The sequence below is a fragment of the Streptomyces sp. NPDC059917 genome (genome assembly GCF_042730635.1).
Taxonomy (GTDB): domain Bacteria; phylum Actinomycetota; class Actinomycetes; order Streptomycetales; family Streptomycetaceae; genus Streptomyces.
On sequence record NZ_JBHWLC010000003.1, the window covers coordinates 126,435 to 182,701 of the forward strand.

Annotated in this window: 52 protein-coding genes (1 of these 52 only partly in view); 27 read left to right on the forward strand and 25 right to left on the reverse strand. The window is 74.0% G+C overall.

Going from position 1 to position 56,267, the window contains the following annotated elements; all coding sequences use genetic code 11:
- Together ACFWAR_RS02835 and ACFWAR_RS02840 are read right to left on the reverse strand one after the other, a co-directional pair.
- Nucleotides 1-1,487 (reverse strand): serine hydrolase domain-containing protein (locus ACFWAR_RS02835; protein WP_385772486.1); only part of this gene is annotated, 1,487 nt, incomplete at its 3' end.
- Nucleotides 1,488-1,635: 148 nt separating this feature from the next.
- Entirely contained in the window at nt 1,636-3,027 is a 1,392-nt protein-coding gene (locus ACFWAR_RS02840) for a M64 family metallopeptidase (protein WP_385772487.1), read from the reverse strand.
- A gap of 189 nt (nt 3,028-3,216) precedes the next feature.
- Between ACFWAR_RS02840 and ACFWAR_RS02845 the strand changes: the two genes are divergently transcribed.
- Complete coding sequence (locus tag ACFWAR_RS02845; RefSeq protein ID WP_385772488.1) at nt 3,217-4,566, forward strand: tetratricopeptide repeat protein; 1,350 nt, start codon at nt 3,217-3,219, stop codon at nt 4,564-4,566.
- Between the two features lie 112 nt (nt 4,567-4,678).
- On the opposite strand, the gene ACFWAR_RS02850 is transcribed toward ACFWAR_RS02845, so the two are convergent.
- The 7 genes from ACFWAR_RS02850 to ACFWAR_RS02880 form a co-directional block, all read right to left on the reverse strand.
- Nucleotides 4,679-5,005, reverse strand: a complete 327-nt coding sequence (locus ACFWAR_RS02850; protein ID WP_385772489.1) for a TcmI family type II polyketide cyclase — start codon at nt 5,003-5,005, stop codon at nt 4,679-4,681.
- Nucleotides 5,006-5,042: 37 nt separating this feature from the next.
- Nucleotides 5,043-5,531 (reverse strand): SRPBCC family protein, encoded by a 489-nt coding sequence (locus ACFWAR_RS02855; RefSeq protein ID WP_385772490.1) that lies wholly within the window; start codon nt 5,529-5,531, stop codon nt 5,043-5,045.
- Between the two features lies 1 nt (nt 5,532).
- On the reverse strand, nt 5,533-5,787 hold the full coding sequence (locus ACFWAR_RS02860) for an acyl carrier protein (RefSeq protein WP_385772491.1): 255 nt from the start codon (nt 5,785-5,787) through the stop codon (nt 5,533-5,535).
- A gap of 129 nt (nt 5,788-5,916) precedes the next feature.
- Nucleotides 5,917-7,119: a beta-ketoacyl synthase N-terminal-like domain-containing protein gene (locus tag ACFWAR_RS02865; protein ID WP_385772580.1), complete on the reverse strand. Its 1,203-nt coding sequence runs from the start codon at nt 7,117-7,119 to the stop codon at nt 5,917-5,919.
- An 83-nt stretch (nt 7,120-7,202) separates the two neighbouring features.
- On the reverse strand, nt 7,203-8,474 hold the full coding sequence (locus ACFWAR_RS02870; RefSeq protein WP_385772492.1) for a beta-ketoacyl-[acyl-carrier-protein] synthase family protein: 1,272 nt from the start codon (nt 8,472-8,474) through the stop codon (nt 7,203-7,205).
- Entirely contained in the window at nt 8,471-8,938 is a 468-nt protein-coding gene (locus tag ACFWAR_RS02875; RefSeq protein WP_385772493.1) for a cupin domain-containing protein, read from the reverse strand. The genes ACFWAR_RS02870 and ACFWAR_RS02875 overlap by 4 nt, the downstream gene beginning before the upstream one ends.
- 139 nt (nt 8,939-9,077) lie before the next feature.
- Entirely contained in the window at nt 9,078-10,184 is a 1,107-nt protein-coding gene (locus tag ACFWAR_RS02880; protein ID WP_385772494.1) for a SchA/CurD-like domain-containing protein, read from the reverse strand.
- 221 nt (nt 10,185-10,405) lie between these two features.
- Here ACFWAR_RS02880 and ACFWAR_RS02885 point away from each other — a divergent pair, with 221 nt between their 5' ends.
- Complete coding sequence (locus ACFWAR_RS02885) at nt 10,406-12,058, forward strand: FAD-dependent oxidoreductase (RefSeq protein ID WP_385772495.1); 1,653 nt, start codon at nt 10,406-10,408, stop codon at nt 12,056-12,058.
- Between the two features lie 51 nt (nt 12,059-12,109).
- Here ACFWAR_RS02885 and ACFWAR_RS02890 read toward each other — a convergent pair whose 3' ends face one another.
- Complete coding sequence (locus ACFWAR_RS02890) at nt 12,110-12,340, reverse strand: acyl-CoA carboxylase epsilon subunit (RefSeq protein WP_385772496.1); 231 nt, start codon at nt 12,338-12,340, stop codon at nt 12,110-12,112.
- Between the two features lie 240 nt (nt 12,341-12,580).
- Complete coding sequence (locus ACFWAR_RS02895) at nt 12,581-13,369, reverse strand: carbonic anhydrase (RefSeq protein WP_385772497.1); 789 nt, start codon at nt 13,367-13,369, stop codon at nt 12,581-12,583.
- Nucleotides 13,370-13,611: 242 nt separating this feature from the next.
- Between ACFWAR_RS02895 and ACFWAR_RS02900 the strand changes: the two genes are divergently transcribed.
- From ACFWAR_RS02900 to ACFWAR_RS02910, 3 genes are all read left to right on the forward strand, one after another.
- On the forward strand, nt 13,612-15,555 hold the full coding sequence (locus ACFWAR_RS02900; RefSeq protein WP_385772498.1) for a galactose oxidase-like domain-containing protein: 1,944 nt from the start codon (nt 13,612-13,614) through the stop codon (nt 15,553-15,555).
- 85 nt (nt 15,556-15,640) lie between these two features.
- The gene (locus ACFWAR_RS02905) at nt 15,641-17,458 is read left to right on the forward strand and encodes a glycoside hydrolase family 15 protein (protein WP_385772499.1); all 1,818 of its coding nucleotides are present in this window, start codon (nt 15,641-15,643) and stop codon (nt 17,456-17,458) included.
- Between the two features lie 140 nt (nt 17,459-17,598).
- A complete protein-coding gene (locus ACFWAR_RS02910; protein ID WP_385772500.1) occupies nt 17,599-18,513 on the forward strand; it encodes a glycoside hydrolase family 19 protein in 915 nt (304 codons plus the stop codon).
- Between the two features lie 78 nt (nt 18,514-18,591).
- On the opposite strand, the gene cynS is transcribed toward ACFWAR_RS02910, so the two are convergent.
- Nucleotides 18,592-19,062, reverse strand: a complete 471-nt coding sequence (cynS, locus tag ACFWAR_RS02915) for a cyanase (RefSeq protein WP_385772501.1) — start codon at nt 19,060-19,062, stop codon at nt 18,592-18,594.
- A gap of 40 nt (nt 19,063-19,102) precedes the next feature.
- Complete coding sequence (locus tag ACFWAR_RS02920) at nt 19,103-19,696, reverse strand: carbonic anhydrase (protein WP_385772502.1); 594 nt, start codon at nt 19,694-19,696, stop codon at nt 19,103-19,105.
- 146 nt (nt 19,697-19,842) lie between these two features.
- Between ACFWAR_RS02920 and cynR the strand changes: the two genes are divergently transcribed.
- From cynR to ACFWAR_RS02970, 10 genes are all read left to right on the forward strand, one after another.
- Nucleotides 19,843-20,769: a transcriptional regulator CynR gene (gene cynR, locus ACFWAR_RS02925; protein ID WP_385772503.1), complete on the forward strand. Its 927-nt coding sequence runs from the start codon at nt 19,843-19,845 to the stop codon at nt 20,767-20,769.
- 99 nt (nt 20,770-20,868) lie between these two features.
- Nucleotides 20,869-21,714, forward strand: coding sequence for a class I SAM-dependent methyltransferase (locus ACFWAR_RS02930; RefSeq protein WP_385772504.1), 846 nt, complete (start codon nt 20,869-20,871; stop codon nt 21,712-21,714).
- A gap of 274 nt (nt 21,715-21,988) precedes the next feature.
- The gene (upp, locus tag ACFWAR_RS02935) at nt 21,989-22,657 is read left to right on the forward strand and encodes a uracil phosphoribosyltransferase (RefSeq protein WP_385772505.1); all 669 of its coding nucleotides are present in this window, start codon (nt 21,989-21,991) and stop codon (nt 22,655-22,657) included.
- Nucleotides 22,654-23,610: an EamA family transporter gene (locus ACFWAR_RS02940; RefSeq protein WP_385772506.1), complete on the forward strand. Its 957-nt coding sequence runs from the start codon at nt 22,654-22,656 to the stop codon at nt 23,608-23,610. Before upp ends, ACFWAR_RS02940 begins: the two co-directional genes overlap by 4 nt.
- Nucleotides 23,607-27,572, forward strand: coding sequence for an amino acid adenylation domain-containing protein (locus ACFWAR_RS02945; RefSeq protein WP_385772507.1), 3,966 nt, complete (start codon nt 23,607-23,609; stop codon nt 27,570-27,572). Before ACFWAR_RS02940 ends, ACFWAR_RS02945 begins: the two co-directional genes overlap by 4 nt.
- Nucleotides 27,573-27,672: 100 nt before the next feature.
- Nucleotides 27,673-27,906 (forward strand): hypothetical protein, encoded by a 234-nt coding sequence (locus ACFWAR_RS02950; RefSeq protein ID WP_385772508.1) that lies wholly within the window; start codon nt 27,673-27,675, stop codon nt 27,904-27,906.
- Nucleotides 27,903-28,856 carry a pseudouridine-5'-phosphate glycosidase gene (locus tag ACFWAR_RS02955; RefSeq protein ID WP_385772509.1) on the forward strand — a complete coding sequence of 318 codons (954 nt, stop codon included), beginning with the start codon at nt 27,903-27,905 and terminating at the stop codon, nt 28,854-28,856. Before ACFWAR_RS02950 ends, ACFWAR_RS02955 begins: the two co-directional genes overlap by 4 nt.
- Complete coding sequence (locus tag ACFWAR_RS02960) at nt 28,853-29,518, forward strand: HAD family hydrolase (RefSeq protein ID WP_385772510.1); 666 nt, start codon at nt 28,853-28,855, stop codon at nt 29,516-29,518. The genes ACFWAR_RS02955 and ACFWAR_RS02960 overlap by 4 nt, the downstream gene beginning before the upstream one ends.
- Nucleotides 29,519-29,614: 96 nt before the next feature.
- Nucleotides 29,615-30,595 carry a GlxA family transcriptional regulator gene (locus tag ACFWAR_RS02965; protein WP_385772511.1) on the forward strand — a complete coding sequence of 327 codons (981 nt, stop codon included), beginning with the start codon at nt 29,615-29,617 and terminating at the stop codon, nt 30,593-30,595.
- Between the two features lie 170 nt (nt 30,596-30,765).
- Nucleotides 30,766-31,389: an isochorismatase family protein gene (locus ACFWAR_RS02970; protein WP_385772512.1), complete on the forward strand. Its 624-nt coding sequence runs from the start codon at nt 30,766-30,768 to the stop codon at nt 31,387-31,389.
- Nucleotides 31,390-31,586: 197 nt separating this feature from the next.
- Here the strand turns inward: ACFWAR_RS02970 and ACFWAR_RS02975 are convergent, their stop codons facing one another.
- Nucleotides 31,587-32,297: an NADPH-dependent F420 reductase gene (locus ACFWAR_RS02975; protein ID WP_385772513.1), complete on the reverse strand. Its 711-nt coding sequence runs from the start codon at nt 32,295-32,297 to the stop codon at nt 31,587-31,589.
- A 151-nt stretch (nt 32,298-32,448) separates the two neighbouring features.
- Here ACFWAR_RS02975 and ACFWAR_RS02980 point away from each other — a divergent pair, with 151 nt between their 5' ends.
- Entirely contained in the window at nt 32,449-33,594 is a 1,146-nt protein-coding gene (locus tag ACFWAR_RS02980) for a glycosyl hydrolase family 18 protein (protein ID WP_385772514.1), read from the forward strand.
- An 89-nt stretch (nt 33,595-33,683) separates the two neighbouring features.
- Here ACFWAR_RS02980 and ACFWAR_RS02985 read toward each other — a convergent pair whose 3' ends face one another.
- Nucleotides 33,684-34,913, reverse strand: coding sequence for a hypothetical protein (locus tag ACFWAR_RS02985; RefSeq protein WP_385772515.1), 1,230 nt, complete (start codon nt 34,911-34,913; stop codon nt 33,684-33,686).
- A gap of 133 nt (nt 34,914-35,046) precedes the next feature.
- Between ACFWAR_RS02985 and ACFWAR_RS02990 the strand changes: the two genes are divergently transcribed.
- Complete coding sequence (locus ACFWAR_RS02990) at nt 35,047-35,445, forward strand: hypothetical protein (protein WP_385772516.1); 399 nt, start codon at nt 35,047-35,049, stop codon at nt 35,443-35,445.
- Nucleotides 35,446-35,549: 104 nt separating this feature from the next.
- Nucleotides 35,550-36,524: an NPCBM/NEW2 domain-containing protein gene (locus ACFWAR_RS02995; RefSeq protein ID WP_385772517.1), complete on the forward strand. Its 975-nt coding sequence runs from the start codon at nt 35,550-35,552 to the stop codon at nt 36,522-36,524.
- Nucleotides 36,525-36,570: 46 nt separating this feature from the next.
- Here ACFWAR_RS02995 and ACFWAR_RS03000 read toward each other — a convergent pair whose 3' ends face one another.
- Nucleotides 36,571-37,029 carry a MarR family winged helix-turn-helix transcriptional regulator gene (locus ACFWAR_RS03000; protein ID WP_385772518.1) on the reverse strand — a complete coding sequence of 153 codons (459 nt, stop codon included), beginning with the start codon at nt 37,027-37,029 and terminating at the stop codon, nt 36,571-36,573.
- Nucleotides 37,030-37,153: 124 nt separating this feature from the next.
- Here ACFWAR_RS03000 and ACFWAR_RS03005 point away from each other — a divergent pair, with 124 nt between their 5' ends.
- Nucleotides 37,154-37,717 carry a DoxX family protein gene (locus ACFWAR_RS03005; protein WP_385772519.1) on the forward strand — a complete coding sequence of 188 codons (564 nt, stop codon included), beginning with the start codon at nt 37,154-37,156 and terminating at the stop codon, nt 37,715-37,717.
- Nucleotides 37,718-37,727: 10 nt separating this feature from the next.
- Here the strand turns inward: ACFWAR_RS03005 and ACFWAR_RS03010 are convergent, their stop codons facing one another.
- From ACFWAR_RS03010 to ACFWAR_RS03020, 3 genes are all read right to left on the reverse strand, one after another.
- On the reverse strand, nt 37,728-38,789 hold the full coding sequence (locus ACFWAR_RS03010; RefSeq protein ID WP_385772520.1) for a GNAT family N-acetyltransferase: 1,062 nt from the start codon (nt 38,787-38,789) through the stop codon (nt 37,728-37,730).
- A 76-nt stretch (nt 38,790-38,865) separates the two neighbouring features.
- The gene (locus ACFWAR_RS03015) at nt 38,866-41,634 is read right to left on the reverse strand and encodes an AAA family ATPase (protein ID WP_385772521.1); all 2,769 of its coding nucleotides are present in this window, start codon (nt 41,632-41,634) and stop codon (nt 38,866-38,868) included.
- A 257-nt stretch (nt 41,635-41,891) separates the two neighbouring features.
- Nucleotides 41,892-43,670, reverse strand: coding sequence for a S8 family serine peptidase (locus tag ACFWAR_RS03020; protein ID WP_385772581.1), 1,779 nt, complete (start codon nt 43,668-43,670; stop codon nt 41,892-41,894).
- Between the two features lie 569 nt (nt 43,671-44,239).
- On the opposite strand from ACFWAR_RS03020, the gene ACFWAR_RS03025 reads away from it, so the two are divergent.
- From ACFWAR_RS03025 to ACFWAR_RS03050, 6 genes are all read left to right on the forward strand, one after another.
- Nucleotides 44,240-45,289 (forward strand): DUF1996 domain-containing protein, encoded by a 1,050-nt coding sequence (locus tag ACFWAR_RS03025; RefSeq protein WP_385772522.1) that lies wholly within the window; start codon nt 44,240-44,242, stop codon nt 45,287-45,289.
- A 106-nt stretch (nt 45,290-45,395) separates the two neighbouring features.
- Entirely contained in the window at nt 45,396-46,022 is a 627-nt protein-coding gene (locus ACFWAR_RS03030) for a sigma-70 family RNA polymerase sigma factor (RefSeq protein WP_385772523.1), read from the forward strand.
- Complete coding sequence (locus tag ACFWAR_RS03035) at nt 46,019-46,753, forward strand: anti-sigma factor family protein (RefSeq protein ID WP_385772524.1); 735 nt, start codon at nt 46,019-46,021, stop codon at nt 46,751-46,753. Before ACFWAR_RS03030 ends, ACFWAR_RS03035 begins: the two co-directional genes overlap by 4 nt.
- A 199-nt stretch (nt 46,754-46,952) precedes the next feature.
- Nucleotides 46,953-47,885 (forward strand): SCO0930 family lipoprotein, encoded by a 933-nt coding sequence (locus tag ACFWAR_RS03040; RefSeq protein WP_385772525.1) that lies wholly within the window; start codon nt 46,953-46,955, stop codon nt 47,883-47,885.
- A gap of 124 nt (nt 47,886-48,009) precedes the next feature.
- Entirely contained in the window at nt 48,010-48,210 is a 201-nt protein-coding gene (locus ACFWAR_RS03045; protein WP_385772526.1) for a DUF5302 domain-containing protein, read from the forward strand.
- Nucleotides 48,211-48,432: 222 nt separating this feature from the next.
- Nucleotides 48,433-48,927 carry a hypothetical protein gene (locus ACFWAR_RS03050; RefSeq protein WP_385772527.1) on the forward strand — a complete coding sequence of 165 codons (495 nt, stop codon included), beginning with the start codon at nt 48,433-48,435 and terminating at the stop codon, nt 48,925-48,927.
- A gap of 6 nt (nt 48,928-48,933) precedes the next feature.
- On the opposite strand, the gene ACFWAR_RS03055 is transcribed toward ACFWAR_RS03050, so the two are convergent.
- Nucleotides 48,934-49,641, reverse strand: coding sequence for a hypothetical protein (locus ACFWAR_RS03055; protein WP_385772528.1), 708 nt, complete (start codon nt 49,639-49,641; stop codon nt 48,934-48,936).
- Complete coding sequence (locus ACFWAR_RS03060) at nt 49,638-50,375, reverse strand: DUF1838 family protein (RefSeq protein ID WP_385772529.1); 738 nt, start codon at nt 50,373-50,375, stop codon at nt 49,638-49,640. Before ACFWAR_RS03060 ends, ACFWAR_RS03055 begins: the two co-directional genes overlap by 4 nt.
- Nucleotides 50,376-50,544: 169 nt before the next feature.
- Here ACFWAR_RS03060 and ACFWAR_RS03065 point away from each other — a divergent pair, with 169 nt between their 5' ends.
- The gene (locus tag ACFWAR_RS03065) at nt 50,545-51,081 is read left to right on the forward strand and encodes a hypothetical protein (protein WP_385772530.1); all 537 of its coding nucleotides are present in this window, start codon (nt 50,545-50,547) and stop codon (nt 51,079-51,081) included.
- A gap of 285 nt (nt 51,082-51,366) precedes the next feature.
- Here ACFWAR_RS03065 and ACFWAR_RS03070 read toward each other — a convergent pair whose 3' ends face one another.
- Nucleotides 51,367-51,588 (reverse strand): hypothetical protein, encoded by a 222-nt coding sequence (locus ACFWAR_RS03070; protein ID WP_385772531.1) that lies wholly within the window; start codon nt 51,586-51,588, stop codon nt 51,367-51,369.
- 250 nt (nt 51,589-51,838) lie between these two features.
- Between ACFWAR_RS03070 and ACFWAR_RS03075 the strand changes: the two genes are divergently transcribed.
- The gene (locus ACFWAR_RS03075; protein ID WP_385772532.1) at nt 51,839-52,909 is read left to right on the forward strand and encodes an RNA ligase (ATP); all 1,071 of its coding nucleotides are present in this window, start codon (nt 51,839-51,841) and stop codon (nt 52,907-52,909) included.
- Here the strand turns inward: ACFWAR_RS03075 and ACFWAR_RS03080 are convergent, their stop codons facing one another.
- The 3 genes from ACFWAR_RS03080 to ACFWAR_RS03090 form a co-directional block, all read right to left on the reverse strand.
- The gene (locus tag ACFWAR_RS03080) at nt 52,910-54,181 is read right to left on the reverse strand and encodes an SUKH-4 family immunity protein (RefSeq protein WP_385772533.1); all 1,272 of its coding nucleotides are present in this window, start codon (nt 54,179-54,181) and stop codon (nt 52,910-52,912) included.
- Between the two features lie 136 nt (nt 54,182-54,317).
- A complete protein-coding gene (locus tag ACFWAR_RS03085) occupies nt 54,318-55,109 on the reverse strand; it encodes a BTAD domain-containing putative transcriptional regulator (protein ID WP_385772534.1) in 792 nt (263 codons plus the stop codon).
- Between the two features lie 113 nt (nt 55,110-55,222).
- On the reverse strand, nt 55,223-56,267 hold the 3' portion of the coding sequence (locus ACFWAR_RS03090; RefSeq protein WP_385772535.1) for a hypothetical protein. It continues 425 nt past the right edge of the window; the window shows 1,045 of its 1,470 coding nt (coding positions 426-1,470); its start codon lies beyond the right edge, outside the window — the gene reads right to left on this strand; its stop codon occupies nt 55,223-55,225.

A 56,267-nucleotide genomic window follows, 5' to 3' on the forward strand; every position in this document is an offset into this window, starting at 1 on the left:
CTGCCCCACTCCGCCCGGCTCCCCCCGCACCCGGCGCTGGGGGCGCCGGGGGTCCCGCCCGACCCGGGGTCGGCCCCGGGGGCCGGGGGGCGCACCCGCCTCCCCCCCGCCCCCGGCCCGGCGGGCGTCCCCCCGCCGGGGGGGCCCACCCGCCGGGGCTTGTCTTCGTCCGGGCCGCGCGGGGCGTCCGGTCCGGTGGCGCGGGCGCCGGGTCGTGCCGGAGCGCCGCCGCACAGGGCCTCGTCGATGAAGGCGCTCCTGGCCGCGTCGATGGCGTTCGGCAGCGGGTTGCCGCTCGCGTCCAGCCGCTCGTACTTCGACAGGTTGGCGCCGAGGGCGAGTTGGCGGCCGCCGTCCGTCGAGGAGAGGGCCAGCGTGCCGCCGCCGAAGACGGCGCCGTCGTGGCCCCAGAACGGCCCGCACCGGGTGTCGACCCGCACGATGCCGAGGCCGTAGCGCATGGTCACCCGGCCGCCCGCGTCCTTGACGGGGACCGTGGTCAGCAGCTGCCGGAGCTGTTCGGGGCGCAGCAGGCGGCCCTGGAGCAGGGCGCGGTAGAAGGTGTTGACGTCGTCCATGGTGGCGACCAGGGCGCCCGCCGTGCCGCCCCACGACATGTCGTAGTCGCTGTAGTCGCGGGGCGGGTCGATGGCCCCGAAGAACGACTCGTAGAGCTTGGCATGCGGGCCGCGCACCGTGGTCTCGGCGCCGGGGAAGTAGGTGTCGCGCAGGTGGGCGCGGTGGATCACGTCACGGGCGATGACGGTCTCCGGGTCCTCGCCGGTGGTGGCGCGCAGGAGTTCGCCGAGCAGGACGTAGTTGGTGTTGGAGTACGACCAGCGCGCGCCGGGTTCGAAGACCTGCGGTGCGCCCACCGCGTACCCGATCAACTCGGTCGGCGGGAAATGGCGGTGGCGGTTGTCGTCCAGGCTCCGGGGGGAGCCCTCGAGGAGCGAGGGGAAGGCCATCGGCAGGTAGTCCGCGATGCCGCTGGTCTGGTTGAGCAGCATGCGGACGGTGATCGCGCGGCCGCGCTCCCCCGGGACGAGGTCCGGCAGGTAGTCGCCGACGGGCCGGTCCAGCTCGATCCTGCCGCGGCCCGCCTGTTGGAGCACGGCGACCGCGGTGAACGTCTTGGTGACGCTGCCGATCCGGTGGCGCATGTCCGGGCGGGTGGGCCGCCGCGTGTCGACGTCGGCGAAGCCGGTGGCGCCGCGCCACCGGTCGGCGCCGTCCCGCACGGCCGCGTAGGCGCCGTACAGGCCCGCCGCGTGCACGGCGTCGAGGTCCTGGTCGAGCCGCTGCCGGTCGAGGGCGGCGGGCCGGTGCCCGGACGCCTTCGGGGCGGGGGCCGGGGCCGGTCGGTCGGCGGCGGTCGCCGCCGGGACCGCCCCGGCCAGCAGGGACAGCAGTACGGCGGCGGCCGCCGCGGTACCGCTGATGCGGTGGCGGTGGCGGTGGCGTCGGTCGAGGCGTGGGGTAGGCACCTGCGGCTCCCGTTCTCTGCGGTCCGCGGACCCGGTCCGACCACGGACATCCGCGGTCATTCTGACCTTCCCAGGTCCTACCTCCGCCCTGTTCCCGCCCTTTCGGCCAGAGTTGACCGCAATGGCCGGAGCACGCCGAGGGCGCGCGCTACAGCCGGACCTGCCACTCGACCGACGACCGCAGCTTGCGGGCGATCTCCGGGTCCCGCACCGAGGGCGTGCGGTCCTCGACCGTGACCGTCAGCCGGTGCGCCCGCAGGTCGAAGAGCCACAGTTCGCCGACGTGCACCTCCTTGCGGCCTTCGAACCGCTTCTGCTCGCGGCCGTCCAGGTACCAGCGCACCACCGGCTGCCGCCCGTCCGGGCCGGTCAGCCGGGGGACGGAGACCTTCGCGGCGTCCCGCAGCCGCAGGGTGCGCCCGGTCGGGGCGAGCGGGGTGGCCAGACGCGCGTACTGGTGGAACCCCGCGATCATCGCCTCGACGCCGGGCAGGTTGAAGGGCTTGCCCAGGACCCGCATGATCGAGGCGTCGGTCGGCCGGTAGAGGCCGGTGACGTAGTACCCGCCGCCCTCGTACGCGCCGACCGCGCCGCCGTCGGGCGAGGGCTCGCCGAGCCAGCGGTACCACTTCGCCCGCTGTTCGCCCATGGGACCGGACGCGAGGGTGGAGGTGTTGGAGTCGGCGGGCTCGGGACCGGTGTAGTGCTCGTAGTCCGGGACCCCGGGGTAGAAGTACTCGTCGGCCAGTTTGCCCAGCGAGTGGCCGGTCTCGTGGACGGCGACCTGGCCGGACTTCGGGTGGCCCGCCGAGGCGGTCGATATACCGGCGTAACCGAGGGTCGCGCTGGGCTCGTTGTAGCCCGCGCCGCCGTACTTGGCGCTGTTGGCGAGGACGATCACCAGGTCGGCCGCGGGCGCCTTGGCCACGTAGGCGTCCACCTTGGGCTGGTCGATGCAGAGCAGCCGTTCGATCTCCTCGCACCAGAAGTACGCACCGAGCGCGGTGTCGCGGACCGTCGCCCGGTCGGGGTCGCCGGAGACGCCGGACTCCCGGGAGACGGCGTCGACGGTCCAGACGTTGAAGAGGTTGCGGTAGCTGGCGTAGGGCTCGACCGCGGAGAGTTCGGCCCACTTCTCCTTGGCGTCGATGTGGAAGCGGTCCGTTTCCGCGGCGGTGTAGCCGTCACCGACGACCACGACGTCGAGGCGGTCGGCCACCGCGCCGTTGTCGATCATCTTGGTGACGACCCCGTCGGCCGCCCGACCGGCCTCGGGCAGCCGCAGCCCGGGCTTGGCCCGGCCCCCGGCCGGTACCTCGACCGATCCGGACCCGGCTTCGCCGCCGTGCTCCGGCCCCGGCACCTCCACCGGTACGCGGGCCCCGCCGGGCGGTGCGGCGCTCGGGCGCGGCGCCGGGTCGGCGCCCGCGTCGCCCGGTCCGGCGGCCAGCAGCACGGCGGTGGCGCAGCACGCCACGGCGACCGCGCGCGCGATCCGCCGGGGCGACCGCCCCCGCCCCGCGAAGTGCCCCGATCTCACGAAATGCGCTCGTCCCACGACATGCCCCCTACGACAAGGAAGTTGAGCAACGGAAGTACGGAAGTTAAGTGGCTGATTAAGCAGAGTGAATCGGTTGCTTAAATTAGGGGGCGCGGGAGGCGTGCGCAATGGTCCGCGTGGCCCAATACTGTTCGTTCGGCGGCGCATTGGCGTGATCAGGGAGCATCGATGGACGAACCGAGCGAGATCGGGCGCAGGGTTCAGCGACTGCGGGCAGAACGCGGTCTGACCCAGCGGCAGTTGGCCGAGCCCGCCTACAGCGCCGCCTACGTCTCGACGCTGGAGTCCGGCAAGGTCCGCCCCTCCGAGACCGCCCTGCGCTTCCTCGCCGGGCGCCTGGACGTCAGTTACGAGGAGCTGAGCACCGGCCGGGCCGCCGCCGTGGCCACCGAGCTGCGGCTCGGCCTGACCGACGCGCAGCGGGCGCTCGCCACCGGCGCCGCCGACGAGGCCGCCGACCGCTACCGGCCGCTCCTGGCCGAGGCGGAGCGGCTCGGGCTGACCGCGGAGCGGGCCGAGGCACTGCTCGGTCTCGGCGACTGCGCCCTGGAGTCGGGCGAACTCACCGACGCCGTGGCCCGGTTCGAGGCGGCGGAGCGCCTGCTGGAAGGCGAACCGCTGCACCGCAGGGCCCGGCCGATCCGCGGCCGCGCGGTCGCACTGCTGCTGGCCGGCGAGTTGCGCTACGCCTGCTACCTGCTCGAATCCACCATCGACGAGCTCAACACGGGCGGGCTGCCCGATCCCGAGGCGCTGGTGCTGCTCTACGCGGCCGTCATCGGCCCCTACATCGACATGGGCGCGCACGCGCGGGCCGCCCACGCGGCCGAACTGGCGCTGGCGCTCGCGCCCCGGGTCGGGGATCCGGCGCTGGTCGCGGGCATGCACCGGCAGGTGGCCCGGACCTTCCTCGCCGAGGGGCGGCCCGCCGACGCCGACGCCTCGCTGGCCAAGGCGCAGGCGATCTACCGGCAGCTGCGCCTGGGCGCCGACCTGGCGCACTGCCACTGGATGCGGGGGTACGTACAGGCGCAGAACGGCGAACTACAGGCCGCCGAGAGCGAGTTGCGCACAGCGCGGGACATGCTGGCGGCGCGCCGGGCCGCGCTCTACACCGCGCAGGTCGAGGTGGAGCTGGCCGACGTACTGCGCCGACTCGGCCGGTACGAGGAGGCGGCCGCGCTGCTGGCGGAGCTGCTGGAACTGGGCGACCGGCACGGCGCGGTGCACGCGGGCGGGGCCCACCGGCTGCTGGGGCTGATCGCGCAGGAGCGCGGGGACACCGACGCGGCCGAGGAGCACTACGTACGGGCGCTGGCCCTCCTGGAGCGCAGCGGGGCGTCGGGGGACCTCGCCGACCTGTGCCGACTGCTGGGCGATCTGCTGCGGCAGGCGGGACGCACCGAGGCGGCGCTGGACGCGTACCGCACGGGCCTGGGGCACCGCGCGGCGCCGGGGACGACGACCCTCGGCCCGGCGCCCGCGGCGCCGACCGGGGCGCTGCGGCCGTCCCGGTGACCCGGGCGCGCGTACGGGCGGTGCAGCCGGACGGGCCGGGGCGGAGCGCCGCGCGGTGTGCGCCGCGGCGTCCGTCCCGGCCCGTGGGGCCGTGCGGTGGGGGGCTGCTCCCTCAGGCGGGACGTTCCCAGCGGTAGAAGCGCTGGGCCATCGCGTCCTTCGGGCCGCGCCAGGTCTCCGGGTCGTGCGGGCTGATGTACCGCGTCAGGCTGTCGCTGAGGCTGCGGAACTCCGGATGGCCCGTGACCTCGGCGATGGCCGGTCCCGGCGGGGTGTCGGATTCGATCAGGTGCAGGTACACCTCGCCGAACTGGAACAGGCTGCGGCGCTTGACGCCGACCAGGTGGGGCAGCTCGCCCGCGTCCGAGGCCGCGAACAGGTCGGCGATGTCGGGTGCGGAGCCGGGTGCCATACGGGCCACGATGAGCGCTTGGTGCATGGGAGGGAGAGTGCCTTCCTGCTCGTGGTGACGGGTTTCAGCGGCCGCCGGCGACGGGGACGGGGCGCTCGGCCTTCTCCCGGCCGTGCTGCTCGATCTTGTCGCGGATCAGCTCCATCTGGATGCGGGAGTTGTGGTTGATCCGGTCGGTCATGCCCGCGTCGTCGATGGGGGCCTCGGGCTTCATCGCGAAGTCCTGCACCCACCTCATCCGGGTGCCGCCGGGGACCGGGGCGTACTCCCAGTGGATGTCCATGTGCGCGAACGGGCCGGTCTCCACGCGGCGGGCCCGGACGCTGAGGCCCGCGCGGTCCACGGTGCGCTCGGAGACCCAGCTCCACACGACGCCGTTCTCGTCGGGGTGCATCGCCAGCCGGAACTTGGTGGTGTCTCCGGCCTGGTCGAGGATCTCGATGGACGCGTACTCGCTGAAGAGCTGCGGCCAGTTGGGGAGGTCGTTGGTCATCTCCCACACGAGGTCGACGGGGGCCTTGACGGTGATCTCGTTGTCGGTGTGGCCGGCCATCTCAGGCTCCCGTCATCAGGCTGTTGTTGACCAGGTCGAGGAATTCCGCGGGGCTCTTGCAGCGGTCCGCGTCGGTGGGGAGCGCGCGGCCCCGCCGGTTCTCCAACTCGCCCACGACTCCGAGGAGTCCCAGCGAGTCGAGGCCGTAGTCGTCGAACACGGCGTCCGGCCGGCTCGCCAGCTCGGCGGGGTCGACGGTGATTCCGGCGGTCTTCATCAGGCCCGCGAGTTCTTCCATGGTGAGTCGGTCGGACATGGTGGATGCCTTTCTCTCTGCGACTGCGACTGCGACTGCGACTACGGCGTTGGCCGTGGCCGTGGCCGTGGCCACCACTGCGGCCACGGCCACCTGCCGGTGGGTGCTGCCGATGCGGGCGACGGCCCGTTACGGGCGCTGCCCGCGCACGACGAGCGCCGAGTTGGAGCCCATCAGGCCCCGGCTCAGCACGAGGGCGGTGCGCAGCTCCGCGGAGCGGGCGCCACCGGTGACCACGTCCAGGTCGTGGCACACGTCGAAGACGTTCGGCGTGGGCGGGAGGATGCCGTGTTCCAGCGCCAGGACGGCGGCGGCCACGTCCAAGGTGCCGGCCGCGCAATAGGCGCGCCCGGTACCGCTCTTGGGCGCGGTGACCGGTACGGTCCGGCCGTGCGCGCCGAGGGCCCCGTGCAGGGCCCGGGCCTCGGCCGCGTCGGCCTCCGGCGTGCCGAGGGCGTCCGCGAAGACGACGTCGATCTCCTCCGGGGCGCAGTCGGCCTCCCGCAGCGCGACCCGGATCGCGTGGGCGAGCCCCTCGGCGGACTCCGCCCAGCGGCCGGGTCCGGTGAAGGTCGCCCCGTGTCCGGCGAGGGTGGCGCGTACGGGCGCACCGCGCTCCGCGGCGGCGTCCGCGTCCTCGACGACGAACATGGCGCCGCCCTCGGCCGGGACGAAGCCGCAGGCCTTCTCGGTGAAGGGGCGGTAGGCCCGTTCGGGGTCGTCGCTGACGCTCAGCCCCGGGTATCCGAGCTGGCACACCACCGAGTACGGCGCGAGCGGTGCTTCCGTCGCCCCGACCAGCATGGCGCGGCTGCCCTGCCGGATGGCTCTGGCCGCGTGCGCGAAGGCGTCGAGCCCGCCGGCCTCGTCGCTGGCCAGTACCCCGCAGGGGCCCTTGAACCCGCGCCGGATGGAGACCTGGCCGGTGCTCGCCGCGTAGAACCAGGCGATGGACTGGTACGGGCCGACGTAGCGGGGTCCGCGTCCCCACAGGCGTTGCAGCTCGCGCTGTCCGAACTCGCCGCCGCCGGATCCCGCGGCGGTGACCACGCCCACCGCGTACGGGTCGTCCTCGTAGTCCGCGCGGCCGAGCCGGGCGTGTTCCAGGGCCAGGTCGGCCGCGGCGAGGGCGTGGTGGCTGAACCGGTCGGTCTGGACGAGGAACCGCTCCTCGACGAGCGTGGCCGGGTCGAAGCCGCGGACCTCGCCCGCGACGCGCAGCGAGAGGTGCTCGCAGCCCTGTCGGGTGATCCGGCCGATGACCGGGTCGCCCGCCTGGGTGGCCTTCCAGAAGGCGTCGGCGCCGATCCCGTTGGGGGCGACGACCCCGATGCCGGTGACGACGACCGCCGGGGGGCCGGACGGCCGACGGGCGGCGCCGGCAGGGGCGTTGCCCCGCTCATTGCCACGGGCGTTCACACGCGCACCTCCTTCGGCTGGGACATGACCACGGCCGACTGGAACCCGCCGAATCCGCTGCCGACGGAGAGCACGCTGCGCAGCGGGTGTTCACGGGCGGTGCGCGGGACGTAGTCCAGGTCGCATTCGGGGTCGGGGGTCTCGTAGTTGGCGGTCGGGGGCACCACCTGGTGGCGGAGCGCCAGGACGCAGGCGGCGAGTTCGATGGCGCCGATGGCGCCGAGCGAGTGCCCGACCATGGATTTGATGGAGCTCATCGGGGTCTTGTAGGCGTGGTGGCCGAGGACCCTTTTGACCGCCGCCGTCTCGTGCCGGTCGTTCTGCTTGGTGCCGGATCCGTGCGCGTTGACGTAGTCGATCCCGCTCGCGGCGATCTGCGCCTGGGCCAGGGCGGTTTCGATGGCACGGGCCATTTCCAGGCCCTCCGTGGTGAGCCCCGTCATGTGGTGGGCGTTGCCGAAGGTGGCGTACCCGCCGATCTCGCAGTAGACGGTGGCGCCGCGGGCCCGGGCGTGTTCCAGCTCCTCCAGCACCAGGACGGCGCCGCCCTCGCCGAGCACGAAGCCGTCGCGGTGCGCGTCGAAGGGCCGGGAGGCGTGGGCCGGGTCGTCGTTGTTGGGCGAGGTCGCCTTGATGGCGTCGAAGCAGGCGACCGTGATGGGGGACACGGGTGAGTCGGAGGCGCCGGCGATGCACACGTCCATCCGGCCCTCCTGGATGGAGTGGACGGCGTACCCGATCGCGTCGAGTCCGGACGTGCAGCCGGTGGACACGGTCTGGACCGGGCCCCGCGCGCCCGTCTGCTCCGCCACGGCCGAGGCCAGGGTGGCGGGGGTGAACGCGCGGTGCAGGAAGGGCGAGGCGAGGCGCTGGTCCACGTCCCACCACTCGCCCTGCTGGCTGACCGCGACGTAGTCGTGCTCCAGGCGGGTGGTGCCGCCGACGGCGGTGCCCAGGGAGACCCCGGTGCGCCAGCTGCCGTCGTCGCTCAGGTCGAGGCCCGCGTCGGCCACCGCCTCCCGGGCGGCGACCAGGGCGAACTGGATGTACCGGTCCGCCCGGGCCGCGCTGTCCGCGTCCAGGCCGTGCGCGGCGGGGTCGAAGTCCACCTCGGCGGCGATCCGCGAGCGGAATCCGGCCGGGTCGAAGAGGGTGATGCCCCGGGTCGCCGTGCGGCCGTGGGACAGCAGGTCCCAGAAGGCGGCCGTGCCGATGCCGCCGGGCGCGACGACGCCGACTCCGGTGACGGCCACCCGGCGGCGGGTCACGACACCACTCCCGTGCGGTCCGGCGGACGATCCCATTCGACGGCCGTCGTATGGGCCGAGGCGTGGGCGGACGCGTGCGGGGATTCCTCGGTGTCGACGTGTCCCAGTTCCGGCCGGGGGGCGAGCGGGCCGAGGTGGAAGACCATCCGGGCCTCGGTGTCGCCGACGTTGCGGAAGCGGTGGCGCACGTTCAGGGGCACGAGCAGCCCCTGGTCGGTGCGCAGCGGGTGGGCCTCGCCGTCGAGGTCGACCTCCAGGTGCCCGGCGACCACGTACACGAACTCCTCGGAGTACGGGTGGTAGTGCTCGGCGATGGATTCACCGGGGGCCATCACGGCCAGGCCCATGAAACCGCTGGTGCAGCCCACCGAGGTCGGTGTGAGCACGGCTCGCAGATCGCCGCCGCGCCGGGTGTTGGGCTGCGTCTGGCTGAGGTCGACGATGCGTGGGCGTTCTCTGGTCATGGCGGACTTCCTCCGGGCGGAGACGGAGCCTGCACGAGGCTGTCGTCGCTGGGGGTGGGTGGGGTGGAGCCGTGGGGCGGGGAGAGGTGGAGCCGGGGTGGTGCGGGGTCGGCCCGGCGCGGGCGGCGCCGCGGCCGGATCAGGACCGCGCGGGAGCGTGCCGGTCCGTGATCAGCTTCATGGGGTGGGGCGTGGCCGGGAAGTGTCCGGCCGGGCCCGCGAGCATCCGGGCGAGGACCGCCGCCTTGCGCGGCCCTTCGATGCCGACGGCCGCCGCGGGGCGGGCTTCGGGCGGTCCGCTCACGTCCAGGAGGCGTACCACGACGTCGTCGCGCTGGAAGATGCTGCTGCTGCGGACCGCTCCGCCGGGGCGCCGGGCCGCGGCCTCGTCCTGTTGGGAGAGGAACCGGGCCAGGGCGGGCCCGTAGCCCGGCTTGGCGGGGTAGAGGACGGCGTGCCGGTGGACCTCGGCCGGGCCCGCCTCCCCGTCGCGGGCGGCGATGTGGTGGACCGCGGGGAGCCCGGCGCGCATGAAGAACATCCGGGCCGATTCGGGGTCGGCCAGGTCCCGGTCCTGTTCCAGGTAGGGGTTCAGCGCCTCCTCCACGGCACGGACCTCGGGCTGCTCGGACACGTGGCGCAGCGCCGCCATGAGGTCGCCCTGGACCTCGACCGTACGCACCACCCGGTTGCCGTGCATGAAGAGGGAGGTGCGGCACAGCCGCGTGTGGTCGTCGACGCGGGCCGCCGGGGAGGCGTAGGAGGAGAGGATCTCCGCCACGGCCGCCTCGCTGCCCGGCTTGACCGTGAAGGTGAGACCGTGGCGGACGATGCCGGCGCCGAGCCGGGGCGCGGGCTGCAGCTGGGCCCGGACCTCGGGCGCCGCGGGGGCGTCGTAGCGCTTGCCGGTCTCGCGCAGGACCGTGAACTTCAGCGGTCGCATGGCGCGGGCGCAGGCGCCCAGCGGGCGGACCTGTTCGGCGTGCTCCTCGCTGTTGACCCAGGCGAGGTACTGCGGCGCGCTCTCCCACTCGCTGGTGATGAGCCATTGGGAGGGGTTCTCGAAGGACTGGCACAGCTGGTCGCCGAGGTGACCCGGGACGGACGCGATGTCGTGGCGCAGTTGCTCGTACGCCTCGAAGAACCGCTGCTGGGTGCCTTCGTGGAGGTCCATCAGCAGGACGACCCGAAGCATCGAGCCGTCGAAGGCGGACTGTGACACCCGTTCGGCCAGGGTGTGGGTCATCTGCTCACTCCTTCGTGAGGGCGTGCACGCCGACGCGTTTGCGATGCGGGGGGTCCGCTGTCCCTCATGGTCATCCGGACCGGGACGAATCGCTACATCTCACAATCAAGCGGGTGACAAGCGGCGAATCGCCCGGGCTCCGTGACCGATCGGGGGCATAAAGGAGTTCACTCCCCCGCACGATCCGCAGGATCCGCACAGAAATCAGGAGCCCCTTGCCGATGGAAGAGAACCCCGATGTCCGCGTACCGGTCCTCGTCGTGGGCGGCTCCCTCGTGGGCCTGTCCACCTCGCTGTTCCTGAGCCGCCACGGGATCAGGCACCTGCTCGTCGAGAAGCACGCCGGTACGTCCGAGCACCCGCGCGGACGCGGGATCAACGCCCGGACCATGGAGCTGTTCCGCACGGCCGGCGCGGAACCCGCCATCCGGCGGGCCGCGTCCGCCCTGGCGGCCAACAACGGCATCCTGCAGACGGAATCGCTCACCGGCGACCAGCACAACTGGCTGGTCAAGGAGGTCGACCCGGGCGGGACGCTGGCCCGCTTCAGCCCCACCGGCTGGTGCCTGTGCAGCCAGAACAACATCGAGCCCGAACTCGCCGCGCAGAGCCGGGCGCAGGGCGCCGACGTGCGGTTCTCCACCGAGCTGATGAGCTTCGACCAGGACGAGAACGGTGTGGACGCCCTGGTGAAGAACCGGGAGACCGGCGAGCACATCCGGGTGCGCGCCGACTTCCTGATCGCGGCGGACGGCCCGCGCAGCCCCGTCCGGGAGGCCCTGCGCATCCCCCAGACGGGTGGCGGCGAGCTGTTCCACAACGTCAGCATCACCTTCCGGTCGCAGCGGCTGACCGAGGTGCTGGGCGACCTGCGCTTCATCGTCTGCTACCTGATCCGCCCGGGCGCGGACGGCGCGCTGCTGCCGGTGGACAACGACACGCAGTGGGTCTTCCACGCCCCGTGGCACCCGGACCAGGGCGAGACCCTGGAGGACTTCACCGACGAGCGGTGCGTGCGCCAGATCCGCGAGGCGATCGGCGTCCCGGACCTGGACGTCGCGATCGGCGGCAAGGCACCCTGGCACGCGGCCGAACGGGTGGCGGTGCGGTACTCCTCCGGACGGGTGTTCCTGGCCGGGGACGCCGCCCACGAGATGTGCCCGACGGGCGCCTTCGGCTCCAACACCGGCATCCAGGACGCCCACAACCTGGCGTGGAAGATCGCGGCGGTGCTCGACGGTTCGGCCGGCATCGAGCTGCTGGACAGCTACGAGGCCGAACGGCTTCCGGTGGCCAGGGCCACCAGCGAGCGGGCGTCGGCGCGTTCGGCCGAGCACAGCCACCCGGGCTACGCGCCGCCGCCGACGATGGGCGGCGGCGGCCCCAAGAGCGGGGTCCTGCCCACGGCCATGGGGTACTGCTACCCGGTCGGCGCGGTCGTGGGCGGCGACCCGGACCGCGCGGTCATCCCGGACGGGTTGCGCCTGAAGGGCGACGTCGGCACGCGGGCCCCGCACCTGTGGGTGACCCGGGCCGGGCAGCGCCTGTCCACGCTGGACCTGTACGAGCGGTCCTTCGTCCTGCTGACCTCGCCGGGCACCCCGTGGGCGGAGGCCGCCGCGGCGGTGGCCCGGCGCGGCGGCGCGCGCCTGGACTCCTACACGGTCGGGTCCGCCGGGTCGGGGGCCGACCTGGTGCAGGCGGACGACGTCGACTGGACCGAGGTGCACGAGCTGCCCGCCGGGGGCGCCGTACTGGTGCGCCCCGACGGGTTCGTGGCCTGGCGCACGGACGGCGGCGCGGGGGCACCGGAGTCCGGCGCTCCCGAGGCGGTCCTGCTCGACGTGCTGGCGAAGGTGCTCCGCACCGGCTGAGGCGGGACGGGTCCGGGACCGGCCCGCGGGGCCGGTCGCCGGGCCCGCGGGTCAGCCGCAGGCCCAGCACCCCGCCCAGCATCCGTGGGCACGCGGCGCCTGATGGCGGTGGCGGGGTGCCCGGGCGGGCCGGGCGGGGCCCGCGGCTTCGCGGACGGCGTGCGAGGCGCGGCCCACGAGGCAGGCCACCACGACCGCGATCGCGGCCAGCTCCTCGGGTTCGGCGGTGCCGCGGTGGACCCGCAGCAGGCTCGATATCGGCGCGTCTGACTGCATCGACATGGCCTCTCATCAGGAGAGTTCACCGTGTCGGGCCGAGTGGCCCCTGACGCTCACGACGCTACGAGCACCCCACCGCCTTGTCGTGCCGGGCGGCCCCGTCCACACCCATCCGGGCGACACACCCGACGCCGGGGGTCGATCCGCCACGGCGCCGGGCGGCGCGGCACGGGACGGTGCGCCGCGGGACAGGACGGCGCGGGGCAGGGCGGCTCAGGACAGGGCGGCTCGGGACAGGGCGGCTCAGGAGAGGGTGCGCACCCGCTGGTCGCGCAGCTCGTAGCGGGCCGCGACCACGGCCAGCCGCCCGGTGGCCACGCGCCGGGCCAGGTCGGGTTCTTCCGCCAACCGCTGCCGGGTGCGCCGGGCCTGGGCGTCGATGGTCGCGTCGACGCGGGCGGCGCCCTGCCGGGTGCGGTCGATGGCGGGTCGGATCTGGTCGGCCAGGTACTGGACGTGCGCGGGCAGCGGCTCGCCGCTCTCGTCGGCGTGGACGGCGGCGCCGACGGCCCCGCACGACTGGTGTCCCAGCACCAGCACGAGGGGGACGTCCAGTTCGAGCACCCCGTAGGCGATGCTCCCGAGCACCGCCTCGTCCAGCACCTCGCCCGCCGAGCGCACGGTCAGCAGGTCGCCGAGGCCCTGGTCGAAGACCAGTTCCGGCGGGACCCGGGAGTCCACGCAGCCGAGGACCACGGCGAACGGGTGCTGGCCCGCCACGAGCTGGAGCCGCGCCGAGGGCGTCTCGTGCGGGTGCTCCTGGCGCTGCGCGGCCCAGCGCCGGTTGCCGGCCGCCAGGCGGCGCAGCGCCTCCTGCGGGGTGGTGGGGCGGGACCCGACTTCGGAGCGGTCCCCGGCCTCGGGGGCGGCGGAGGCGGGGAAGGCGGAGCCCAGGGCGAGGACGGATCCGGCGGCGGCCGTCGCGGCCACGGCGGTGCGCAGCAGGGCGCGGCGGCCCGGTGGGGCGGGAGCGGGGGCGGGTACGGCCGGAGCGGGTATGAGCAGGGCGGACGTCCGTCTGTTCGATTGCATGGCGGGACGCTAAGCCGTGGTCCGCCGCACCGGAGCGACTACCGGGCGGTATTGGCGCGATCGGCCCGGGACTCGGCGCGATCGAGACCGCCGTCCCAAGGGCTGGACGGCCCAACTCCCGTGCCGCGCGCGCGGCACGCCCGGCGGGGCATCCCTTTTCTCCTACTATGGGCGGCGATTCGGCCCGAGGGTGCGGGAGATCACCCGGTGGCGTCCCCTCCCCTCTCGCGTCCAGGAGCCCCATGCCCCGCGCACACCGGTCCGCCGCCCGCTCCACCACCGCCTCCTCCGCCTCGCCCGCCTCCTCCGCCTCGCCCGCCTCCCCCGCCCGGTCCGCCGCCAGCAGGTCGGCCCGCGCGGGCCTCGTCGCCCTGTCCGCCCTCGCCGCCCTGGCCGCCACCGCCCCCGCCCCCGCCACGGCCGCTCCCCGGGGCGGCGCGACCCCGCCGGCCGTCGCCCCTCGGCACGACGACACGGCGGCGGACCCCGGCGAGGTCGCCCTGCTCGGCGAGGACCACGCCCGGGAACACGCCCGCCGGCGCCTCGCCGTCGGCAACACCGGCGCCGCCGAGTACCCGCAGGCCAAACGCACCGCGAGCCTGGAGGCGCTGCGCACCTCCCAGCGGGCCGCCAACGCCTCGTTCGACCCGGCCGCGTCCGGCCGCTTCACCGAGTACTTCCCCTCCCCCGACTTCGGGGTCCACGTCGCGCAGTTGCCGACGGGCAAGGTCCTCCTCTTCTCCTTCGAGCGCGTCGGCACTGACCCCACCAAGGAGACCGGTCCCACCGACCGGATCGGCCGGACGAACGCCGGGCGCGCCTACCTCTGGGACCCGGCCAAGGGCACCGGAGCCCGCTCCTTCAAGAAGGTCGAGCCGCCGACCGTCCTGATGCCCGACGGCACCTACGCGCCCCGGCCCGCCCCGTTCTTCTGCGCCGGGCACGCCTTCCTGCCCAACGGCATGGTCGCCGTGTTCGGCGGCAACGTGGGCGGCAAGGGCGGCACCGGCGCCAAGCTGTCCTTCGTCTTCGACCCGTGGACCGAGACCTGGTTCCGCAACCGCGACATGTCCGTGGGGCGCTGGTACCCCTCGGTGGTGACGGGCGCGGACGGCCGCCAGCTCGTCATGTCCGGCCAGTCGGAGCGCGGTACGGGCACGCCCACCCCCGTCGTGGAGCGCTTCCCGGCGCGCTCGCGTCCCGTGCCGTGGCGCACGTACGACATTCCCACGGGTCTCCCGGTGGAGCGGTTCCGCGCGGACGCGCCCTTCCGCAACGACTACCCGCACCTCTTCTCGCTGCGGGACGGCATGATCTACGGGCTCGGGCGCGACGCGGACCAGCAGTGGCTCTTCGACCCGGTCAAGGAGACGCGCGCCGACCTGGCCCGGCGGCCCGCCGACTTCCGCGGCTACGGCTCGGCCGTACCGCTGCCCGCCGGCTTCCGCGGCCCCGACTCGGTCCTCGTGCTCGGCGGCGACCCGCACGACCCGAACACCTACCGGCTCTCCGGCGGCGCGTGGACCACGGAGGAGCCGCGGGCCTTCGGCCGGACCCAGGACGACACCCTGATCCTGCCCGACGCCACCCTCCTCACGGTCAACGGAGCCCTGGACACCCGGAACTACGGCCACGGCCCCTTCAACCCGGAGGCGGACCTCAAGTACCGGCAGATCGAGACGCGCGGGGCGGACGGCCGGTGGCGGCTCGGACCGGCCCAGCGGCTCCCCCGCGGCTACCACTCCAACGCCCTCGTGCTGCCGGACGGCCGGGTCATGGTCACCGGCGACGAACTCCAGCAGATCGCCAACGACCCGGACGTCCGCGACGGCATGGACGGCAGCATCGAGCTCTACGAGCCCGCCTACCTGCACCGGGGCACACGTCCCGCGCTCGACCGGGTGCCGGCCGGGAACCTCGGCTACGACACGGAGTTCCAGGTGGGCACCAGCACGCCCGGCGAGGTCCGGCGCGCGGTGCTCCTCGCCCCCACGACCGTCACCCACTCCGTGAACACCAGCCAGCGCCACCTGGAGCTGCGCCTCGGCGGGGTCCGGGGCGACACGGTCCGCCTGCGCACGCCCCCCGGCGCCGCCGACGCCCCTCCCGGCCACTACATGCTCTTCCTGCTGGACGCCCGGGGCGTCCCGAGCACCGCCCGCTGGATCACCCTGGGCACCCGCTGACGACGCGGGGCCGGTCCCGGGGGCAGCGCGATCTCACCCCCGGTCGGCCCGCTTAGCCCGTTGATCACGGGGGAACACGAATCGCGTGAACCAACGCATCGAGGACTACGCGCTGATCGGCGACCTGATGACCACGGCCCTGGTCGGCAGGGACGGATCCATCGACTGGCTGTGCCTGCCCCGCTTCGACTCGGGCGCCTGCTTCGCGGCGCTCCTGGGGGACGAGGAGAACGGCCACTGGCGGATCGCCCCGGCCGTCGCACCGGCCGGGGCCGGATGCACCCGCCGGGGCTACGTGGGCGACTCGCTCGTGCTCGAATCGATCTGGGAGACCGACGAGGGCACCGTCAAGGTCACCGACTTCATGCCGCAGCGCGATGTCGCCCCCGATGTCGTGCGCATCGTCGAGGGGCTCTCCGGCGCGGTGCCCATGGCGGCCACGATCCGGTTGCGCTTCGACTACGGCGCCGTCGTGCCCTGGGTGCGCCGCAGCGACGGCCACCGGGTCGCCGTGGCCGGACCCGACTCGACGTGGCTGCGCAGCGACCCGCCCGTGGAGACCTGGGGCGAGGACCTGAGCACCCGCTCGGAGTTCACCGTCGAGGCGGGCGAACGGGTGGCCTTCGTGCTGACCTGGCACCCCTCGCACGAGCCGCGCCCGGACCTCATCGATCCGTACGAGGCGCTGGAGCAGAGCCTGGAGGACTGGCGGGCCTGGTCCGAGCAGTGCCTGTACGAGGGCCCCTACCGCGATGCCGTCATGCGCTCGCTGATCACGCTCAAGGCCCTGACCTACGCGCCCACCGGCGGGATCGTCGCCGCGCCCACCACCTCCCTCCCGGAGGAGATCGGCGGCGTGCGCAACTGGGACTACCGCTACTGCTGGCTGCGCGACTCGACCCTCACCCTCGGCTCGCTGCTCCAGACCGGCTTCCTCGACGAGGCGCGGGCCTGGCGCGAGTGGCTGCTGCGGGCGGTCGCGGGCGATCCGGCCGACCTCCAGATCATGTACGGGATCGCGGGCGAGCGCCGGATCCCGGAGACGGACCTGCCGTGGCTGGCCGGGTACGAGTCGTCCGCACCGGTGCGGGTCGGCAACGCGGCGGTCGACCAGCTCCAGCTCGACGTGTACGGGGAGGTCATCGACTCCCTCTACCTGGCCCGCACGGCGGGGCTGCCCGCCGAGCCGCACGCCTGGCAGATCAACGTGGCGCTGCTGCGCTTCGTGGCGGACAACTGGCACCGGCCCGACGAGGGCCTGTGGGAGGTGCGCGGTCCGCGCCGGCACTTCGTGCACTCCAAGGTGATGGCGTGGGTGGCCGCCGACCGGGCGGTGCGCACCCTGGAGGCGAACCCCGAGGTCGAGGGGAACATCGAGCGCTGGCGCACGATGCGCGACGAGGTCCACCGCGACGTCTGCGAGAAGGGCTTCGATCCGGTGCGGGGCACCTTCACCCAGTCGTACGGCTCCACCGAGCTCGACGCGGCGACCCTGCTGATCCCGCGGGTCGGGTTCCTGCCGCCGGACGATCCGCGGGTCATCGGCACGGTGGACGCGGTCCGTCGCGAGCTGGGCCACGGCGGGCTCGTGCGCCGCTACTCGACGGAGGGGGCGACCGTGGACGGGCTGCCGGGGGCCGAGGGGACCTTCCTGGCCTGCTCGTTCTGGCTGGCCGACGCCCTGCTGATGACGGGGCGGGAGAAGGAGGCGCGCGAACTCTTCGAGCGGCTGCTGGACCTGCGCAACGACGTGGGGCTGCTGGCCGAGGAGTACGACCCGGTGGGCGGGCGCCAACTCGGCAACTTCCCGCAGGCGTTCAGTCACATCGGGTTGGTGGGCACCGCCCTCGCCCTCGGCGGCAGCTGGCCGGTGACGGCCGGCGGGCAGTCGTCGGACGGGTAGCCGCCGCGGGGATCCTCGGGGGGTGCCGGGGGGCGCACATATGCCGAAGCTGGTCTAGACCTTGACAGGTCCAGACCAGCTTCGCTTGAGTGGCGGTAGTTGCCCCCCACGGCAACTCCCCCCACCCAAGGAGCACTTCCGTGATCCGTGCGCTACGCCGCCGCGCCCTCGCCCTGGCTTCCGCCGCGGCCGTGACCGCCGCCCTCGCCATCGCCCTGCCCGCCACCCCCGCCGCCGCGGCCGCCGCGTGCGCGGGTCCGTGGGCCTCCTCCTCCGTGTACACGAACGGGATGACCATCTCGTACGGCGGCCACAACTGGCAGGCCAAGTGGTGGACGCAGGGCGAGACGCCCGGAACCACCGGCCAGTGGGGCGTCTGGTCCGACCAGGGCGCCTGCGGCGGCGGTGGCGGTCAGGACCCGGACCCGGACCCGTCCGGATTCGTGGTCTCCCAGGCCCAGTTCAACCAGATGTTCCCGAACCGGAACCCCTTCTACACCTACAACGGCCTGGTCGCGGCGCTGTCGGCCTACCCGGGCTTCACGCACACCGGCGACGCCACCACGCAGCGCCGCGAGGCCGCCGCCTTCCTGGCCAACGTCTCCCACGAGACCGGCGGGCTTGTCTACATCGTCGAGCAGAACACGGCCAACTACCCGCACTACTGCGACGCGTCCCAGCCCTACGGCTGTCCGGCCGGACAGGCCGCCTACTACGGCCGCGGCCCCATCCAGCTCAGCTGGAACTTCAACTACAAGGCGGCCGGCGACGCCCTGGGCATCAACCTGCTCGCGAACCCGTACCTGGTCGAGCAGGACCCGGCGGTGGCCATGAAGACGGCCCTCTGGTACTGGAACACCCAGAACGGCCCGGGCACGATGACCGCCCACACGGCCATGGTCAACGGCGCGGGCTTCGGCGAGACAATCCGCTCCATCAACGGCTCGCTGGAGTGCAACGGGGGCAACCCGGCGCAGGTCCAGAGCCGCGTGGACAAGTACCGCGCCTTCACGCAGATCCTGGGCGTCACCCCGGGCGACCGGCTGACCTGCTGACCGCCCGACCGGCCGACGTGCTCGGGCCGTGGCCGCCGTCGGGCGGGTACGGCCCGAGCGCCCACCCGCACCGACCGCTCAGAAGGGCTTCGTGGGAAGGTACTTGCCGTCGAGGGTGATGACGGCGCGCTCGCCGCCCTCCGGGTCGGCGACCTTCTTGACGTCGAGCCGGAAGTTGATCGCGCTGATGATGCCGTCACCGAACTGCTCGTGCACCAGGGCCTTGAGGGTGGTGCCGTACACCTGGAGCATCTCGTGGAACCGGTAGATGGTCGGGTCGGTCGGGATGCCGCCCGGGATCGAGCCGCGGGTGGGCACGGTCTGGAGCAGGCGCACGGCGTCGGCGTCGAGGTCGAGCAGCCCCGCGACGGCGGTGGCCGCGTCGGCCGGCAGCGGGTGCTGGCCGAGCAGGGCGGCGGTGACGAAGGCGACCGAGAGGCCGGTGACGTCGGCGATCTCCTGCCAGGAAAGGTCCTTGCGGATCTTGGCGTCGACCGCCGTGATCGCGAGGGCCTGCCGGGCGGAGGGGTCGAACTGGGCGTGCGGCATGGGGGCTTCTTCCTTCGGTAGGGGTGGAGGGGGAGAGAGATCAGGCCGCGCGGGCGAAGTCCTCGACGGTTCCCGTGGGGATGTCGTAGACCCAGCCGTGCAGCGCGAGGGTGCCCGCGGCCAGGCCGCGGGCCACCGACGGGTGGGTGGCCAGGTTGGCCAGCTGGGCGCCGACGTTGTCCCGGATCAGGGCGCCGACCCGGTCCGCGGCGGCGTCCGTACCGGCATGCCGGGCGCTACGGGCCAGCGACCCGTCGGCATGGCGCAGCCAGCGTGCGACGGCGGGCAGGTCGGTCAGGTCGTGGCCCTCGGCGAGCGCCGTCATGGCGCCGCAGGCGGAGTGTCCGCAGACCACGACGGAGCTCACGCCCAGGGCGGCGACGGCGTACTCGATGCTGGCCCCTACGCCCTCGTCCCCGGGGGCGTAGGCGGGCACCAGGTTCCCGGCGGTCCGGATGACGAACAGCTCCCCCGGCTCCTGCTGGGTGATCAGCTCGGGCACGACGCGGGCATCGGAGCATCCGATGAAGAGCGTGTGCGGCCGGTGGGTGGTCGCCAGGCGGGCGAAGAGCCCGGCCTTCGCGGGGAAGACGTCCCGCTGGAAGTGCGCGACGCCCGCTGCGAGCTCGTGCATGGCCGCTCCTTTCGGTGTGCGTCGGCCTCCGTCGGTGGTGACGGGCTGACGAGTTCCACCATGCATGAGCTGGGTCTATAGCGTCCAAGTCGTATTCGGCATGATCGATATTGGTGACATCTATACCTTCGGCCTATCCTGGGTCCATGGCTCCGGAACTGCGTCACCTCCGCTATCTGCTCGCCGTCGCCGAGCAGGGCAGCTTCACCCGCGCCGCCGAGGAGCTGCGGGTCTCCCAACCGACGCTGTCGCAGCAGATCAGGCAGCTGGAGCGGGCCGTGGGCGTGCAGCTCCTGGACCGCAGCGGGCGTACCGTGCGGGCCACCGACGCCGGGGCGGCCTACCTGCACTACGCCCGGCGCGCCCTGCGGGACCTGGCCGCAGCCGAGCGGGCCGTGCTCGACGTGGCGGACCTGTCCCGGGGCACCCTGCGGCTCGCCATGACCCCGACCTTCACCGCCTACCTGCTGGGTCCGCTGGCGGCGCGACTGCACCGGAGCCACCCCGGAATCGGCCTGGACGTCAAGGAAATGACGCAGGCTCAGCTGGAGTCCGGGCTGCTCGCCGACGAGCTGGACCTCGCGATCGCCTTCGCCGGGCCGCACCTCGCGGGCATCGCGGCCACCGAGCTCTTCACCGAGAGCCTCGGCCTCGTCGTGGGCGACGCCCACCCGCTCGCCGGACGCACCGCGCCGCTGCCGGTCGCCGATCTCGCGCGTCGCGATCTCGCCCTGCTGAGCGGCGAGTTCGCGACGCGCTCGCACATCGACGGCTACTTCGCCGCGCAGCGCGTCGCGCCCCGGATCGCGGTGGAGGCGAACTCGCTGGGCGCCCTCACCGAGATCGTCCGGCGCACCCCCCTGGCCACCGTGCTGCCCGACGCCCTGGCCCGCGACCGGCCCGGCCTGCACCCCGTGGACCTCGCCCCGGCCCTGCCCGCGCGCACCGTCGTACTGCTGCGCCGGGAGAGCGCGTACGAGAGCGCGGCGGCCCGCGCCTTCACCGCGCTCGCCCTGGCGTGGAGCGCGGGCGGGTCCGCCGGAAATTCCGGTGCGGCCGAGCGGGAGACGTGATGGGGTCATGAGGGCCCCGCGCCGACGCTCCGAGCGCCGGCGCGCGATGCGTCGTACGGCGTACGGGCCCCCTCCCCCACCCCCGGATCCGAGGTCCACGTGCCCGACACCCCGCCCGACCGCATCACCGAACTCGCCGCCGAGATGGCCGCCGCCGACCGGGACCGCGCGGTCCAGGAGGCGCAGACCCGCCACCGGGTGGAGCTGGTGCGGCACTGGGACATCGCCCCCGGCGCACGGGTGCTGGAGGTCGGGTGCGGTCAGGGCGACATGACCGCCGTGCTCGCGGACGCCGTGGGGCCGCGCGGGCACGTGCTCGCCGTGGACGTCGCCGACCCCTCCTACGGCGCGCCGGTGACCGTCGGCGACTCCGCCGCCCGGCTGACGGCCGGGCCGCTCGGCCCGCGCATCGACTTCCGCTTCGGTTTCGACGTGCTGGACGAGGAGGCGACGGCGGGCATCGCGGACGGTTCCTTCGACCACGTGGTGCTGGCGCACTGCTCCTGGTACTTCGACTCGACCGAGCAGCTGGCCGACACCCTGGCCCGGGTGCGCCCGTGGGCCCGTGCGCTCTGCTTCGCCGAATGGGACCTCACCCCGCGCGCGGCCGACCGGATCCCCCACCTGCTCGCCGTATTGGCCCAGGGCCAAGCGGCCGCGTACGGCCACGGCGAGGGGGCCAATGTGCGGACCCCGATGTCCCGCGACGCGCTGCGCGCCCTGCTCGGCCCCGCCGGCTGGCGGACCGTGGCGGAGCGGGGCGTGGAGACCACCGGCCTCCAGGACGCCGACTGGGAGATCGCCATCTGCCGGGAGATGTACGCCGACCTCGCCCCGGACTCGGCGGTCGCCCGCGCCCTGCGGCCGACCCTGGACACCCTCGACGCGCTCGCCCGCGCCGGGGCCAACCCGCCCCTGGACGCGTACGCCCTGACCGCGCGCTGAGGGTCGCCCGGGCGGCCCGGACCCTTCTCCGCCCGACCGGATCCGGCCAAGGAAGGGAGCGTCGGGGGCGCGGGCGGCCCGGGGCGGGGAGCGGGCGCGGGTGCTGGTCGGAACCGGTGGGGGGTGTGGTCGGGGGCGGTGCGGACCGTCGGTGGCGGGGGCACGCACGGCGGAATTCGGTCAGGCGTGCGGAAGCGGGACCCTTGCGGACACCAAGTCACAGAGTGTTTGCTCTGTTTCCGTCCGCGTCCCCCACCGACGAAGAGCAGGACCCATGTCGACGACCCCGAAAGTCCACGAACTCCCCCAGACCAACCAGCTGCGCGCCCTGCACACGGTCATCCGGGACCGTGGCGCCACCCGCGCCGACTTCGTCCTGTACTCCCGCCGCGTGATCCGATTACTGCTCGAATCGGCCCTGGACCTGCTGCCCTTCGACAAGCACGAGGTGATCACGCCGGTCGGCGAGACCTATCACGGGCTCAAGTTCACCGGGAAGCTGTGCGCCGTCCCGGTGATCCGGGCGGGGGACGCGATGGCCGAGGCGCTGCGGGAGTTCATCCCCGGCATCCGGGTCGGCAAGATCCTCATCCAGCGGGACAAGACCACCAAGCAACCGCACCTGCAGTACTGGCACCTGCCCGACGACATAGCCGAGCGGCACGTCCTGCTGCTGGAGCCGATGCTGGCCACCGGCGGCAGCGCGAACGCCGCGATCGGGGTGCTGACGGACGCCGGGGTGCGCGAGGAGAACATCGTCCTCGTCGACTTCCTCGCCGCGCCCGAGGGGATCGCGGCCGTCCACCGCGAGCACCCGGCCGTCACCATCATCACCTCGTCCATCGAGGAATGCCTCAATCCGAACGCCTTCATGATTCCGGGCATCGGGGACTTCGGGGACCGCTTCTTCGGCACCACCGACTCGGCCGTGGCCGCGCGGTGAGCGGCCACCGGGTGGCGGCGGACTCCGCCGTCACCGCCCTCGCCCCCGCCGTCTGGGGGTCCACGTACCTGGTGACGACCGAGTTCCTGCCCGCGGACCGCCCGTTGCTCGCGGCCACGGTCCGGGCGCTGCCCGCCGGGCTGATCCTGCTGCTGATCGGGCGCACGCTGCCGCGCGGGATCTGGTGGGCCCGCGCGCTGGTCCTCGGCGTGCTGAACATCGGCGCGTTCTTCACCCTGCTCTTCCTGGCCGCCTACCACCTGCCCGGCGGGGTCGCCGCGCTGGTGGGTTCGGTGCAGCCGATGTTCGTGCTGATCCTCTCGGCCCTCCTGCTCGGGGACCGGATCAAGGCCGTGCACCTCGTGGCGTGCGCCCTGGGCGCCACCGGAGTCGGACTGCTCGTGCTCCAGCCGAACGCCGGACTCAACGCCACCGGTGTGACGGCCGGCCTGTTGGCGGCGGTCAGCATGGCCTGCGGCATCGTGCTCACCAAGCGCTGGGGCCGCCCCGAGGGGGTCGGCCTGCTCACCTTCACCGGCTGGCAGCTGACCGTCGGCGGGCTGGTCCTCGCCCCGGTCGCCCTGCTCGGCGAGGGTCTGCCGGACACGATCACCGGGAGGAACCTCACCGGCTTCGCCTACCTCGGCTTCGTCGGCGCCCTGCTGGCCTACGCCGTCTGGTTCCGCGGGGTGGAGCGGCTGCCCGCGCTCGCCGTCTCCTTCCTCGGCTTCATCTCCCCCCTCGCCGCGACCGCGCTGGGCTACCTCGTACTGGGCCAGACCCTGCGGCCGCTCCAACTGGCCGGTGCGGTCGCGGTCGTCGCGGCGGTGGTGGTCGCCCAGCCGCGCGGCGGGCACCGCAAGGCGGCTCCGGCGGCGCCCGTCGAAGCTCCCCCCGTGTCCACCGGACCTCCGGCGCCCGCCGCGTCCCGACCGTCCGGAGTGGCCAGATGACCGCACAGCAGATCAGCGGGAGAGCGGATCCGATCAGCACGTGGGCCGCCCCTTCGACCGTCCTCACCGACCTGCTCGCCGAGCAGGTCCGGGTCCGGCCCGGTGCGGTGGCCGTCCGCTGCGCCGATCACCAGCTGACCTACGCCGAACTGGGCGCGGCCGCGGCCCTGTTGGGGCGCCGCCTGCGCCGGGCGGGAGCGCGCGCGGACGCCCCGGTGGGCCTGTACGCGGAGCCCTCCCTCGACCTGATGACCGCGGCGTGGGGCATCCTCGACTCCGGCGCGGCGTACCTGCCGCTGTCGCCGGACTACCCCGAGGACCGGCTGCGCTACATGATCGAGGACTCCGCCATGGAGATCGTCGTGACCCAGCGCCATCTCGTCGCGAAGGTACGGGAGTTGGCCCCGATCGGAATCACCGTCCTGGCCCTGGGCGGCGAACCGCCGCGGACCTCCGGCGCACCCGGGCACACGGTCCGGCGCCCCGGGAAACGACCGGCCGCACGCCCGAGCGACCTCGCGTACGTGATCTACACCTCCGGCTCGACGGGTCGCCCCAAGGGCGTGCTGATCGAACAGCACAGCATCGTCTCCCAGTTGGGCTGGCTCCTGGACCAGGGCCACCTCGGCCCCGGCACCACCGTGCTCCAGAAGACGCCCATGAGCTTCGACGCCGCGCAGTGGGAGATCCTCGCTCCGGCGGCGGGCGGCGAGGTCGTCATGGGGGCGCCCGGCTGCTACCGGGACCCGGAGGACCTGGTCGACACGATCACGGCGCACGGGGTGACCACCCTGCAGTGCGTGCCCACCTTGCTCCAGGCGCTCCTCGACACCGAACGCCTCACCGCCTGCACCTCCTTGCGGCGGGTGTTCTCGGGCGGCGAGGCACTGACGGTGAAGCTGGCCCGCGCCTTCGCCGCGCAGCTGCCGAACACCCGGCTGGTCAATCTGTACGGGCCCACCGAGTGCACCATCAACGCCACCGCGCACACGGTCGACCCCGCGGCCCTCGCCGGACAGGACGCCTCCGCGATCGTCCCCATCGGCGTCCCCGTGGAGCGCACCCGGTGCTACGTCCTCGACGGGGACCTGCGCCCGGTGGTCGGCGCCGACACCAAGGGCGAGCTGTACATCGGCGGGGTGCAGCTGGCCCGGGGCTACCTGAACCTGCCCGAGCAGACCCGGGAGCGCTTCCTCACCGCCCCCGACCTGGGGGAGATGCGGCTCTACCGCACCGGCGACCTCGCCTCATGGAACGAGGACGGCACGATCCGCTTCCACGGGCGCGTCGACACCCAGGTCAAACTGCGCGGTTACCGCGTCGAGTTGGAGGAGATCACCTCGGCGATCGAGGAGCACGACTGGGTCCGGCGGGCCGCCGCGGTGGTCACCGACGATCCGCGCACCGGCTTCCAGCAGCTCATCGCGCTCGTCGAACTCAATCCGCGCGAGGCCTCCTTGATGGACCAGGGCGCGCACGGCGCGCACCACCAGTCCAAGACGAGCAAGCTCCAGGTCAAGGCCCAGCTCTCCAACCCGGGCCTGCGCCCCCTCGCGGCCCTCGCCGGGCGCCCGGTGGCCCTGCTGCCCGGCAGGGAGGCCACCGGCGACCAGCGGCGGGCGGCCTTCGCCCGCAAGACCTACCGCTTCTACGAGGGCGGGAAGGTCACCCGCGACGACCTGCGCGAGCTGCTCGGCTCCCCCGCCGGGACCGACCGGGGCGACGGTCGGGAGCACGGTCCCGCGCGCACGGCTACGGACCTGACGGCGGATCAACTCGGCGCGCTGCTGCGCTGGTTCGGCCCCTTCGGCAGCGGCGAGCGGTTGCTTCCGAAGTACGCCTACGCCTCCCCCGGCGCGCTCTACGCCGTGCAGATGTACCTGGAGAGCGGCGGGGGCGTCGCGGGACTCGCTCCGGGGATCCACTACTTCCACCCCGTCGACCACACCCTCGTCCGGATCGGCGACGCTCCGACGGGCGCCGCGGCGGTCGGCCGAGGCGCCCTCAGGGTGCACTTCCTGGGGCGCCGGGCCGCGATCGAGCCGGTGTACAGCACCAACATCGAGGAGGTGCTGGAGTTCGAGACCGGGCACATGCTGGGCGTGTTCGACGAGGTGCTTCCCGCGTACGGGCTGGCGCTGGCGCCCGCCGCGCACGGCGGGGCGGCGGTGCGGTCCGCCCTGGACGTGGCCGACGAGGACCACTTCGTCGGGAGCTTCGAGCTGGTCCCCGGCGACCGCCCGGCGCAACCGGACCCGGTGGACCTCTTCGTCCAGGCGCACCCGGGCCGGGTGCTCGACCTGCCGGGCGGCCTCTACCGGGTCGACGGGGCGGAGTTCGCCCCCGTCGCCACCGAGACCGTCGAGAAGCGGCACGTCATCGCCATCAACCAGGGCGTGTACGAGGCCGCGAGCTTCGGCGTCAGCGCCGTCAGCCGGATCGGGGACGAGCGGCTCGCCTACGTGGCTCTGGGCCGCACCCTGCACCGGCTCCAGCGCAACGGCCTGCGGCTGGGGCTGATGTCGTCCGGCTACTCCTCCCGTTCGGGCCATCCGCTGCCCTCCGCCCAACGGATCGACGCGCTCCTGGCCGACGCGGGCATCCCCTCGGGTCCGTCGTACTTCTTCCTCGGCGGCAAGGTCAGCGAGGAGCAGGTGTCCTCGACCGGGATGCGCGAGGACTCCGTACACATGCGGGGCCCGACGGAGATGATCCGGGACGACCTGGCCCGGCTGCTGCCCGACTACATGATCCCCAACCGGGTCCTGGTGCTGGACGCGCTGCCGCTCACCGCCAACGGGAAGATCGACTACGCGGCCCTGTCCGCCCGGGAGGAACTCACCGCCCCCGCGCGGGGTTCCGGCGCTCCGGTGGCGCCCCGGACCCGGACCGAGCGGCTGCTCGCCGGGGCCTGGGGCAAGGCGCTCAAGTACCGGGACGCGGACGCCGTGTCGATGACGGACAGCTTCTTCGCGTCCGGTGGCAACTCGCTGATCGCGATGACCCTCACCCGTTGGGTCAACCGGGAGTTCGGGATCTCGCTGCCCATGCAGACCCTCTTCGGCCACCCCCGACTGGCGGACCTCGCCGACCGGATCGCCGACGCCGATCCCGAACCGGCCTCCCGACTGGTGCTGTTGCACGACAGCGGCCCGTCGGAGGGCCGGTACGCACAGGGGCCGGGCGCGCCGGTGTTCTGCTGGCCCGGGCTCGGAGGCTATCCGATGAACCTGCGGCTGCTGGCCCGCGAGGCCCGTACCCGGGGCCCGTTCTACGGGGTCCAGGCGGCGGGCATCAACGCGGGCGAGGCGCCGTACCGGACCATCGGGGAGATGGCCGCCGCGGACGTGGCGGAGATCCGCCGGCTCCAGCCCGACGGCCCCTACACGCTGTGGGGCTACTCCTTCGGGGCCCGGGTGGCCTTCGAGAGCGCCTGGCAGCTCGAACGCTCCGGGCAGCGGGTCGCCGACCTGCTGCTGATCTGCCCGGGCAATCCGAAGCTGCGGGACGCGCGCGGGCGGCCGTACCCGCGCGAGTCCTCCTACGCCAACCCCGGCTACGTGACCATCCTCTACTCGGTGTTCGCGGGCGCCATCGGCCACCGGCCGGACCTCGACGCGTGCCTGGCGGCGGCCCGCGACGAGGCGAGCTTCGTGGAGTTCGTGGTCGGCCGGTTCCCGGAGCTGGATCCGGGGACGGTCGGGCGGATCACCCGGATCGTCGAGGAGACCTACGAGTTCGACTACTCCTTCCACGAGATGGCCGAGCGGTGCCTGAGCGCGCCGGTGACCATCGTCCGGGCCGCCGGCGACGACTACTCCTTCATCGAGGGCCGGTCGGGGTACTCCGCCGCCCCGCCGGTCGTCATCGACCTGCCCGCCGACCACTACCAGGTGCTGCGCCCCGAGGGCATCGAAGCCCTCGCCGCCGCCGTCCTGACCCGGACCCCGCCCGGCGCCTGAGAACCGTCCGACGCGACGGGGTCCGCCCGCCGCCGTGCCCGTCCAGCCCTGTCCAGCCCCGCCCCGCCCCGTGCGGGGGCCGACCGAAAGGAGGGGCCCCGTGCCCCACGTCCACGTCCGTCACTTCCCCAAGGACCTCACCCCCGAGCGGCTCGCCGCCTTCGACGCGGCGGTCACGGCAGCCGTGACCACGACCTTCGCCGTCGACGAGGAGGTCGTGTCGATCTCCCTCGAACCGGTGGCGGCCGAGGACTGGGACGAGCGGGTCGTCAGCGACATCGCCGCCCGCCCCGAGCTGCTGCTGAAGGCGCCTGGCTACTGGGACGGCGCGTGAGCACCGGCGCGGGGGTCCCCCTCGTGTACACGGAGGAGGTCCGCGAGGCCCTCCACGAGGGCCGGGCCGTCGTGGCCCTGGAGAGCAACGTCATCACGCACGGCCTGGCCTACCCGGACAACGCGGCCACGGCCCGCAAGGTCGAGGACGCGGTCCGGGCGGGCGGGTCGGTGCCCGCGACGATCTGCGTCGAGGACGGCGCGCTGCGCATCGGCATGACCGACGACGACATCGAGCGGTTCGCCTCCCGCAAGGGCATCGCGAAGGTCTCCAGCAGGGACCTCCCGGTGGTCCTGGCCCGGCGCGAGCCGGGGGCCACCACCGTGGCCTCGTCGCTGGTGGCGGCCGAGCTGGCGGGGATCGGCTGGTTCTCCTCGGCCGGGATCGGCGGGGTGCACCGCGGCGCCCAGCAGACCTTCGACGTCTCCTCGGACCTGATCCAGTTCACCCGCTCCCGGGTCGCGGTCGTCTCCGCGGGCGCGAAGATGATCCTGGACCTGGGCCTGACCCTGGAGTACCTGGAGACGCACTGCGTGCCGGTGGTGGCGTACGGCTCGGACGACTTCCCCGCCTTCTACTGCCGTACGAGCGGCCACCGCGCCCCGCACCGGATCGACGACCCGGACGTCCTGGCGCGCGCCGTCGAGACGCACCGGGCGCTGGGCGGCCCCACGGCCTTCCTGATCACCACCCCGGTCAGCGAGGCGGACGCCGTCGACTCGGCGGAGGTGGAGGCGGCCATCGCGCGGGCGGTGACCGCGGCCGAGCGGGACGGGGTCTCGGGGCAGGGGCTCACCGGCTACCTGATGCGCGCCGTGGACGCCGCGACCGACGGTCGGGCGGCGCGGGCCAACATGGCCGTGCTCGTGACCTGCGCCGAGGCGGCGGGCCGACTGGCCGCCGCGCACGGTGCGCTGCGCGGCGGCACGCCGATAGGTTCGCCGTCATGATCAGACTCGCTGTTTTCGACCTGGACGGAACGCTCGTCGACTCACCGCGCGCCATCGTGGCGACCTTCGGGGCGGCCTTCGACGCGCTCGGCGTCACCCGGCCCGCGGACCTCGCCGTACGGGCCACCATCGGGCTCCCCCTGGAGCGGGCCTTCGCCCTCCTGCTGGAGCGGGAGCCGGAGCACGCCCAGGTGGCCGAGGCGGTCGTGCTCTACCGGAGGTTCTTCGACACGATAGTGCTCCCGCAGGCCCCCGACCTGGTCTTCCCCGGGGTCGCGGAGGGGTTGGCGCGGCTGCGCGAGGGCGGGGTGGAGCTCGCCGTCGCGACGAGCAAGTTCCACGGCCCGGCACACGCCCTGCTCACGGCGGCCGGGCTGCGCGACCACTTCGCCGTCGTGATCGGCGCGGACGAGGTCACCCGGCCCAAGCCGGACCCCGAGTCCGGGCAGGTCATCCTCGACCGGCTGGGCCTCGCGGCGGAGCACGCCGTCATGGTCGGCGACACCACGCACGACCTGTTGATGGCGCGGGCCGCCGGGATGCGTTCGGTAGCCGTGACCTACGGGGTGCACTCCGCGGCCGAACTGGCCACCGCCGAGCCGACCTGGGTGGTCGACAGCTTCCCGGAGGTCGTCGCACACCTCGCGCCCGTCACGGCGTGAGCGGGTCCGGACGTGCGCGCCCCGGCGGGCGCGCATGTCCGGATGTGACAGAGAACCGTCATTGCGGCCACCGGAGCGGGCGGTGAGGATGGACGCATGCCCACTCCCCACCGTGTCGTCATCGCGGTCTTCCCGGACGTCGACCTGCTCGACGTCACCGGCCCCGCCGAGGTCTTCGCGCTGGCCAACCGCGAGTCGTCCACCCGTGCCTACGAGGTGCGGCTGGCGGGTCCCGAACCCGGCCAGGTGACCACCTCGGCCGGGGTCCGCCTCGCCGTCGACCTGACCTTCGCGGAGGTCGGGGCGGCGGTGGACACGCTGCTGGTACCCGGGGCGGTCGAGCTGGGCCCGCAGGGGCCGGTACCCCGCATCGACGACGCGGTGGTCGAGTGGATCAGGGCCACGGCACCGCACGCCCACCGGGTCGCCTCGGTGTGCGTGGGGGCGCACCTGCTGGCCGCCGCGGGGCTGCTGGACGGGCGGCGGGCGACCACCCACTGGTCCACGGCCGCGCGGCTGGCGGCCGACCACCCCCTCGTCCAGGTCGACCCGGACCCGATCTTCGTCCGCTCCGGGCGGGTGTGGACCGGCGCCGGGATCAGCGCCTGCATGGACCTGGCGCTCGCCCTGGTCACCGAGGACCTGGGCGAGGAGATGGCCCTGGCCGTGGCCCGCCACCTGGTCATGTACCTCAAACGACAGGGCGGCCAGAGCCAGTTCAGCGTCCCGCTCAGCCGCCCCGCGGCCGCGCGCCGCGACATCGACGAGCTGTGCGCGTACATCGCCGACCACCTCGACGGCGATCTCTCCGCGGCGGCGCTCGCCCAGCGCATGTGCGTGAGCGAGCGGCACTTCGCCCGGACCTTCCGCCGGGAGACGGGGGTCGGCGCCGCCGGATACGTCGAGGCGGCCCGGGTGGAGGCGGCCCGGCGATTGTTGGAGACGACCGACGATCCGCTCGAACGGATCGCCGCGGCCGCCGGGTTGGGATCGGTGGAGACCCTGCACCGCGCCTTCCGCAAGCAGATCGCCACCACCCCGGCCGCCTACCGGCGCCGCTTCCGCTCGGCCCACTGAGCCGGGCCTCCCGCTCGACCGCGCGGACCGCTCACCGCGCCGCTCCCTCCACCCCGTCGACCCCTCCACCCCTCCACCCCGCCGACCCGGCGCCGCCGCGTCCGCGGCTTCGCCGTGCCCTTTTCCCGTGCGCCGCACGGGTTCCCGTGAACGACCGAGAGGACCTTCCCATGTCCGTCACCACCGTCACCCCGTCCGCCACCCTGCGCACCCTGTCCGGGCTCGACCCCGCGCTCCCCCGCCTCGGCGCCACGACGACCCTGATCATGATCGACTTCCAGCAGACCTACCGCACCGGGGTGATGGAGCTGGAGGGCGCCGAGGCGGCTCTGGCGGCGGGCGCCCGCCTGCTCACCGCCGCCCGCGCCGCGGGCTCGCCCGTGGTGCACGTCGTCAACGACGGCGGTGCGGGCGGCCCGTACGACATCCGCGCCGAGATCGGCTCGATCAGCCCCGAGGTGGCGCCCCGGGACGGCGAACCCGTCGTGGTCAAGACCGTCCCGAACGCCTTCCACGCCACGACGCTGGAGGAGACCCTGCGCGGCCTGGACTCCGGCCAGGACCTGGTGCTCGCCGGTTTCATGACGCACATGTGCGTCACCTTCACCGCCCAGGGCGCCTTCCACCTCGGATACCGGCCCGCCGTGGTCGCCGAGGCCACGGCGACCCGCACGCTGGCCGCGCCCGACGGGACCGTGGTGCCCGCCGCGGCGCTCCAGAGCGCCGCGCTGACCACCATCGGGGACCTCTTCGGCGTGGTGGCCGCCACCGTCGCGGACCTCGCGGCCCGGTAGTGCCGTGGCCGGGAAGGTTTGCCGGGTCGCGGTGTCCGGTGCGGTGCATCGCAAGGCGGAGGGCCGCGGCTTGTACTGGACGTACTTGCGTGGGCCGACAACGCGGCGAGGTGCCGTGCCGGGCGCCGTGACACGGTGAACCTTTCCGGTCACGGCACTAGGTCGCGGCGGCCCGACCCGGCCCCGGTCGGCCCTGGTCAGCCCTGGTACCGGAAGGCGTCCTTGCGGACCGGGGAGGCCTCGGCCAGCGCCTGGGTGACGGCCTCGACGCCCGCGCGCAGCCCGTACACGGGGGTTTCGGGCTGCTGGCGCCAGGAGTCGTCGAGGCCACCGGCGTCGACGGAGTCGAAGCCGAGCTCGTCGATGAGGGCCCGGACGGTCGCCTTCGCTGCGTCGTCGTCCCCGGCGACCGGCAGGGCGAGCCGGTCCGGGGCTCCGGCCGGCAGGGGCCGGGTCAGCAGGTCCTCGGCGTAGGTGCCGTTGAAGGCCTTGACCACCGGGTGGCCGAGGTGCCCCTCGGTCCAGCGGCTCTCGGTCTGCCCGTCGTCCTCGATGGCCGCGATCCGGCCGTCGCGCTGCTGCGGGTAGTAGTTGCCGGTGTCGATCACGACGAACCCGTCGGCCGCCCCGTCGAAGAGCCCGGAGGGCAGGTCCGGCACGTTCTTCAGCGGGATGGTCACGACGACGACCTCCGCGCCGCGCGCCGCTTCGGCGACGGTGACGGGGGTGGCCCCGGTCTCCTGGGCGAGCGCGCCCAGGGTCTGCGGGCCGCGCGAGTTCGCCACGGCCACCTCGTGGCCGAGGGTGGTGAGACGGCGCGTCAGGTTGCCGCCGATGTTGCCCGCGCCGATGATGCCGATCTTCATGTTCTTCTCCCCTGGGTGCGGATGGTCAGGTCTCGCGATCATCCGAACCGCCCGCCCGCGGCCCGCATTCCCGGCCCGGGCACACCGCCTCGATCCGCGTCCGGGGCCGCGGGGTGGGCCGATCGGTGCGGGGTCGTCCGCTTTCGGCGCGTCCCGTGCTCCCGGAGCGCGCGGTTCGCGCCAGGTTCGGACCATGACGACCGCACGCTCCTCGATCCGTCCCCCGTTCCGGTCCCCGGCCCTTCCCGCGTCCTTGCGGTGCGCCGCCGCGCTGGCCGCCGTGCTCCTGCTGACCGCGAGCGCGCCCGCCGCGCGCACGGGTTCGGGGGCCGGGGCCGCACCCTCTTCCGTGTCCGCACCCGCGTCCGCCGACGGGGCGCGCGCGGGCGTCCGTACGAGCTCCGCGTGGCTGCCCTACTGGGACACCGAGGCCGGTTACGCCTCGGCCCTGGCCCACGCCGACCACCTGCACACCGTCAGTCCGTTCTGGTACACCGCGACGGCCGCCGACTCCGTCGAGGGCGAGGCGGGCGCCGGGAACCGGCGGATCATCGACGGTCTGCACGCCAAGGGGATCAAGGTGGTCCCGACCGTGGTCGAGACCCCGGGACCGACGGAGATGGCCGAGCTGCTCGGTGATCCGCAGGAGCGCGCGACGCACGTGGACGCCCTGATGGAGGTCGTGCGGAGCCGGTCCTACGACGGCCTCGACCTGGACTACGAGCGGATGGCCGAGACCGCGGACCCCGCGCTGGTCGAGCGGGTCCGCACCGGGTACGACCGGCTGGTCGAGGAGTTGTGCACCCGGCTGCACGCCGAGGGCAGGACCTGCGCCGTGACCGTCATGCCCCGGGTCGACGGGGAGGGTCTCGCCTTCGACTACGCGCACTTGGGCAAGGTCGCCGACACCCTGCGGATCATGGGGTACAACCTGCACGACGCCCTGGCGGAGCCGGGCCCGCTGTCCTCCCTGGAGTGGTACGACCGGTTCCTGACCTACGCCGTCGGCGTCGTGCCGCCCGCGAAGCTGGAGGTGGCGCTGCCCGCGTACGGCTGGGACTGGAAGGTGGGCTCGACCGACCGCGCGGGCCACGTGACCAGCCGGGAGGCAGAGGCCCTGCGCGAGCGGACGGGCGCGGAGTACGTCTTCGACGCAGTCTCCGGCACTCCGCACTTCGACTACACCGACGACGACGGCGAGGAGCACGCCGTCTGGTACCAGGACGCGAAGGGCACCGCCGCCCACCTGGCCGTGCTGGCGCGCCACGGCGTCCGCGGCAGCGGGCTGTGGGCCCTCGGCTTCGAGGACCCGGGCGTGTGGAGCGCCCTGGGGCGCTGACCGCCGCCGGGGCGGCCGTCAGCGCGGGGTCGGGGACGGAATCGGGGACGGAATCGGGGACAGGGTCGGGGTCGGGGTCCAGGTCGGGGTCAGGAGGGGTTCAGCTTGATGGCGAAGGCGTTGAAGATCGCCCACACGTCCACCCAGGCCAGGCCGGTGCTGCATTCCTGGGAGGCGTTGCAGCCGTAGCCGTAGCTGACGATGCCGTTGAGCTGGCGGGAGTTCTGGTCGTTGATGAAGATGACGGGTCCACCGCTGTCGCCACCGCGCCCGACGATGCCCCCGTAGTGGGGGACGCCGTAACTGCCGTTCACGGTCGTGCCGTTGACGTTCCAGCTGGCGTTGCCCGCGTAGACCGTGCGGATGTTGCAGAACACCTTGGTGTTGTAGCCGAGCTGGCAGGTGAAGTCACCGACGGCGACGTTGCGCACGCCGTTGAGGTAGCGGGTGTAGCCCGTGGCGTCGAGGCCGTCCCAGGTGTAGCGGTTCGTGGGCGCCTCGATGAACGCCGAGTCGACCGCGGGGAGTTTGTACTTCACCTGCCCGATGTAGTTGCCGCCCATCGTGTAGACGTTGTCGTTGACGTTGTGGCAGTGGCCCGCGGTGACCAGCCACTGCCGGCCGTCCCAGGTGCTGACCGCCGGGATGCCGCTGGTGCAGTGGGCCTTGCCGCCGATGTTGGGGCCCAGCGCCGCTCCCGCGTAGAAGGGCGAGGTGTCGTTCTCCCGGGTCAGCGGCCGGGAGGGGGGCGCCTGGGTGATCTGGACGGCGGTGGCGGCGCTCGCGGCCCGTCGTTCCTTGACGGCCGCCGAGGCGAAGTACCCCCGGGCCGCCGTCGGGTCGTCCACGGCGAGCTGGATGGTTCCGCCGTCGGGAGTACTGCCCGCGAGGGCCACCTTGAAGGGGAGATCGGCCCGGTCCGCGATCTCCGCGATCTCCTTCTTCAGCTGTTTTCCGGATTTCTTTCCCTGGACGACGCGAATCAGTCCGGTGTCCGCCTTCGGATTCGCTTTGTGGACCGCGGAAAGGAAATCGCGGCCCTGGGAGACATCGGTCAGATAAACATTGACCGAACGATAGGTGGGTGCGAGTTCGACCTGGGTGTAGACGTCCGCCCGTACCCCCCGCCCCACCTGCGCCACGGCATCGGCCGCCAGCCTCAGCGGCCCCAGCACCTCCGCCTGTCGCTCCGGTGTCATCGAGGCCACCGCGTCGGCGGACAGCGGAGCGGAGGTTTCCGCATGGGCGGAGACCGTCATGAGCGGGAGGACGGCCAGGACCCCCGCGAGTGCGATGGAGCGCCGAATTCCGATCTTCATTTATCCCCCTTGTCGACCCCGTACGGACGGGGTCACGACCTGGACGCGGGAGACATTAGTCAGACGACCGTGGAGCGATAAGGCCAATTACGGCCTCATCGGGGATTCGCACGCCTGTGTTTTAATGGGGCGGGTGATCGAGTTCGTATTCTTCGCAATCGTGGTCGGCGGCGCCGGCTGGCTCCTGCGGCGCAAGCACCTCCAGCGCACGGCGGCGGGACCCGACGCCACCCCGGTCGGCATTCCCGGCATGGCGCGGCTGCCGGCGGGGAGCGGGCGCTGGCGCATGGGCCGCGTGTGCGGCGGGCCGGGAGCGGTGCGCTGGGTGCCCGAGCGCGGGGAGCCGGTGGCACTGGACGGCGCCCGGGCCACGGGGGTGCGCACCCCCTCGGTGCGGGAGGCGATGGTGATCAACCCCGGGTCCCGGATCGTCTCCTGCGTCTACGCGGACGGCACCGCCGACATCGCGGTGATGGCACTGGACCTGGCCGAATTCCACACCTGCGTCCCGCAGACCCCACCCCCCACCTGACCGAGGTGCGCGCCCCCGCGCCCGGGAGCACGCTGGATACGAGCCGATACGCGCTCGCGCTCCGCAGCCGCCCGACGGGGGAACGGAATCGAAGGCTGGTCCCCGTGGAAGATCCGACGACCCCGCGTCGACGTACCGGGCGCGGCCCCGCCCTCACCGCGTGCGCGGCCGCCGCCGTCCTCGCGCTCCTCGCCACCGGCGGCGCCCGCGCCGCCGGGTCCGACGCCCCGTCGGGCCCCGGCGAACCGCCCGCCCCGCCGGTCCCGCCCGTCACCCGGTACCTGGCCGACCTCGAACCGCTCGACTCGGCGGGGCTGGGAACCGGTTCCGCCGACGTGAACGGAACCCCCTTCGCACGGAGCGTCTTCCTCGCGGTGGACAAGGGCTCCAGGCCGCAGGGGTACGCCGAGTACGACCTCGGGCGCGACTGGCGCACGCTGACGGCCACCATCGGCCTGCGCGACGACTCCCCGACGGGGTGCGAACTCCGCTTCGAGTCCGCCGCGGACGGAAGGACCCTCGACAGCGAAACCCTGGGCATCGGGGAATCGCGGCAGGTAGCGCTCGACGTCACCCGCGCCCTGCGCCTGAAGCTCCAGGTCACCTATGCGTCGACGACGGACGTCACGCAGTACTGCCACGGCGTCTGGGCCGACGCCCGGCTGACCGCCGACGCCCCGCCGGACACCCCGATCGCCGGCCGCCCCGCGACGACCACCGCCGGACCGGCGCGCGACGACGGCGGGGACACCGACACCGACCACTGGGTGCGGGGCGAACTGTTCCCGCTGCTCTCCGCCGTGAAGGCGGACCTGGCCGCGAGCGAGGCCACCGGCTACGCCGCCCGCTGCGACCGGCTCCAGCGGGAGAGCGACCACATGACGGACGTCGCGCTGGACGGCCCCTCGGCTCCCCTGGACAACGCCGTCTCGGCGGTGGGCCGGTACCTGGCGCTGGTGTCGGCGAACTGCGGTGCGCACCCCGGCGCCGTCGGGCCGTACGCCGCGGGGTTCGCGGATGCGGTGGAGGGCACGTTGAAGCCGGCGTTGGCCGCGCGCGGGTACGAGCTCCCGGGCTGAGCCGCCCGACCGACCGACCCGCCGCGCCCGCCGCGCGCTCGCCCCGTCAGCTTTCGCGGAGTCTGCGGGCGACCTCGCCGAGGCCGTCGGCGACGGCGGTGAGCTGGTCCGGGGTCAGGACGTCGATCAGTGCGTGACGGACCGCCGCGACGTGGCCGGGCGCCGCCTCGTCGAGCCGGGCGCGGCCCGCCTCCGTGAGTACCGCGAAGATTCCGCGCACGTCGGAGGGGCAGCTGCGCCGCCGCACGAGGCCGGCCTTCTCCATCTGCGTGACCTGGTAGGTCAGTCCGCTCTTGGAGTTGATCAGCCCGTGGGCGAGCTCGGTCATCCGCAGCTCGCCGTCCGCGGCCCGGGCGAGGCGGACGAGGATCTCGTACTGGGCGTGCGAGAGGCCGGAGTCGTCCTTCAGCTGCTGGTCGAGGCGCCGGTTCACCAGGGCGGAAGCGGCGAGGAAGCCCTGCCAGGCGCGCATCTCGTCGTCATCCAGCCATCTCGTTTCAGCCATGTCTCCAGCTTACGCCAAGTTGTTCCAATTTGAATCACGGGCTAGGGTCTGAGGCAGTCGTTCAAATTCGAAAGACCTCATCGCCGCTTCTACGGACTGTCCCCACCGGGAAGGATCTCCCCCGATGACCCCCACCCCCACGCCCCCCGCGCCCACCCTCACCCCCGCGCCGTCCCCCACGGCCCCCGCCGCCCCGCACGCGCACCCCTTCGCCGGCAGCGGACTGCTGCTCCTGCGCCTCGTCCTCGGCCTCACCATGGCGGCCCACGGCTCCCAGAAGCTCTTCGGCTGGTTCGACGGCGGCGGCATCAGCGGGACCGGCGCGTTCTTCACCGCGAGCGGCTACCCGTCCGGCGAGGCCATGGCCGTCGTCGCCGGCCTCTCCGAGACCCTCGGCGGTCTCGGCATAGCCGCCGGACTGCTGACCCCGCTCGCCGCGGCCGCCGTGGTCGGCACCATGATCAACGCGATCGCGGTCAAGGGCACGGGCTCCTTCTTCGCCCCCACCGGCATCGAGTACGAGCTGCTGCTGACCGCCGCCGCCGCGTCCCTCGCACTGACGGGCCCGGGCCGGTTCGCCCTCGACCGGTTCGTACCGGTGCTGCGCGCCCACCGCCCGGTGTACGGCGCGCTCGCCGTGGTCCTGGGCGTCGTCCTCGCGGGCGGGGTGCTCCTCGTACGTTCCTGAGCCCCGCGGCTCAGTCGGCGGCGCGGGTGTAGTGGACGTCCCCTTCACCCGCGCCGCTGCGCGCGAACCCGGCCCGGGTGATGACCGCGTGCGAGGCGAGGTTGTCGTCGTCCACGGTGGCGTGCAGCGTGGTCAGGCCGTCCTGCGCGAGGGCCCAGCCGGACAGGGCCCGCACCGCCTCGACGGCGTAGCCGTTGCCCCGGGCCGAGGGCACGATGTCGTAGCCGATCTCGGCGTTGCCGTCGCCGTCGGGCGCCGCGTGGAATCCGATGCCGCCCACCGCGACGCCGTCGGCGGCGCGGACGATCGCGTACGCGCCCCAACCCGGCCGGTACGTGCCCCCTTCGCGCGCCTTGGCCACCATGCCCCCCGCGAAGCGGGTGCCCTCGAACGGCCCGTCCTCGGCCCACGCGAAGCCGCCCGGGCCACCCGCGTGCAGGTCGGCGCCGGTCACCGGGGAGATCTCGCAGAGCACGAGCCGCTCCGAGCGGATCGGATCGGCGTGCCAGCGCCAGGCCGCGAGGCGCGCCAGACCCGGCAGCTCGCCCCGGCCGGTCGCCCACAGCAGCGTCGGCCACGGGGCGTGCGTGCGCGGCGCGTGCGGGAAGAGCCGGTCCAGGACGGCCGCGCACAGCGGCGCGGGCGGCTCCCAGTCCGTGACCCCGAGACCGGTGACGACGTCATGGGTGTGCACGAAGGCTTCCAGGACGCCCATCGCGGCGAAGGCGTCCGGGCCGCCCGAGCCGGACGGGTGCCAGGCCCGCACGTCGGCGGGGCCGGCGGCCACGACGGCGGAGAGCAGGCCGCCGGTCGCCTCGATGATCTGGATCAGCCCGGCGGGCTCGGTCCCCGGATCGGCGGTGATCTCGAAGGGCACCCACCCGTCCGCCGCCCGGGCCGCCAACTGCCCGGCGTAGCAGGTGAAGTCGCCCGCCACGTGGACGACGGTGTCGTAACAGTTCCACTCCAGGCCGCCGGCCGGGACCGTCCAGTCGAGGTCCGCGACCCCGCGCAGGGCCCGCGTGGTGAGGGACACCGCTTCGTCTATGTGCTGGGCACTCATGATCGTCATGCGCGCACCCTAGGGCCGCCGACCGTTTCGGGCCAACCGATTACGGCCGCCCCCGCGCGCACCGCCCCGCCCGCCCTCACCGCGCCCGCAGCGCGGTGGCCAGTTGCGCCCGGGAGCGCACGTCGAGCTTCTGGTAGATCCGGGTCAACCGCGCCTCCACCGTCTTGACGCTCACGAAGAGCCGGTCGGCGGCCTCCTGGTTGCTGGCGCCCTGGCCGACGAGCAGCGCGAGGCGGGTCTCGGCCTCGGTGAGCGCGGCCGCGCCGGGGTGTCCGGCGCCTGCCTCGGGGCCGGCCCCCGGACCCGGCGGGGCCTCCGTGGCCAGGTCCGTCCAGGGCTTGGCCCCGGCCTGCGCGAAGATCTGGGCCGCCGTGCGCAGGGCGGCGCGGGCGGGCGCGCGGCGGCGGCGCCGGCGTTCCACCCGGGCGAGCGCGAGCAGGGTCCGGCCGCGTTCCAGGGGCAGTTCGAGGGCGTCGAAGCGCTCGGCGGTGGCCTCCAGCAGGGCCACGGCCTCGTCGGTCTCGCCGCGCGCCGAGTGGGCCAGGGCGCCGGCCCGGTCCAGGGCGGCGACCACGCCGGTACGACCGAGGCCGAGGGCGACCGTACGGACGGACGCGACCAGTTCGGCGGCCTCCTCGGGGGCGTCGGCGGCCACCAGCGCCTCGGCCAGCTCCCCGTGCCAGCGCAGGATCGAGGGGTCGACGACCTGTTGGGCGGCCTCCAGGCGGGCGACCCGGCGCAGGGTGGTCACGGCCTTGGCGGTCTCCCCCGTCGCCAGCTCGACCTGGCCGAGGGCGAAGAGGTTGCGCGAGAGGAACACCTGGTCCTGTTCCTCCTCGGAGGCCTGGATGCCGCGTCGGGCGTAGCCGGTGGCGCGCGCGAAGCTGCCGCCCATGGCCTCCGCGGTGGCGGCGACGTACCAGGCCGGGCCCGGCGAGAGGCCCGCCTCGATGGTCAGTTCCAGGGCGCGCCGCGCGTGGGCGCCGCCCGCCGCGCAGCGGCCCCGGCGCAGTTCGACCTCGGTGAGGCTGCGCAGCACCTCGAAGACGTCCTCGGCCGAGCCGGTGCGCTGGACGGCGGGCAGCAGGACGAGGAGCTGTTCGCGGGCGTCGGCGAGCCGGTCGTCGAAGAGGGCGTGGCGGACGGCGAGGTACTGCGGGGCGTTGCGCATGCCGAGCGGCACCTCGGGGGCGGGCAGGGTGAGGGCCTCGGCCAGGATGTCCTCGGCGTCCGGGTCCCCCAGGATCCGGCCCATCCGGGCCCGTACGGTCAGGGCCATGGCCTCGGCGACCTGGTCGCCGCCGGTGGCGGCCAGCACCCCGGCCTCCGCCGCCGCGGCGCAGGAGCGGACCGGGTCGCCGTCGCTCAGGTTGAGCTTCCAGGCGACGCGCAGTTGCACGGCGGCCTGGAGCGAGGGGTCCGCGGCGGCGTCGTCGCGGGCGTAGGCGAAGGTCTCGTCGAGGTCGGCGAGGGCCTGCCCGGCCGCGTCGATGACGGCGAGCCGGGCCCGTACCCGGTCGGCGGGCGAGGCGTCGCGGGCCAGGACGGCGCGGGCGGCGCGGCGGGCGAGGTCGGCGCGACCGGCCCAGCCCGCGTCCTCGGCGGCGCCGACCAGGCGCGCCAGTTCGGCGGCGGGGCGGCCCGGCGGGGTGCGTTCGGCGGCGAGCAGCCCGAGCTCGGCGGCCAGGGCGCGTCTGCCCCGGCGGCGGCTGGCCGCGGCCGCCTCGGTGATCTCGGCGGCGAGCTCCTCGTCGGGGGCGTCCACGGCGAGGGCGCGGTGCCGGACGGCCTGTACGGGGTCGTCGACGGCGGCGGCCAACGCGGCGTGCCCGGCGGCCCGTTCGGGCCAGCCCGCGTCGGCGGCCAGGGCCGTGGGCAGGGCTCCGGCGGTGAATTCGACGCTGCCGTCGTCGCGTACGGTCACCAGCGCGGCCCGTTCGGCCTCGGCCAGGTCGGCCTCCGCGTCGGGGCGCCCGGCCCGCCGGAGCAGGGCGGTGGTGGGCCGGGCCGCGAGGGCGGCGAGGAGCAGGGTGCGGTGCGCGCGGGCCGGTGCCTCGGCGAGCAGCCGCCGGGCCACCTCGCGGGCCTGTCCGGACAGCGGCAGGGTGTCGGCGTGGTGCGCGGCGCCGTCCCGGGCCTCGGCGAGGGAATGGCCGAAGGCGAGGGCGAGGCGCGGGTTCCCGCCGCTGGCCTGGTGGATGCGGCCGGCGAGGCGGGCGGGCAGGCCGTGGCGCACGAGGAGTTCGGCGACCTCGTCGGCGCCGAGCGGTGGCACCCGGACCGTCGGGGCGCCCGGACCGCACAGGGTCTCGGCCACGGGGGCGCCGCCCTGCACGCATTCGGCGACGAGGACGCGGACGCCGCGGGGCGTCAGGCGCAGGGCGAAGCGCAGCAGGTCGGTGGTCTCGGCGTCGAGCCACTGGGCGTTGTCGAGGACGATGAGCACGGGGCTGCGCTCGGCGAGGGTGCGCAGCACCTCCACGACGCCGAGGCGCAGGGCGACGTGGTCACGACCGGCGCGCGGGGCGTCGGCCTCGCGGCGCAGCAGGGCGATGGCGGTGCGCTGGGGAGGGGCGAGGCGGTCGAGGACGGCGCGCGGGACGGAGGCGAGCAGGGCGGCCGCGGAGGCCTCGGGTATCCACTGGTCGGCGGCTTCCGGCACGAGCCGGAGCACGCGTTCGCGGCGGCCGAAAGCGGCCGCCGCGACGGCGAGCAGTACTTCGGTCTTGCCCGAGCCTGCCGGTCCGGTGAGGACGGCACGGCCGTGCGTGGTCAGCGCGCGGTCGACCGCCTCGATGAGTTCACCGTGTCCGACGGTGGTGTCAGCGTTCCCCGTCGCCGCCACGCACAGCCACCAGCCTCTCGGTCCCCAGTTCCTGTGCTGCTTCTGTGAGCGCGACAATACGAGGTCCGCCGCCGGACGGACCCGGATTGTGACGCAGAAATCAGTCAGGTGACAGGAAAGCCCGCCGGACCCGCCGATACGAGCCGTATCAGCAGGTCCGGGGGCCGGCTTGGTCCGTACTATCGGCCCGTCAGGCCCGGGTGGTCAGTCCGGACCGGTGACGCGCGGCCGATCGTGCGCACCCCGCCCGCACCGGTTCAGAAGCCGAGGCTCCAGGAATCGATGTAGCCGGTGTCGGCCGAGGCGACGTCCTGGACCTTCAGCTGCCAGGTGCCGTTGGCCGGGAGCGCCGAGGCGTCGACGGTGTAGGTGGTGAGGACGTTCGCGCCGCTGTCGCTCGAGGAGTTCTGCAGGCGCTTGACCACGGCGCCGCCGGGGCCGACGAGGTCGATGACGAGGTCACCGCGGTAGGTGTGCTTGATGTCGACGGACACCTTGAGGGTGGCCGGGGCGTTGCCGCTGCGGCCGGAGACCGTGATGGCGGAGGTGACGGCGCCGCCGTTGTCCGGGATGGCGACGTCGATGGTGTTCTCGTAGGCCGGGGCCGGAGTCGTGGAGGTCACGGCGGTCACGGTGGCGGCCGCGTCGGCGAGACCCGTTCCGCAGCCCCCGGTGCACGTGCCGGCCAGCGGGCGCGCGTTGGTCTTGATGGCCGACTCGACCTGGGCCGGGGTGAGGGAGGACTTGGCCGAGACGAGGAGCGCGGCGAGCCCGGCGACGTGCGGGGCGGCCATGCTGGTGCCCTGGTAGGGCTTGTAGATCTCGGCGCCGGGGGTGGTGGTGCCCGCGTTCAGCGTGGAGAGGATGCCGTTCTCGGGGGTGGTGACGGTGCCGGGCGTGTCGGTGGCGCGGCGGGTCTCGCCGCCCGGGGCGGCGACGTCGACGGCCGGGCCGTAGTTGGAGTAGAAGGAGCGGTCGCCGGTCCGGTTGGTGGCGGCCACGGAGATCACGTTGTTGCAGCTGGCGGGCGAGAAGCCGCTGGCGTCCGCGTTGCTGTTGCCCGCGGCGACGACGACGGTCGTGCCGCGCCCGACGGCGGCGTTGATGGCGTTCTGGTAGCTGGTGCCGCAGGCGCCGGAGCCGCCGAGGCTCATGTTGATGACCTTGGCGGGGGTGGTGTTGGCCGGGATGCCGGGGACGGAGCCGCCGGAGGCCCAGGTGATGGCGTCGACGATGTCCGAGGTGGCGCCGCCGCACTTGCCGAGCACCCGCACCGGCTGGATCTTGGCGCCGTAGGCGATGCCCGCGATGCCCTTGCCGTTGTTGGTGGCCGCGGCGATGGTGCCCGCCACGTGGGTGCCGTGCCAGGAGGAGTCGCTGGCCTTGGAGTCGACGCCGCATTCGCCGGCGGCGCTCCAGTCGCCCTGGTCGGCCGGGTTGTTGTCGCGGCCGTTGCCGTCGCGGGCCGCGCTGGAGCTGGAGATGAAGTCGTAGCCGGGGACGATGTTCGCGGCCACGTCGGAGTGGGCGACGTAGCCGGTGTCGATGACGGCGACGGTGACCCCGGTGCCGGTGGTCTTGGCCCAGGCGCCGGGGACGTTCATGCCGGCGGTGGGCTCGAAGAGGTCCCACTGCTTGGCGTACTCGGTGTCGTCCGGGGTCGCCATGGCGTAGGCGCGGGAGTCCGGCTCGACGTAGGCGACGTCCGGGTCGGCGCGGAACTGGGCGATCACTCCGGCGGCCTCGGACGGGGCCACGGCTCCGCCGAGGTTGACCAGCGCGGCGCCGGTGCCGAGGCGCCGCTCGAACTTGGTCTTCTTGCCGCTCTTGTGGCCCTTGGCGACGGCGTCGTCGGCCGCGGCCGTGTTGGAACTCGCCTCGGTGGCGGAGGACTTGTAACCGACGATCAGGTTCTCGACCGGAGCGACCGGCAGGACCTGGGTGGCCGGGGCCACGGGGGCCGGGGCGGCCGGGGCGGCCGAACGGCCGAGGGCCACCGAGGTGGTGGCGCTGCCGGCGAGCAGGGTGACCGACATGGCCACCACCGATATGAGTCGACGTCTGGATGCGTGCACGGTGTTCCCTTTCGCGGGCCGTCCCCGGCAGACCGGGGACGACCGGTGTGGTGCTGTGTGGGAGGTTGCGTGGGGGGTGGGCATCGGGGAGGAGGCACGGTCCCCGCACGACGATGTGCGGGAGGGGACGGACGTACGGGACGCGCGGTGCGCGAGAGCGGGCGGACGATCGGGGAGGGGTGTGTGGGGCGGGCCCGCCACGAGCCGGTGGTGGCCGGGGAGGGCTCCTCCGCACGCCCCGGCCACCACCGCTCGTCGTGACCCCGCCCGCGTCGACGAGGAGGGGTACCGGCGGTACCGGGGAAGCGTCGAGCCGCAGAGCGCCGCGCCAAGTGGGGTTGGCGGGGCGGATGTTCGACTCGGACGAGACCGCCGGTGGGCAGACAGTAGGCAACGCCGGGATGAACTCGATACGGGGAAAACCCTTGCTCACCCCCTGCCACCGCACCCTCGCCCCCCGTCCGGGGGTCCGGCGTCCCGCTCGTGAGACGTGGTTGACCGGACCGGCGGCGGGCGGCGACCGTGACCCCATGGGCAACGAACGCCGCCTCTTCGCGCTGCTGATCTGCCTGCTGCTCGGCGGCGGGCTCACGGCCGCCGTCCTCGGGGCCACGCGGGCGGCGGACGCGGCGCGCTCCGCGGACGCCGCCACGGCACGCTCCGGCACGACGCACTCCAATACGACGCACTCCGGCCCGACGCGCTCCGGCCCGGTGGACGGCGACTTCGTGGACCTCCGCGACGTACCGCCCGGGCCCGCCGATCCCCCGCCGACCGGACCGGGCGGCTCCGCCGGGACGGTACGGGTGGACTGCGGCCGCGACGAGGAGGGCCACTACAACGAGGACAACCTCGTCGTCTCCCCCGGCCTGCGCGCGGGCGCGCACCACACGCACGCGTACGTCGGCAACCTCTCCACGGACGCGATGTCCACGGACGACACCCTGGCCGCGGCCCCCACCAGCTGTCGCGGCGGGGACCGCTCCACCTACTACTGGCCGGTCCTGCGCCTGCCGGACCGGCCCGCCACGCGGCCCCGGGAGAACGCGGCGGGCCACGGCAACGCGGGCGCGATCCTGCCGGAGGCGAGCGTGTCCGTGGAGTTCTCCGGCAACCCGGTGAGCCAGGTGGTCCCGATGCCCCGCTTCCTGCGCGCGATGACCGGCGACCCGGTGGCCGCGACGGCGGGCGACGAGGCCGACGTGCGGGCCCGCTGGGGCTGTTCGGGCTCGCCCGACCGCTCCACCACCCGCTACCCCCGCTGCCCGACGGGCGAGCGGCTCACCCGCACCCTGGTCTTCCCCAGCTGTTGGAACGGCCTGGACACGGCCTCCTTCGACCACCGCTCGCACCTGTCGTTCCCCGGCGCGGGCGGGATCTGCCCGCAGGGCACCTTCCCGGTGCCGCGCCTGCGGATCTCCCTCGCCTACGACGTGCCCCCGGGCGCGGCCATCGCCCTCGACTCCTTCCCCGAGCAGCGGCACAGCCCCCGGACGGACCACGCGATGTTCGTCGACGTGATGACCGACGCCGCGATGGCGCAGGTGGTGGCGTGCCTCAACGGCGGCCGCCACTGCTGAGCACCGCCCGTGGCCCGCGGTGTGACGCGGGCCACATGAACCGGGCCCCTCCGTGCGGCGTGTACGGACCGCACCACGCACGCGAGGAAGACGGAGAGGGTGTGAGATGGCCGGACCACTGTGGCCCCGCGGTCGGCGGGGCTCGACCGACGAGGCACTGATCAGGTCGGTGTACGAGGAGCACGGCCACGCCCTGCTCGCCTACGCGACCCGACTGACCGGGGACCGGGCCGCCGCCGAGGACGTCGTCCAGGAGACGGTCATCCGCGCGTGGCGGCACGCCGAGATCCTGGTCAACGGAAAAGGCTCGGTGCGCGGTTGGCTGCTCACCGTGGCCCGCAACATCATCACCGACCGCTACCGGGCCAAGGCGGCCCGACCGCGGGAGGTCTCCGGATCCGCGGCCACCCCGCCGGTGGAGCCGGACCACTCCGACTCGGTCGTCGACTCCATGACCGTACTGGGCGCCCTGGACCGGCTGACCCCGGAACACCGGGACGTCATCACGGAGTTGTACTACCGCCAGCTCAGCGTGACGGAAGCCGCGGACGTCCTCGGCATCCCGGCGGGCACCGTCAAGTCCCGCTCGCACTACGCCCTCAAGGCACTGCGCGAGGCGTTCCGGGACGGCGGCTCCAACGCCGGCGGGGAAGGCAGGAACAATCGAGGCGGACGGGGCAACCGACCGGGCAGGCCGCCGCAGCGGCCCGGACTGCAGGAGGTGGTGGCGTGAACCGGGAATTGCACGAGGAGGAACTGCTCGGCCCGTACGTGCTCGGCGTCCTCGACGGGGCCGAGGTCCGCCGCGTCGAAGAGCACGTGAGCGGCTGCGTGCGGTGCCGCGAGGAGGTGGCAGCGTTGCGCGAGATGGAGGCGGCGCTCGGGGAAGTCCCCGAGGAAGCGTTCCTGGAAGGACCCCCGGACGGCGGCGACCTGCTGCTCCAGCGGACGCTGCGGCAGATGCGGGGCGAGCGGGCCGGGCGGGCCCGGCGCCGGACCGTCGTCGCGGGTCTGGCCGTTGCCGCGGCGCTCGCGGCGGTGTTCTGGGCCGGTGCCCGGCTCGGCGCGGGAGACGCCCGGGACGTGGCCGACGGGCCCCCGCCGCCGCCCCCGACCGCCACGGCGACGCCCTCGCCGCCGCCACCGGGCACCAAAGTGGCCTCGGCCACCGACCCGCGCAGCGGCGCGCGGATGACCGTACAGGTGACGCCCGCCGCACGTTGGGTACGGGTGCGCGCGGCGGTGACCGGGGTGCCCGCGGGCGAGCGGTGCCTGCTGGTGGTGGTCGCCCGGGACGGTACGCGCACCACGGCGGGCAGTTGGGTGGTGGGCGGCCAGGAGAACGGCGCGGGCAAGGGCGCCGCCCTGGACGGATCCGCGGCCGTCGACCCCGCCGACGTGAAGGAGGTCGTGGTGCAGAACGAGGCGGGCAGGTCGTTCGTGTCCGTGCCGCTGCCGGCCTGAGTAGGCGACGCGTGCGCACGCGCTCGAACGCGAGGGCGCCGGTCGGGAGGGTCCCCGACCGGCGCCTTCGCGCGTGCCCGGCCGCACCGGGGAGAGCGGCGCCGCGGAAATCTCCGCACGGGATTGAACCGGCCCGCGGGGGGTCGCGTGTCTGCGGTGCCGACAGTTTCCAACGAACCACCGGATTACAGGAGTAGTCATGACGAACCTGCGCAAGCTCACCCTCGCCGGAGCTGCCGCCGCGCTGCTCCTCGGAGCGACGGCCTGCGGAACGCAGGCGAGCGGGAAGACGGACGCCGCCGCCGTGGGCGCCCAGGTCCCCGCGGTGGCCGGGTCGGGGGCCGCCGACCCGTACGCGAAGGGCGACGGCGCGGCGGCTCCCGCCGCAGCCGCCTCCGGCGCGCTGGTGGTCCGTACGGACCCGAAGCTCGGGCAGGTCGTGACGGACTCGGCCGGTTTCACCCTCTACCGCTTCGACAAGGACACGGCGAAGCCCGCCTCGACCTCCGCGTGCTCCGGCGACTGCGCGAAGGCCTGGCCCCCGGCCCCGGCCCAGGGCGTCGCGGCGGGCGCCGTCCCCGCCGCCGCCCTGGGATCCCTCAAGCGGCAGGACGGATCGGAGCAGATCACGATCGCGGGCTGGCCCGTGTACCGCTTCGCGAAGGACACGGCCCCCGGCCAGAGCAACGGGCAGGGCGTGGGCGGCACGTGGTTCGCCGTCACCCCGGAGGGCAAGAAGGCGGGCGCCGCGGCGCCGCAGCAGGCCGAGCCGAGCGCGCTGCCCGCCCTCTCCGCCGCGGACGACAAGACGCTCGGCGCGATCCTCCGGGACGGCAAGGGCCGTACGCTCTACCGCTTCACCAAGGACACCGCGTGGCCGATGAAGTCCAACTGCGAGGGCGCCTGCGGGGAGAAGTGGAAGCCCGCCCAGCCGGTCGACGCGAAGGCGGTCGAGGGCGTCGACCCCAAGCTGCTCAGCACCTACACCCGGTCGGACGGCACCAAGCAGCTGGCGATCGACTGCTGGCCCCTGTACTGGTTCACGGGCGACCAGAACCCCGGTGACACCGCAGGTCAGGGCGTGGGCGGCACGTGGTTCGCCGTCACCCCGCAGGGCAAGCTCGTCAAGTGACGGCGGCGCCGGGTGCGGGGTGTCCTGTGCCAGACTGGGGAGCGCCGCCCTTCGGGAAACGCGCTGGTCAGCAAGAGCACGGGCTGACAGACTGAATCGGTTTCAGATCAACCCAGGAGGACACATGGCAGACACTGCGGACACCCCGGAGACCCCGGAGGACACCTCCCCCGCCGCCGAGGCCAAGCGCAAGTTCCGCGAGGCCCTGGAGCGCAACGAGCGCAACGCGCAGTCCCAGCAGGCGCACCAGAGCCGCGCCAAGATCTCCGGCACCAGCACGGGTGGCGCGGGGAAGAACAAGAAGGTCCGCCGCAAGACGGGCTGACCCGTGGCCACGGCCCGGTCCCCGCTGAGCGCGGGGGCGCTGCCGCTCCGGTCCCTACGGGCCCCGGAGCGGCACACGCGTGCCGGTAGCGGATTCCCGGACAGAGCAGCCTCTTCTCGCCATTTCGGGTGACCTGAGAACCGTTCGGCGCGGCCACCGCGTCGTGGGGTGCAGTGACAGTGACCACACTGCCCGCACTCGCAACGGGGAAAGGTACGGCCCATGCTCCAGCGCCCGACCACGCGCACCGCCGCCATCGTCTTCGCGGCCACCGCCGCCACCGCGGCCCTCTCCTTCGCCTTCGTCACCAGCGCCTCCGCGTCCGCGGACGGGTCCGCCCCGAAGGCCGCCCCGGCGGCGGCCGCCGCCCTCCCGTCCGTCTCCGGCAGCCCCGAGGCCGCGTTCACGCGGATCGCGGACTTCTACGGCGCCTACATCGACGCGGTGTACGACGGCGACGGCAAGACGGCCGACCAGCTGCGCTCCTTCTACCTCGCCAAGCCCCTCCAGGCCGAGTTGAAGAAGTGGGAGGAGACCAACCACGCGAACGGCGTGCTGCGCGCGCAGAACGTGCCGTCGCAGTGGAAGGTCACCTCCACCGGCAGCGGAACGGGCAAGACCAGCGCCACGGTCACCTTGACGTGGGGCGGCTCCACGACCGAGATCCACGTCCAGGCCGATCTGGCGACCAAGAAGATCACCTCGATCAAGGACTGAGACGGCCTAGCTGCGGGGGTCCACCCACAGCGCCTCGCCCACGGCCATGACCTCGCCGTCGGCCGTGGCCAGCGCCGTGCCCACCCGGTGCTTGCGACCGGACTCGCCGAGCAGCCAGGCGTACGAGACGAGCCCCGCGGCGGCCGGGACCGGGCCCGACAGCCGCGCCGTGAGCGAGGCCGTCACCGCCCCGGCCCGCTGGGTGCCCAGGAGCCGGCCGGCCGCGTTCCCCGGGCAGTCCAGCGCGGCCCACACCAGCTCGGGCGGCAGGGCGCCGTCCGCGTCGAGGAGCCCGGCCCCGGGGGTCCAGGCGGTGGCCACCAGATCACGGCCCGGCACCCGCCCGCAGTGCAGCCGCAGCCCCGTGTCCGGCGTCCGGCCCAGTCCGCAGCCGAAGCAGTCGGCCACCTCCTCGGGCGGGGCCGCGCGGTAGGCCTCGGCCGCGGCCCGGGCCTGGTCCCAGGTGGGCGCCACCGGAGCCTCCGCGTCCGTCTCGACGGGCGTGGCCACGGCCAGCACCAGGACCCCGTTCGTCAGCTCGCTCCCGCCGTCCGCGGTCTCGGCGAGGCCGAGCGGGACGCCGGTGGGCGTCGGCCGCCGGAAGTCCACCCGTACGGTCTTGGCGGCCGCCCGCCCGGCCAGTACGCCCGCCACGTACCCGCCGAACGCCACCCCGGGGTAGCCGTGCAGGGCGGTCGGCACCGTGAGGATCACAGCTCGCCCCGGTCTCTGAGCCGCCGGAAGTAGGTCCAGCTGGTCTCGTTCGGCTCGCTCCACGCGTCCGGGGCGTGCGCGAACTCCGGGTGGTGCGCGGCGATGTACGCGCGCGTGCGCTCGGGCACCTCGGCGTAGGAGCCGAGCTTGCGGCCGCCGCAGTGGAAGGTGAGACCACCGGGGCGTCGCCCCTGCTCCATCCAGGGCAGCCACGGCGACTGCCGGGTCCACGACATCGTCGCCGGGACGCTCGGCGCGTCGGTCTCCAGGACGGATTCCGGGGCGAAGAACTGGAAGAGTTCGAGCGCCCGGTAGGTGTCGTCCGCCGAATGGTCCGGGAACCGCTCGACCGGCAGCGGGGACGGGTAGGCGAGCGGGATCTCCAGGCTGAAGCAGACCTGGTCGCCCAGCCGGGTCAGCGGGACGGGGAACGGCCGCCACCGCTGGTTGGCCGGATCGTTCCAGACGTGGACGACCGGCTTCTTCTCCCACGTCTCCAGGATCTCCCGGGTGTCGGGGTCCAGGTAGAAGGCGGCCTCGCGCGTCAGCAGTTCGTAACCGGTGTCCGTGGGCACGAGGCGGGCCACGTTCACCCCCTCGAAGCCGAAGACCCGCCGGTAGGGCTGGTCGGGGGACCAGGCGAAGACGTTGCCGGACCACCAGAAGGTCACCTCGGCTCCGTCGAGCGAGGCGCGGGTACGGGCGAAGGCTTGGAAGAGATCGGCCGGATTCATGGCGCCCACTGTGCAAGGTCACCCGCGCACTCGGCAAGCACCTCTGCACGGCCACCTGTGCCACTCGCACGGGTGACGTGCGCGCCGGCGGGCCCCGGTGCGGGGGGCCGCGGCCTAGCATGTGCGCCGGGCGGCCCGGCCCGCCCGCGCCTCACAGGGGAGGGTCACCGTGACACTGCCAGTGCCCATCGGCCGTACGGAGCACACGGCCGAGCGGCGGCCCGACTATCCGCCGCGCACGCCCCCGCCGCCGCGCAGACCGGTCGAGTCACCCCGCCCGGAGCGCGTCTTCACCGTGGTGAACCAGCGCGCCGCGAACTGGGCCCTGGAGGCGCGGCCCTGGGCCGCGACCCGGGTCCGGCGGCTCGTCGTCGACCGACTCACCGCGTGGCGCTACCTCCCCGACCCCGACCGGGTGGGGGCGGTGGTCTCGGCCTTGGTCGCGGCCGCCGTCCAGGACGGCGGGCGACGGATCAGCCTGCACCTCGCGGCCGTGGAGGGGCAGGTCTGCGTCGCCGTGCTCAGCCACCTCGCCGGTGCCCGCACGCAGGCGCAGACGGGCGTGCTGGGAGGGGTGGCCGACCTTCCCGGCCTGCGCGGCTGCGGATCCGAGGCGGATCCGGACGGCCACCGGCTGTGGGCGGTCATCGACGTGCCGCTGCGCGGGGACGTCGTCCCCGGTCAGCGAGGCGCGGAGAGCGGCTAGGCCGAGGGGGTGAAGGGGTCGCTCAGTTGCTCCCCGCCGCCATGGGCCGTATTCGTGTCCGAAAACGGGTCTTCTGGGCCGAAATCAGGGGCCATGAAGGGGTTCGTCGTCGCCGGGAGCCGCGATGCGGGCGTGCTGACGTGGGTCCGCGCCGTTTCCGGCGCGGAGAACAGCGGTGATGCGTCGATGGGGGCGCGCCGCCTTTCGTGGTTCGGAGATGCCGGGATCGGGTGGGAGCGGACGGAGGCGTGGTTGATGGCCACGCCTCCGCCGACCCTCACCGTCTCAAAGAGTGGTCATCTTGGTGTACGGGCTCAGGATCCGCATGCGCGACGAGCCGAAATCGACGAGAACCGCGATTCCGTCCTCGATCGCGATGACACGGCCGAGGCCGTGCTGATCGTGTGTGACCCGGTCGCCGACGGCAAACACCCTGAGTGGCGGAGCGGTCGCGGCCTTGAACGGGCTTGCTGGCAGGTGGCGCCGGGTTCCGGCTGACTTTGTCATTGTCACCAGTATGCGCCTGTCGGGCCGCTGTGCCGCCCGGTGTGAGTCTCTCTCTGGTTGCGCCCTGATAACGCCGGTGCCGGATTCTGCCGGTTGGACCCGATCGGTCCGCAAGCCCGCGACCGGTGTCCGGCGAGGTGAGGGGGGTTCGTGCGGCCGGCGAGGCTAGCAGACCGATATCCGCTGGCCCACGGAAATTCCGGTCGCCGAGAGTGACCTGCGATGAGAACCGCATCCGAGGAGAGCTGACATGTCGACGCTGCGCGTCACCGCCGAACCCCTGACCGTCCACACCCATCCGAACGCCGATGCACTCGAACTGGCCCAGGTGGGCCTGTACCGCGCCGTCGTCGCGAAGGGCGCCTACCGGACCGGCGAATTCGCGGTGTACATCCCGGAGCAGGCGGTCCTCCCGGCCGCCCTGATCGACGAGCTCGGGCTGACCGGACGGCTCTCGGGCAGCACGGCGGACCGGGTCAAGGCGGTCAGGCTGCGCGGCGAGCTCTCCCAGGGCATCGTGTGCCGACCGGCGGCGCTGGCGGACGTGGACCTGTCCCGTGCGGCCGGTGAGGGGACGGACTTCGCGGAGCTGTTGGGCATCACCAAGTGGTCGCCGCCCATACCGACCAGGATGAACGGCACGGTCGAGGCCGCGCCGGACCTGCTGCCGTGGGTCGACATCGAGAACCTGCAGCGCTACCCGGACCTCTTCGCCCCCGGCGAGCCGGTCGTGCTCACCGAGAAGCTGCACGGCACCGCCTGTCTGACCACCCACGTCGTCGAGGACGGCCGGACCCACGTCTCCTCGAAGGGCCACGGCGCCAGGGGGCTGGCCCTGGTGGAGGATCCGCGCAACCTGTACTGGCGGGCCGTCCGCTCCCACGACGTGCCCGCCGTCGCGGCCCGGCTCGCCGAGCGGCTGGGCGCGACCCGGGTCGGCATCTTCGGCGAGGTCTTCGGGGCGGGGGTGCAGGACCTGACGTACGGGGCGGACGGGCGCGGCGAGCTGCTCGGCTTCGCCGTCTTCGACGTCTCGGCGGAGATCGACGGTCAGGTGCGGTGGCTGGACCCCGCCTCCGCGCTCCTCGACGGCGAGCTGCCGCTGGTACCCCGGCTGTACGAGGGGCCGTACGACCCCGACGCCGTGCTGGCGCTGGCCACGGGCCGGGAGACCGTCTCCGGGCGCACCCTCCACCTGCGGGAGGGCGTGGTGATCCGGCCGGTCACCGAGCGGTACAGCCCGGTGGTGGGCGGCCGGGCCATCGCCAAGGCGGTCAGCCCCGCCTACCTGACGCGCAAGGGCGGCACCGAGTACGAGTGATCAGTAGCCGTCCACGCCCAGCTCGGTGATGGACGCGAAGAGGTGCCCCCAGGCGTCCCCGCCGGGACTCGCCTCGTCGAGGGCGTCCGCTTCGCGGGCGGACACCTCGGCGAGGAAGTCGGCGTGCCCGTCCTCCACCGGATACGGGTCCCAGCACGCGCCCATGAACCGGTACACGGCCTCCAGGAGGCACAGGAAGGTCTCCGTGTCGCGCGCGAAGGGGAACGGGGCGGGCGGCGCGTCGTCGTCCGGGTCCCCCCGCGTCAGGGAGACGGCGCCCGTCTCCGGGTGGAGGAGGACCCGTCCCTCGTCGGCGTAGCCGAACTCGAAGGTGCCGAGGTGCAGCAGCCCCGCTTCGTCCACCTCCCCCGTCCAGGACTCCTGCTCGCCGAAGGCGAGTTCGAAGCCGCTCACTCCGCCCGCCCAGCGCCGGGGCAGCCCCACGGCGGTGAGGAGGTCCCGGGTGGGCCGGTGCGTGAGCGCGGCGGGCAACCGCTGCTCGGGCAGCCGGATCACCAGGTCACCGAAGACGGCGTCCACGCGCGCCGCGTCCAGGGGTGCGTCCGCCGGGGAGCGGGCCACGAACCACGGGGTCGCGGTGGCCCCTTCCCAGGAGTCGTGAGCGGCGCCGCCAGTCGGCCAACCCGCCTCGACCGCGGCCTCGTTGCGCTCCACGACGGCGATGCCCCGCGCCTCGACGAGCAGGAAGCGGCCCCCGCCCAGCGGGACCGGCTCCTCCCACGTGCCCGGGCACTGGAGGGCCCACGCGTCCTCGTCCGTGTCGAAGAGGAACGGCCCGTCGTCCGGCGCCTCTTGCTTGCGCTCCGCGAACTCCCCGGCCGCGGGTGCGGGGCGGGGCGCTCCGGTCTCCAGGTCGAACCAGCGCTGCGCGGTCCACAGCGACCAGAGCGCCAACAGGGGTCCTCCGTCGGCGGATTCCGCCACCGGATCGAAGACCGTGGCCGACCGGTCCCCGCTCAGGTTCGGCGCGGAGCGGTGGGCGCCGACCGGTCGCCACCAGGCCCACACCGTCCGCCAGGGCAGGCCCGGTTCGGCGGCGGCCACCCGGTCGGCGTACGCGTCCCGCCCGAGCACCTTGGCGGCGAAGTGCAGCCGGGAGGCGAATTCGGCCCGTGCCACCTCCACCGGTCCGAAGACGGCTTCGGCCTGGGTGAAGACCTCGTACCCCTCGCCGGATCGGGTGGAGTCGGTCAGTTCGCGGGCACGGCCCTGGCCGATGGCGAGCAGGGCGGCGGGATCATCACAGGTCACGGGGCCATCCTGCCACCGGCCCGGATCTCGACCACACCGAGGGGTGGTCCCGAGGGGCCGTCAACCGCCCCTCCCGCCCGCCCTCCCGCGCCGTGGTTCGGTCCGCGCGGGAGGGCGGGCATGGCGGTGCGGCGGGTCAGTTGTGGCCGGCCGCCTGCCTGGTCCGCAGGCGCGGGGTGGCGGTGCGGCAGAACCGCGCTATCAGCTCGGACAGTTCACGTCCCGGATCCACCCCCAGCTCCCGCCGCGTCAGTTCGCGGTAGGCGTCGTAGGTCCGCATCGCCTCGATCAGATTGCCCTCCGCCAAGTGGGCCTCGATCAGGGCCCGCTGGGCGCTCTCGCGCAAGGGCTCGGCGCCCACGGCCACGAGCGCGGATTCGACCGCCTCCGCATGGCGTCCGGCCCGACCCAGCTGGCGGCTCAAGGCCTCCAGCGCGTGCAGCAGGCGTTGCCGGACCCGCTCCCGCTCCAGCAGCACCCAGTCGTCGTACCAGCCGGGCAGCAGATCGAGGGCGTCCGTACGCCACTTGAGCGCGGACAGGTCCTCGCCGGTGGCGGTGCCGCCGATGAGCCGTCCCGCCCAGCCGTAGAGGACGTAGAGGTCGACCACGGTGTGCTCGCGCATCGCGAGCGAGCACTTGTCGGAGTCGAGCAGGTCGATCCCGGCGGCCTTGAGCCGCCACAGGGCCGAGCGGAGGTTGCCCGCCGCGCGCAGGTCGTCGCCGGACGGCCACAGCGTGCCCGCGGCGTGCCGACGCTCGACCCGGCCCCCGTTGAGGGCCACGAAGGCCAGCAGCCGCTTGCTCCCCTCCGGAACGTCCAGCCGTCTCCCCCGGTGCACCACGCGCGGACCACCGATGAGATGGAGGGTCGGTGTGTCCCCTTGCCCCGGTACCCGGGCCACCGACTCGCGGAACTGCGTGGTCAACGTACTCGTCGTATGCAACGTGCTCGGCGTATTCATAGGCGGTCCCCCTGCTAGAAAGCCCGCCATGGATACTATGTGCACTGCGTCACGGATCAGTCACCGACTGCTACAGGTCATTCGGTCGGGTGGGTCCCGGCTGCCGCGCCGGTCACCTCCCCCGGGCTGTAGCAGGAGCGCCGCTCCCGCCTGACGAAGGCGACCCAGTTGGTGAGGGGGCGGCCCTGTTCGTCGGCCGGGACCAGGACGTCGACGGCGGCGGGGCGGTCCAGCGGGATCCGGTCGCGGTGCTGGGCCTCCTGCACGGCCCGGGCGACATCGGCCGTGCCGCACCAGCAGTACCGCACGTCCACCTGCGGCCCGAGGAAGGCCTCGATCCGGCCGAGCGCGGCCGCGGACGGGAAGGTCGGGGAGGTCTGGGGGGCGGCGTCATCGCTCCCGCCGCCGTCCTCGGGGGCCAGCGGCAGATAGCCGGCGGGCGGCAGTTCGGTGATCCCGAGCCCCTCCAGGGTCTCCGGCTCCGGCACGTCGGCCGCTCCGGGGCCCCACAGCAGCCCCGCGTCGATGCCCTCGACGAGCAGACCCAACTCCCGCCCCAGCTGCTCCTTGGTGTGGCTCTGCAGGAAGGTCTGCCGCCCCAGCCGGGCCAGTTGCTCCAGCAGCGGCTGGAGGTCCGTGCGGGGCGCCGCCCTCGCGGCCGTCAACTCCGCGAGCTGGCACTGGAACTGGAGGATCTGGGCCATGAACACGTCCCAGGGCCGCATGCCCGTCCGCGCCTGCCAGTACCGGTACGGCGGGGGCGCGCCGCGCTCGCGGCGGGCGGTCCAGGTGTCGACCTCCCAGGCCGCGGCCGTGCCCGGGGCGCGGCTGAGCACGGCGAGCCTGACCCCCTTGGCCTTCCCCGTGACCGTGGGCGGGGCCCAGTTCCGCGGCAGGTCGGCGGCGCCCGGTCCGTAAGGCCAGGCGGAGCCCTCGGTGCGCTCCGCCGCGAAGAGGCGGGAGGCGAGCCAGTTGCGCCGGTGGTCCGCGGGCCGGTTGTCCAGTCCGGGCTCGGCGGCCTCGGTGAGCCGGATCCGCACGCCCTCGGCGCCGTAGGGGCTGCGCGTGGTGCCCGCGCCGGAGCAGGGGTCGTCGCAGTAGCTGCCCTGCACCGGGGCCTCG

What these genes read in the sequence shown, in the direction of transcription:
- cynS (WP_385772501.1), bottom strand. Translation starts at nt 19,062, where the DNA reads ATGCCGCACGCCCAGTTCGACCCCTCCGCCCGGCAGGCCCTCGCGATC.
- ACFWAR_RS02845 (WP_385772488.1), top strand. Translation starts at nt 3,217, where the DNA reads ATGGACGAACCGAGCGAGATCGGGCGCAGGGTTCAGCGACTGCGGGCA.
- ACFWAR_RS03050 (WP_385772527.1), top strand. Translation starts at nt 48,433, where the DNA reads ATGCTCCAGCGCCCGACCACGCGCACCGCCGCCATCGTCTTCGCGGCC.
- ACFWAR_RS03060 (WP_385772529.1), bottom strand. Translation starts at nt 50,375, where the DNA reads ATGAATCCGGCCGATCTCTTCCAAGCCTTCGCCCGTACCCGCGCCTCG.
- ACFWAR_RS02900 (WP_385772498.1), top strand. Translation starts at nt 13,612, where the DNA reads ATGCCCCGCGCACACCGGTCCGCCGCCCGCTCCACCACCGCCTCCTCC.
- ACFWAR_RS02985 (WP_385772515.1), bottom strand. Translation starts at nt 34,913, where the DNA reads ATGAAGATCGGAATTCGGCGCTCCATCGCACTCGCGGGGGTCCTGGCC.
- ACFWAR_RS03025 (WP_385772522.1), top strand. Translation starts at nt 44,240, where the DNA reads ATGGGCAACGAACGCCGCCTCTTCGCGCTGCTGATCTGCCTGCTGCTC.
- ACFWAR_RS02860 (WP_385772491.1), bottom strand. Translation starts at nt 5,787, where the DNA reads ATGTCCGACCGACTCACCATGGAAGAACTCGCGGGCCTGATGAAGACC.
- ACFWAR_RS02975 (WP_385772513.1), bottom strand. Translation starts at nt 32,297, where the DNA reads ATGATCGCGAGACCTGACCATCCGCACCCAGGGGAGAAGAACATGAAG.
- ACFWAR_RS03000 (WP_385772518.1), bottom strand. Translation starts at nt 37,029, where the DNA reads ATGGCTGAAACGAGATGGCTGGATGACGACGAGATGCGCGCCTGGCAG.
- ACFWAR_RS02965 (WP_385772511.1), top strand. Translation starts at nt 29,615, where the DNA reads ATGCCCACTCCCCACCGTGTCGTCATCGCGGTCTTCCCGGACGTCGAC.
- ACFWAR_RS02850 (WP_385772489.1), bottom strand. Translation starts at nt 5,005, where the DNA reads ATGCACCAAGCGCTCATCGTGGCCCGTATGGCACCCGGCTCCGCACCC.
- ACFWAR_RS02970 (WP_385772512.1), top strand. Translation starts at nt 30,766, where the DNA reads ATGTCCGTCACCACCGTCACCCCGTCCGCCACCCTGCGCACCCTGTCC.
- upp (WP_385772505.1), top strand. Translation starts at nt 21,989, where the DNA reads ATGTCGACGACCCCGAAAGTCCACGAACTCCCCCAGACCAACCAGCTG.
- ACFWAR_RS03070 (WP_385772531.1), bottom strand. Translation starts at nt 51,588, where the DNA reads ATGACAAAGTCAGCCGGAACCCGGCGCCACCTGCCAGCAAGCCCGTTC.
- ACFWAR_RS02890 (WP_385772496.1), bottom strand. Translation starts at nt 12,340, where the DNA reads ATGTCGATGCAGTCAGACGCGCCGATATCGAGCCTGCTGCGGGTCCAC.
- ACFWAR_RS02945 (WP_385772507.1), top strand. Translation starts at nt 23,607, where the DNA reads ATGACCGCACAGCAGATCAGCGGGAGAGCGGATCCGATCAGCACGTGG.
- ACFWAR_RS03040 (WP_385772525.1), top strand. Translation starts at nt 46,953, where the DNA reads ATGACGAACCTGCGCAAGCTCACCCTCGCCGGAGCTGCCGCCGCGCTG.
- ACFWAR_RS02920 (WP_385772502.1), bottom strand. Translation starts at nt 19,696, where the DNA reads ATGCACGAGCTCGCAGCGGGCGTCGCGCACTTCCAGCGGGACGTCTTC.
- ACFWAR_RS03045 (WP_385772526.1), top strand. Translation starts at nt 48,010, where the DNA reads ATGGCAGACACTGCGGACACCCCGGAGACCCCGGAGGACACCTCCCCC.
- ACFWAR_RS02960 (WP_385772510.1), top strand. Translation starts at nt 28,853, where the DNA reads ATGATCAGACTCGCTGTTTTCGACCTGGACGGAACGCTCGTCGACTCA.
- ACFWAR_RS03075 (WP_385772532.1), top strand. Translation starts at nt 51,839, where the DNA reads ATGTCGACGCTGCGCGTCACCGCCGAACCCCTGACCGTCCACACCCAT.
- ACFWAR_RS02895 (WP_385772497.1), bottom strand. Translation starts at nt 13,369, where the DNA reads ATGCAATCGAACAGACGGACGTCCGCCCTGCTCATACCCGCTCCGGCC.
- ACFWAR_RS02885 (WP_385772495.1), top strand. Translation starts at nt 10,406, where the DNA reads ATGGAAGAGAACCCCGATGTCCGCGTACCGGTCCTCGTCGTGGGCGGC.
- ACFWAR_RS03005 (WP_385772519.1), top strand. Translation starts at nt 37,154, where the DNA reads ATGACCCCCACCCCCACGCCCCCCGCGCCCACCCTCACCCCCGCGCCG.
- ACFWAR_RS03020 (WP_385772581.1), bottom strand. Translation starts at nt 43,670, where the DNA reads ATGTCGGTCACCCTGCTCGCCGGCAGCGCCACCACCTCGGTGGCCCTC.
- ACFWAR_RS02875 (WP_385772493.1), bottom strand. Translation starts at nt 8,938, where the DNA reads ATGACCAGAGAACGCCCACGCATCGTCGACCTCAGCCAGACGCAGCCC.
- ACFWAR_RS02880 (WP_385772494.1), bottom strand. Translation starts at nt 10,184, where the DNA reads ATGACCCACACCCTGGCCGAACGGGTGTCACAGTCCGCCTTCGACGGC.
- ACFWAR_RS03010 (WP_385772520.1), bottom strand. Translation starts at nt 38,789, where the DNA reads ATGACGATCATGAGTGCCCAGCACATAGACGAAGCGGTGTCCCTCACC.
- ACFWAR_RS02855 (WP_385772490.1), bottom strand. Translation starts at nt 5,531, where the DNA reads ATGGCCGGCCACACCGACAACGAGATCACCGTCAAGGCCCCCGTCGAC.
- ACFWAR_RS02980 (WP_385772514.1), top strand. Translation starts at nt 32,449, where the DNA reads ATGACGACCGCACGCTCCTCGATCCGTCCCCCGTTCCGGTCCCCGGCC.
- cynR (WP_385772503.1), top strand. Translation starts at nt 19,843, where the DNA reads ATGGCTCCGGAACTGCGTCACCTCCGCTATCTGCTCGCCGTCGCCGAG.
- ACFWAR_RS03030 (WP_385772523.1), top strand. Translation starts at nt 45,396, where the DNA reads ATGGCCGGACCACTGTGGCCCCGCGGTCGGCGGGGCTCGACCGACGAG.